The sequence below is a fragment of the Flavobacterium taihuense genome (assembly GCF_019351435.1).
In the GTDB taxonomy this organism is placed as follows: domain Bacteria; phylum Bacteroidota; class Bacteroidia; order Flavobacteriales; family Flavobacteriaceae; genus Flavobacterium; species Flavobacterium taihuense.
The window spans coordinates 1-57,671 of sequence record NZ_JAHWYN010000013.1 but is presented as its reverse complement, the minus strand read 5'-3'; the positions used below and the strand labels follow the sequence as shown (position 1 = coordinate 57,671).

The window sequence follows — 57,671 nt, the reverse complement described above, 5'->3', positions numbered from 1 at the left end:
CAATCGTACAATACGATTACGGCTGGTGGAAATCTTGCTTTTGAAGAAGGGATTGTAAATGATGTGAATCTTCAACTTATACATTTTTCGGATGCATTCAGTTCTTCCGAGAATCGATTTTTGCTTGCGCCAACTTTTAAATTTGATGTTATGGACGAAGCCATAAAAACCAAAGTGTTTGTGGATTATGTAGATGGTAGTTTCAAGAAAAATTATTTAGAAACCAATACTGCAGATATTAAGTATGGATTTACAAACTTGGGAATAGTGCCCAGTTTTGTAATGAAAAGAGATGATTGGACCATTGATATTGGAGCAGGCTTGGTATATAGTATGGGGAAAGAAAATAACACAAATAAATTTTATATCTATCCATCGGTTACTGCTTCTTATAAAGTGGTGGGAGATTTGATGATATTTTATGCGAGTGCGGTTGGGAATTTACAACAAAATACTTATCAAGATTTTGTTGATGGAAATCCATTCGTTTCTCCAACATTATATATAAAACCAACGAATGAATTGTATGATGTTCACGCAGGATTAAAAGGGAAATTGACAAGTACTGTGAGTTATGATATAAAAGCATGCTATATATATGACGAAAATAAGGCATTGTTCAAGAGTAATGACTATAATGAAAAAGACACCAATGCCAATTATGCTTTCGGGAATTCATTTCAGGTAATTTACGATGACATGAAAATTATGCGTTTATATGGAGAAATAAAAGCCGATTTGATGAAAGGTGTAACTGTGGAGGCTGATGCAACGATTAACAGTTATACCAATAAAACACAATCAGAAGCTTGGAATTTACCAGAGCTTCAATTGAATTCGAAAGTTGATTTTGCCGTTACTGACAAATGGTTCGCTGGGATCAATTTGTTTTACGTAGGCGAACGCAAAGACCAACAGTTGAATACAAATATTGTTTATGTTACTGCTCCTGGACCAATCACATTGGATGGTTATTTTGATTTGAATGCCAATGTTCGATTCAAATACAGCGAACGATTTACAACTTTTTTAAAAGCCAATAACATTATGAATAATGGGTACCAAAAATGGTTGAATTATCCCGTTCAAGGTTTCCAAGTAATGTTGGGAGCAAATTATAAATTTGATTTTTAAAAAAAAATCTAAGAATCTAAAAATCTAAGTAGTCTAATAAATGACTTTCAAACAAAAAATATACCATCGTTACCATCAATTAATTCAAGATAGAATAGATGCTTTCAGGGACATGATTGTGGCTTTGACCGAAGATTCTAAGAACGATGCCAAAGGTTCGGCAGGCGATAAGCATGAAACGGCCTTGTCTATGATGCATATCGAACAAGAAAAACTCAATACGAAACTCAAGGAAGTACTGACTCAAAAAGCAGTTTTGGATAAATTGGATCCTTCTGTTGTGGCAGAAACTATTATTCTGGGAAGTTTGGTGAAAGCTAATGGGATTTATTTGTACCTAAGTCTTGCCCTTCCAAAAATTAATGTTGAAGGTATTAATGTTATTGCTTTGTCTCCGCAATCTCCACTTGGAAATAAATTGATGGGGGAAAAAACAGGATTTTCTTTTGATATTAATACCACCCAATATACGATAGAGGAAATTTTATAGTCTCTCTTTTTAAAACAATTCATTTCATGATTTGCGGTTTATTGGAGCTCTTTCTTTATATTAGCTCCAATAATTAAACTGTTTATTATGAAGAAAATTTCTTTTTTGCTTTCATTGATTTTATTGGTTTCCTGTAATCAAAAAAATAAGATTGCTGTAGATACTATTGTTGCGAATGCCAATATTTATACCGTAAATAAAGATTTTGGTAAAGCCTCGGCTATGGCGATTCAATCTGGTAAAATTGTGGCTATTGGTTCCGATGATGAAATAGCAAATTCTTATGATTCCAAAAATACTATTGATGCAAAAGGGAAATTTGTTTATCCAGGGTTGTATGATGCCCATTGTCATTTTTATAGTTATGGACTGAGTCTGCAAGAAGTCGATTTACGGGGAACCAAAAGTATGACTGAAGTAATTGATAGAATCAAGAAATATCAAAAAGAAAGAAAATCTACTTTTATTATTGGAAATGGATGGGATCAAAATGATTGGCAAGTAGCTAAATTTCCAACGAAAGAAGATTTAGATGTAGTTTTTCCAAATATTCCGGTAGTTTTAAATCGTATAGATGGTCACGCAATTGTTGTAAATAGTTTGGCTTTGAAATTGGCAGGAATCACAAAATCAACAAAAGTCTCTGGTGGAGAAATAGTTTTGGAAAATGGTGAACCTAATGGGATTTTAATTGATAATCCAATGGAGTTGGTTTTCAAAATAATACCTAAACCAAATCGAAAAAAACAAATCGCTGGATTATTGGACGCCGAAAAAGTGATGTTTCAATATGGGTTGACAACTGTCAATGATGCTGGTTTAGATCCGGATGTCATTAATTTGATGGATAGCTTGCAAAAAGCAAAAGCAATGAAAATTAATGTGTATGCGATGATTACGGCAAATCAGAAGAATATCGATTTGTACTTGAAAAAAGGAATTTACAAAACCGATAACTTAAATGTATGTTCTTTTAAAATGTATGGAGATGGTGCATTGGGTTCTCGTGGCGCTTGTTTGCATAAACCTTATTCGGATAGTCCGAAACAATATGGTGCATTGCTTTCTTCTGTGGAAGAATTAAAAAATGTAGCCAAACAAATTGCTAATTCTCCTTTTCAGTTGAATTCACATGCTATTGGAGATTCTGCAAATACCGTTTTGTTGAAAATATACAAGGAAGCATTGACTGGTAAAAAAGACAGAAGATGGAAAATTGAACATGCACAAGTGATTCAAGAAGCCGATTTTGATTATTTTGCGACTGGAATAATTCCTTCAGTACAGCCTACTCATGCAACATCTGATATGTATTGGGCAGGCGAAAGATTGGGGAAAGATAGATTGAAAAATGCCTATGCCTATAAAAAATTACTTCAAAAAGCAGGAATCGTTGCTTTGGGTACAGATTTTCCTGTTGAAGAAGTAAATCCAATGTTGACATTTCATGCTGCTGTAGCAAGAAAAGACATTAAGAACTATCCAAAGGCTGGTTTTCAAATGGAAAATGCTTTGACAAGGGAAGAAACGTTGAGAGGAATGACCATTTGGGCTGCTTTTTCTAATTTTGAAGAAAAAGAAAAAGGAAGTCTTGAAGTGGGTAAATGGGCCGATTTTGTAATGTTTGATCAGGATTTGATGAAAGTTGATGAAAAGCAGATGGTTAAATTAATTCCGACTCAAGTGTTTTTGAAAGGAGAGAAAATGAAATAATTTTTTTTGGCAAAAGTAAAAAAATCACAGTTTATAACTCAAAAAACGGATTTGATTCTTTTGCAGTTTTGCGAAATTCTCTATTCTGCCTAAACTATTTTGAAATACTGTTACATATTGTAATTAAATTTAACATAATGTTAAAATGTTGTTCTTTTATGTTGAGAACAGTTGAAATCATTAAAATAAACGTGATTCCCTAATAAAACTTTTGTAAATTCGCCACCTTAAAAGTTTGACTTTAAAACTAAATGAAATTATGAGCAAAACAATGACAGTCGACATATTGTCGAGTATTAAAGGAGCACAGCCCTCAGAGAGCGTGAACAAATTATTTGATGTAATTAAAAATGCAGTTCCATCAAATAATAATTCTTTAAATAATGTCAATTATAATTGTGTGTCTGTAAGTAATTTAAGAGAAGATGTTGTGATAGAGAGTTCGGCTATTGAGAAACAAATAATTTTGGAAAACTTCCCGAACAAGAAAAATGGTTTTTTAGTTGTTGCTAAAGTTATAGAAGGATAAAAAAATGGATTCTCAAATAAAAAAAATACACCAACAACTGGTGTCAAAACAAATAACTTGTACAGCTTTGGTACAAGAGAAATTAGATCTGCTTAAACAAAACACCTACAACTCTGTAAATTCTTTGTTAGATACTTTGGCCTTAGATTTAGCGGCTAAGGTGGATGCTAAAATTGCAAAGGGAGAAACAATAGGTTTGTTAGAAGGAATTCCATTTGGAATTAAAGATGTATTTATGTTGCAAGGAACTTACACTACAGCAAGTTCTGATTTGTTGAAAAATTATAAATCGCCTTATACGGCTACTGCCATTCAGAAATTATTGGATGCTGGCGCTATTCCATTAGTTAAAGAAAACTGTGATAGTTTCGGTCACGGGTCGTCTAGTGAAAACACTATTTTTGGAGCTGTGAAAAACGCTATCGATCCAACATTAGTTGCTGGTGGTTCAAGTGGTGGATCTGCAGTTAACGTTGCAAAAGAATATACTATTTTTTCTATTGGAGGTGATACGGGAGGTTCAGTTCGTCAGCCAGCTGGATACAATCATATTTACGGTTTAAAACCAACTTACGGAAGAATTTCCAGATACGGTCTTATGGCTTATGCATCTTCGACGGATTGCGTTGGTCCATTGGCCAAATCGGTTGAAGATATTAGAATTGTACTGAATGTGATGAGCGGAAAAGATACAAAAGATCAAACTTCAATCACATCAACTGAAATTAGTGAAGATGCAATCGCAACTTCAAACGTAAAAACAATTGGGTATTTTAAAAACTTCGTGGAAAGCGACGCTATTGATGCTCAAATAAAGGCTGATTTCTTAGCAAGTATAGAAAAAATAAAAGCCAAAGGAATTGAAGTGAAAGAACTGGATTTTTTCAAATCGGATATTTTGGTTTCTACTTACTATACTTTGGCGATGGCAGAAACGGCTTCAAATTTGTCTCGTTTAGACGGAACCAATTATGGTAATCGTATTGAAGCGGAGAATTTAATTGAAACTTATGCCGTGACCCGTTCTGAAAACTTTTCAGAAGAAACAAAACGTAGAATTGTTGGTGGAAACCAAGTGTTGTCTCAAGGTTTTTCAGATGAAATATATTTGAAAGGATTGGCACTAAGAGATCAGATTTCTGAAAACTTCAGTAAAGATTTTGAAGCAGTTGATATTATCTTGTCACCAGTTACACCAAACACGCCTCCTAAAATTGGAGACAGTTTAAAAGATCCATTGGCTATGTATTTATCCGATGCCTATACGGTTGGTTTTAGTTTGGGACAATTACCAACTTTAACAGTGCCACAAGGAACAAGCACAGGATTGCAAATTACTGCAGCAAAAAATAATGATGAATTAGTATTGAAGTTTGCTAACTTCTTAAAAGAATTGATATAATGGAATTGGAGCAATTAACAGCGGCTATAAAAGCCCACGATTTAGAATTGGTAATTGGACTGGAAACTCACGTTCGATTGAATACCAAAACCAAGTTGTTTTGTTCTTGTCCAAATCAAGAAATAGAAACACCTAACCAAAACATATGTTCCGTTTGTACGGGACAAATGGGGGTTTTGCCTGCTTTAAACAAAGAAGCGATTACAAAAGCGATTTACTTTGGAAAAGCGGTGGATTCGTCATTTAGTAATGAAGTGATCTCTTGGGATCGAAAGCATTACGAATATCCAGATAATCCGAAAAATATTCAAATAACGCAATACCACAATCCGATAATTCCTGATGGACATGTGTCCTGTTACCGAAATGACGGTTCTCAATTTACCGTAAATTTAACTCAGGTTCATATTGAAGAGGATGCTGCAAAATTGATGCACGAAAAGAAGATTTCTTTGGTTGATTTTAACAAAGCTGGTGTTCCGCTGATTGAAATTGTTACGGAACCTTGTATCAGAAATATTGAAGACGCTTCAACCTACGCGCAATACATTCAGCGTATTGTTCAAAACTTAGGAATCTCTGAAGCGAATCTTGAAAAAGGGGAGTTTAAATCGGATGTTTCTGTGTCTTTGCGTAAAAAACACAGTTATGATTTAAACCCAAGAACGGAAATCAAAAACTTAAACTCGTTTAAGTTTATGGTGGAAGCTTTAAAAGAAGAAGTTGAAAAACAATTCAATTATTTCATTGAGCACAAAGAGTTCAGACCTGATCAAACGACTGTATTATGGGATGCTGATTTAAAGCAGACCAAAGTAATGCGTAAAAAAGAATTTGAAGCGGATTACCGTTTTATTTCTGAACCGGATTTACCTTTTGTAAATATTAAAGCGGAGATTGAGGCAATTAAAGTGGATACAAGCGCTTTGCCATATGCTGTAGAATCTATTTTAATTAATGGTGGTGTTTTACCACAAGACGCTAAATTTTTTACGGCAGATAAGTTGCGTTCTCAAACTTTTGTAGAAATAAATAACGAAATCAAAGATCCTTCGTTTGTTGCTAAAACTTTAGCAAACAATATTAAGGCTGAAGATTACGCTGAAATCCATAGTATTGCTCATTTAACTGAAATTTTCCAATTATTTAAAGCCGAAAAAATTACGGCGGTTTTAGTTCAAAATGCAATTGTTGGTTATTTAAAAGATCGAACTTTTGATTACAATAAGTATTTTGAAGAAAATACTATTTCTGAGGAGAAAATCCAAGAAGTGATTGCTAAAGTCCTTTCAGAAAATGAGGCTGTAGTCAATGATATTAAAGCTGGAGATCAAGGAAAAGCAGGGATTTTAGTTGGTAAGGTTTTAGGCGTTATCGGAAAAGGTGCTAATGGTAAAGTAATTCGTCAAATTATTTTAGATAAATTAGGAGCTGCTGCTGTTTTAGAAAACAAGGAAGCAGCTGAAAAAGTTTCCAAAGAAACAGTTTTGGAGAATAAAGAGGCTCAAGAAGAATCACTTCCTGAAATTCCTATTATTATAAAAGACACCTATAGGACACATAAAATTTCACAGTTATCAGAAGAAAACATTGGCGTAGAAGTGATGTTGTCTGGCTGGATAGCAAGTGTTCGTGATCACGGGGAATTAATGTTTATTGATTTGCGTGATTCAAGTTATGAGATTTTTCAAGTAAGAATCAGTAGAGAATCATTTCCTAATATTGATGAGTTAGTAAAATTAAAACCAGAGTCGGTAATTTCGGTAAAAGGTATTGTAGTAGGGCGTAATGAGGATGATTATAATGCAGGTTTGCGTACCGGTAAAATAGAATTGGAAACTTCGGTATTGGAGATTTTAAATTTATCTAAAACATTGCCTTTTGAGATTAAAAGAGCGACTAAAACGAACGAAGCAATCCGTTTTCAATATAAGTTTTTAGATCACAGAAATGAAGAGGTAAGAAGAGCAATCGTAAATCGTCATAAAGTAATTAAATTATTGCGTGACATTTTGGATGAAGAAGAATTTTTAGAAATTGAAACGCCAATTTTAAGTGCAGGAACCGATGAAGGCGCACGTGAATTTATTGTTCCTACACGTAAGCAAGCTGGATTCTTTTATACTTTGCCACAGGCTCCACAACAGTTTAAACAGATGTTGATGGTAAGCGGTTATGAGAAATATTTCCAAATTGCGCGTTGTTTTAGAGACGAAGATTCCCGAGGAGACCGTCAGCCGGAATTTACCCAATTGGATATGGAAATGGCCTACGCAAGCATGCAGCAGATTATAGATTTAAACACCAAAATGTTTAATGAAGTAGTTAAAAAAATATATGGGAACAAGTGGATTTTGCGTCCGTTTGAAGTTATTACATACAAAGACGCGATGGACTTCTATGGCTGCGACAGACCAGATTTGCGTTACGGATTGAAAATGCAGGACATTACAGATATTGTAAAAGACACGACTTTCCAAGTTTTTAGTAAACCTATTGAAGATGGTGGAATTGTAAAATGTATCAAGGTTTCGGCTAAAGAACAAGGAAACAAGCGTATGTCTAAAGGCCAGATCGAAAACCTTACTGCTATTGCTCAACAGCACGGCTTAGGTGGATTGGCTTATATTATTGTAAATGAAGATGAATTGCAGTCGCCGATTATTAAGTTTTTAGGCGAAGATATTGCGGCAGGAATCATAGAAGCTACAAATGCACAAGTGGGTGATATTGTATTCTTCTCGGCGGCGGATTATGCAACGGCTAATAAAGCTTTGGATGCAGTTCGTCAAGAAATGGGCAAAATGCTTCACTTGATTAATCCGAAGGAATTATGTCCGGCGTGGGTTGTTGATTTTCCAATGTTTGAAAGAACAGATGAAGGAAGATGGACTTTTACCCATAATCCTTTCTCAATGCCTGCGATTTACGATTTAGAAAAGCATATGAAAGGCGATGACGATGAAATTGGAACTATCATCGCACAACAGTACGATATTATCTTAAATGGTTACGAAATCGGCGGAGGATCAGTTCGTGCACATAAATCTGAAATTCTGGAAGCGACTTATAGAAATATGGGTTACAATAAAGAAGAAATGATGAAAAGCGTAGGAACGATGCACAAGGCTTTCCAATACGGCGCACCGCCACACGGTGGAATTGCTTGGGGAATTGACCGTTTGATGATGATTTTGGAGAAAAAAGCATCCATTAGAGAAGTAATGGCTTTCCCGAAAACTGGGACCAGCGAAGATTTATTATTTGGAGCACCATCTCTTTTGTCTGATAAAAAGGTAGAAGAAATGAATGTTCGAATTATGAGATAAATTTTTTATAATCTCAAACTATTTAAAAGGCGAATTTATATTTTTAAGTATAAATTGGCTTTTTTTTTGTTTAATTCCCTTGTTAGTATTTTTACATTGCATATTGGAGCGCTAATATTACGTTATTCATTTAAAAAAATGTTTTACGGCTTCTCTGTAAAAATCATATTTTAGTGCGGTAAAACAGCTAAAAAACAGGAATAATCGATCTGATAAAGCTGTGGCAAGTACGAATAATGATGTGTATGTAAAAGAAGATATAAAACTCTATTATTTATTTCTAAAAACGTCTTCAGTTTTGAAGACGTTTTTTTGTGGATATGAACCTATAAATGTTAATAACTTAAATGCTTATAAACGGAATAAAGTACTTATATAGGTAACAATTTTCTATATTTGCGTGTTAGACGAAAAACACATTTTTTTAGATTAAATTATATGAGCGAAGAAATCAAGAAGGACAATTATTCAGCAGACAGTATCCAGGCTTTAGAAGGAATGGAACACGTGAGAATGCGTCCATCGATGTACATTGGAGATGTAGGTGTAAGAGGGTTACATCATTTAGTTTATGAAGTAGTAGATAACTCAATCGATGAGGCAATGGGAGGTCATTGTGATACGATTCGAGTTGATATCAATGAAGATGGATCAATTTCTGTAGAAGATAATGGTCGTGGTATTCCAGTTGGTATTCATAAAAAAGAAGGTGTCTCTGCATTAGAGGTTGTAATGACTAAAATTGGTGCAGGAGGTAAATTCGATAAAGATTCTTATAAAGTTTCTGGAGGTCTTCACGGTGTTGGGGTTTCGGTGGTAAATGCATTGTCAAACCATTTAAGAGCAACAGTCCATAGTAGTGATGGAAAAGTATACGAACAAGAATATGAAAAAGGGAAAGCGCTTTATCCAGTGAAACAAATTGGAGAAACGACCAAAAGAGGGACGATTGTTACTTTTTATCCGGATCCTTCCATATTTACCCAAACAATAGAATATTCGTATGATACTTTGTCCGCTCGTATGCGTGAGTTGTCGTACTTGAATAAAGGAATCACGATTACTTTTACAGACAAAAGAGAGCGTGATAAAGATGGAAATTTTGTTTCAGAAATATTTCATTCTTCTGAAGGATTAAAAGAATATATTCGATATTTAGACGGAAATCGTGAGCCAATTATTGCGCATGTGATTTCTATGGATAACGAAAAAGGAGAAATTCCAGTTGAGGTAGCGTTGATTTACAATACAAGTTACTCTGAGAACATTTTTTCTTATGTAAATAATATTAATACGCACGAAGGAGGAACACACTTGCAAGGTTTTAGAACGGGTCTTACAAGATCTCTAAAGAAATATGCAGACGCTTCCGGAATGTTGGATAAATTAAAGTTTGATATCTCTGGAGATGATTTCCGTGAAGGTCTTACAGCGATTATTTCGGTAAAAGTAGCTGAACCTCAGTTTGAGGGTCAAACCAAAACCAAACTTGGAAACCGTGAGGTTGTTTCTCCGGTAAGTCAAGCGGTGAGCGAAATGATTGAAAATTATTTGGAAGAAAATCCAAATGATGCTCGCATTATTGTTCAAAAAGTAATACTTGCGGCACAAGCACGTCATGCGGCTAAAAAAGCGCGTGAAATGGTGCAGCGTAAAACTGTAATGGGTGGTGGAGGATTACCAGGAAAATTATCGGATTGTTCCGAGCAGGATCCAGCAAAATGTGAAGTGTATCTTGTCGAGGGAGATTCGGCAGGGGGAACGGCTAAGCAAGGTCGTGACCGAAACTTTCAAGCAATTTTGCCTTTAAGAGGTAAGATTTTGAATGTGGAAAAAGCCATGCATCACAAAGTATTCGAAAATGAAGAGATTCGAAATATATTTACGGCACTTGGTGTAACTATTGGTACTGCCGAGGATTCTAAAGCCTTGAATATTGAAAAATTAAGATATCATAAAGTAATTATAATGTGTGATGCCGATGTCGATGGTAGTCACATTGCTACTTTGATCTTGACTTTCTTTTTCCGTTTTATGAAAGAACTAATCGAAGAGGGGCACGTTTATATTGCGGCTCCACCTTTGTATTTGGTTAAAAAAGGAAAGAATAAAGAATATGCTTGGGACGACAAAACTCGCGATGATGCAAATGCTAGAATGGGTGGGGGAGCAGCCATTCAGCGTTATAAAGGTCTTGGGGAGATGAATGCAGAACAATTGTGGGAAACTACAATGGATCCGAGTTTTAGAACATTGAGACAGGTTACAATTGATAGTTTGGTAGAAGCGGATAGAGTTTTCTCTATGTTAATGGGTGATGAAGTGCCGCCACGAAGAGAGTTTATCGAGAAAAATGCAGTTTACGCAAATATCGATGCGTAGTTTTTAGAGTAACTGTATTTTTCTTTTTTGGTTTGAAATTAATAAAAAACAAATAAAAATGAAAGTTACCATTGTAGGAGCAGGGAATGTGGGAGCATCCTGTGCAGATTCAATTTCTTATAGAGGAATTGCAAGTGAAGTAGTATTATTGGATATTAGAGAAGGTTTTGCCGAAGGTAAAGCTATGGATATCATGCAATGTGCTACAAATACTGGTTTTAATACAAATGTTTCGGGTGTAACCAATGATTATTCTAAAACAGCAAACAGCGATGTGGTTGTGATTACTTCTGGGATTCCAAGAAAACCAGGGATGACTAGAGAAGAATTAATAGGAATCAATGCTGGAATTGTTAAAACTGTTGCAGAGAATGTATTGGCACATTCACCAAATTGTATTGTTGTAGTAGTTTCTAATCCAATGGACACAATGACTTATTTGGCATTGAAAGCTACTGGATTGCCAAAAAATAGAATCATCGGAATGGGTGGAGCTTTAGACAGCTCTCGTTTTAGATATTATTTGTCTAAAGCATTGGATAAACCATCTAATGATATTTCGGCTATGGTTATTGGTGGACATGGCGATACTACTATGATTCCTTTGACAAGATTGGCTGCTTATAATGGTATTCCAGTTTCTGAATTTTTATCTCAAGAAGAATTGGAAAAAGTTGCCGCTGCCACTATGGTTGGTGGTGCTACACTTACAGGTTTGTTAGGAACTTCAGCTTGGTATGCACCTGGAGCTTCTGTTGCTTATTTGGTAGATAGTATTTTGAACGATCAAAAGAAAATGATTGCTTGTTCAGTAATGTTGGACGGTGAATACGGTCAAAGCGATATTTGTATCGGTGTGCCATGTATTATCGGTAAAAACGGAATTGAACAAATAGTTGATATTAAATTAAATGATGCTGAGAAAGCTGCTTTTGCAAAAAGTGCAGAGGCCGTAAGAAGCATGAATGCTGATTTAAAAACTGTTTTAGCATAATAATAAACGTATAATGAAAGAAGGCTGCATTTTCTGCAGTCTTTTTTTTGATTTTAATTAATAAATAAATTGGTTAATCTTTCCGTTAATTATATATTTGCTCGGTTTAAAAAAAATGACATAAATCGTGCAGTTCTTTTTTGTTTTTCAAAAATGACGTAATGGCTTATTTTATAGGGTTTAAAACAAAAATAAATAAATAAAAATAATTAATTTTTAGTAATAATGCAGAATAAAGGACTTATTAAATTTTTCGCAATTCTATTTGCATTGGTAAGTATTTACCAGCTTTCGTTCACTTTTGTTTCAAGCAAAGTAAAAAGTGATGCAAAATCTTTTGCTGGCGGAAACCCAGAAAAAGAAGTAAAATATTTGGATTCAATTGGTAAAGAAAAAGTATTTAGCTTAGGTTTTACTGATTTTACATTCAATGAAGTAAAAGATAAACAAATCAACAAAGGACTTGACTTAGAAGGAGGAATCAATGTGACTCTTCAAATCTCTGTTAAAGACATTTTGAAAGGATTATCAAATAATTCGAAAAATCCAGTTTTTAATAAATCTTTGGCGGATGCCACTGCAAATAAAAAAGGAAATCAAGCTTATATTGATGCGTTTTTTGAAGCTTTTGAAGCTAATTCTAAAGGTTCAGTGAAATTAGCATCTCCAGATATTTTTGCTAACAGAAGTTTGCAAGGTGAAGGTGGAGTTACTTTTCAAATGACAGATGCTCAAGTTCAGAAAGTAATCAAAAGAAAAGTTGATGAATCTGTTGAAAGTGCTTTTGGTGTATTAAGAAAACGTATCGATAAATTTGGTGTAACTCAACCTAATATTCAAAAATTAGGAGAGTCCGGGCAAATCCTTGTGGAACTTCCAGGTGCTAAAGATATTGATAGAATCAAAAAATTATTGCAAAGTACTGCTCAGTTAGAGTTCTGGGAAACTTATAAAGTTGAAGAAATTGGTAATTTCATCATGGCTGCAAACGAGGCTTTGAAAAAAACTGAAATTGCTAAAGTTGAAACTAAAACTGTTGCAAAAGATTCATTAAGTGCTTTATTGACTGATGGAAAAGATTCTACTGCAACTAAAAAAGGAAATAATCCTATCATTGATAAAATTGTAGCTCAAGGAGGTGGACCAGTTTTAGGTCTTTTCTCTCCAAAAGATACTGCTACAATCAATTCTTACTTCAAAAGAGCTGATATCAGAATTTTATTGGCAGGTGAACAACGTTATGCAAAATTTGTATGGGGAAAACCAACTACAATTAAGGATGCAAAAGAAAAAGAGGTTGAAGTTGTTGAGTTATATGCTTTAAAAGGAAACAGAGATAATGTAGCTTCAATGGGTGGTGGTGTTGTAACAGACGCTAGTGATACTTTTGATCAATTAGGAAAACCTGCTGTTTCTATGCAAATGAATAACGTAGGAGCAAAAGAGTGGGAAGAATTAACAGGAAGAGCTTATACTCAAAAGAGCAATATTGCTATTGTTCTTGATGATATTGTATATTCTGCACCAGGTGTTTCAAGTGGACCGATTGCAGGTGGTAGATCTGAGATTTCAGGACAGTTTGATGTTACAGAAACTAAAGATTTAGCGAATGTATTAAGAGCAGGTAAACTACCGGCTGCTGCTGAAATAATTCAGTCTGAAGTTGTAGGACCATCCTTAGGTCAAGAAGCTATTGATAATGGGACTAATTCTGCAGTAATTGGATTGCTTTTGGTATCTCTTTGGATGATGATCTATTATGGTAAAGCAGGTTGGTATGCAAATATTGCTTTAGCAGTCAACTTATTGTTTATGTTTGGTATTTTGGCTAGCTTAGGTGCTGTACTTACATTGCCAGGTATTGCAGGTATCGTTTTAACAATGGGTACTGCGGTTGATGCGAATATCATTATATATGAAAGAGCGAAAGAGGAATTAAGGTCTGGTAAAACTTTGGATGAAGCTGTTAAAGCTTCTTATAGTTGGACTGGAGCTATGCGTTCTATCGTTGATGCAAACGTGACTCACATTTTGACAGGTGCTGTATTGTTTATATTTGGATCTGGACCAATCAAAGGATTTGCTACTACTTTATTAATTGGTATTATTACCTCTTTGTTTACTTCTATCTTTATTGCTAGAATCTTTATTGATAAGAATATTGCAGGTAAAAATGATTTATCTTTTGTAACTAAATTTTCTAAAAATTTCTTTACTAACTTCCATTTTGATTTCCTTGGAATTAAAAAATGGACTTACCTATTCTCTATTGTTGTAACTATTGTGAGTATTGCATCTATTGCAACTCACGGTTTTGATCAAGGTGTCGATTTTGTTGGAGGAAGAACTTTCCAAGTTCGTTTCGAAAAGTCAATGGAGCCTGAGTTGGTTAAAGAAGAATTAACTGCTGTATTTGGTAGTGCTGAGGTTAAAATATTTGGAGAAGACAATCAGTTAAAAATTACAACTAAGTATAAGATACAGGAGACAGGTAGTGCTGCTGACGAAGATGTAAATAAAAAATTATTCGAAAGTTTGAAAAAGCATTATGCTTCAGGTATGACTTACGATAAATTTATAAATGCTTATGAAGGTAAAAGGCTAGGTGTTGTACAAGCATCAAAAGTAGGTCCAACAGTGGCTGAAGATATTAAAACAAATGCTTATTGGGCTGTTTTAGGAGCAATGCTTATTGTAGGTTTGTATTTAGTAATCAGTTTCAGAAAATGGCAATATAGTTTAGGTGCTATTGCAGCGGTAGCGCATGACGTTATCTTTGTATTAGGAGTTTATTCATTGCTTTGGAAATACATGCCTTTCGGTATGGAGATTGACCAACACTTTATTGCGGCTATCTTGACTGTTATTGGTTATTCTATGAATGATACCGTAATTGTATACGATAGAGTACGTGAGTTCTTGGATGGTAAAACAAAAGGTTCATTCTCAGAAATTGTAAACAAATCTATTAACTCTACAATGTCAAGAACAATCAATACTTCATTGACAATGATTTTTGTATTGTTAATCATGTTTATTTTTGGAGGAGAATCTATTAGAGGATTTATCTTCGCAATGCTTATCGGTATTATTATTGGTACTTATTCTTCATTGTTTATCGCAACTCCAGTATTGGTTGATACGATTTCTAAAGATGAGAAGCATGAAGTAGAAGTTAAACACCAGGAAGTGCAAGCTTAAAAATAACAAGTATATTTTAAAAAAAAGATTCAACGAAAGTTGAATCTTTTTTTTTGTCTTACTCTGACCTGATTAATTGATTTTGGAGCAGAAAGATTTGGCATTTTCAACCGGCATTTGTCCCGCTATCCGTTGCAATCTTGTGAGCTGAACCCCAGCTCACAAGGATTTTTACTTCTATCGGGGCTATAAGGAGGCATTTTGCTTTTTTATCATCATCTAAAAAAAATGTAATAATCAAAACCATGTTTTTAATTATTGAGAGTAATCTTTGTTACATTATTTTCATAAAAGTATCTTTTATTAATTGTATCTGTTCCGTGTAAATGGTTTTCCTTTTGTTAGCAAAATAGAGAGTATTCTTTAAAGGAGTTTCCCCCTGCCATAAAAGCTTTATTTTTCCACTTTCCAGTTCTGTTTTGCATAAGAAATCCGGAATTACTGCCAATCCACTACTGTTGCTTAAACAACGCACTATGGAGTTTAAATTCGGAACAATGTAATTTGGTCTGAAATCGGCATGTTTGTTGAAATTAAGTTGCCAAAAGCGTCTCAAATGCTCCATGTCTCCGGTGGTTCCATACCATCTTTGTTGTTTCAACCAGAGTTCTATTGCTTCTAAGTCATTTTGTTTTTTTAAAGTGTCAAAGGCATCAGAATTTGTTTCGTTACCACCAATTAGAACTATCGTTTCTGAAGAAAAGGCTTGATAATCGATTGTGTTCTTAACGATCATTTGCGGAGTAATGATTAAATCTAAAATTCCTTTATCTAGATTCTCAATCATTTCTGGATATTCTCCAAATTGGATAATCACATTAAACGGGAAGGTTGCCAAATACGGTTCTAAAGTAATCTGAAATGTCTCAAAACACATTCCAATGCTAATGGTTGGGGTGTTTTTTTCGGTGCTTCTCTGAAAATTTTTCTCCGCCTCTTCCAATTTTGTCAATGCATCGGTTATAAAATTGTAGAGTACTTTCCCCTTTTCGGTAGGAATCATTTTTCTGCTACTTCTGTCGAATAATTTATAGCCAACATAACTTTCGAGCGAACTTAAGTGCAAACTAGCCCCAGGTTGTGAAATAAACAATGCATCTGCCGCGCCAGTTAAGGTGCCGGTTTTGTAAATGTATTTGAAAGTTCTATACCATTCTAAATTTACCATGTCGATAAGTATTATATTTATGATACAAAGGTATGAATTATGTTATTTTAATAATAGACTTGTTGGTGGTAAATTTGCATCATCAAATTAAAATAAGATACTATGAAAAAGATATTTATAATAAATGGGGGACAAAAGTTCGGACATTCAGGTGGAAGATTCAATCAAACTATAGCCAATGCGACTGCTGATTTTTTTTTAAATCACAAAGATTTTGAAGTGAAAAGTACTGATGTAAACGATGAGTTTGATCCAGCTCAAGAAGTGGGAAAATTTGTTTGGGCCGATGTGATTATTTATCATACTCCAATTTGGTGGTTTCAATTGCCACACGCTTTCAAGAAATACATTGATGTAGTTTTTACCGAAGGCCATGACAACGGTATTTACAAAAGTGACGGGCGATCCTCTAAAAATCCTGCAATTAATTACGGTACAGGAGGGATGCTACACGGCAGAAAATACATGATCACTTCTTCTTGGAATGCACCGAAAGAAGCTTTCACCTTGCCTGATGAATTCTTTGGGGAAACAAGCGTTGACGATGGAGTGTTATTTGGATTCCACAGAATGAATGCTTTTACTGGGATGAAACCTTTAGAAAGCTTGCATTTTCATGATGTTATGAAAGGGTCAAACGTTGATAGTGATTTAGAAATGTACAGAAATCATTTGACTCAATTATTTTTGAACTAATTATGAAATGAGCATGACCTAAAATTTGTCTCAAACGCAAATGAAGATATGCGAATTACATATTCCAATATAAACAGTATTAATTGCATATGAAAATAAATTTGACAGTTATTATTAAAAGCAAATCTGAATATAGAGAAGAATTGAAGGCTATCTTGGTAGATTTAACCAAGAATTCTAAAAAAGAAGCTGCCTGTTTTCAATATGATTTGCATCAAAATATAGAAGATCCGAATGTCTTTATTCTTCATGAAGTTTGGAAAAATAAAGAGGGGCTGGATTTACATAAAGAAGAATTGTATTTCTTGAAATTTAATCAGGTTTCTGAACTTTTTTTAGAAGAAAAAATAACAGTTTTTGAGACTTCAAGAATTAGGTAGTAAAAAAATAGCCACTGAATTTTTAGTGGCTATTTTTAAATTATGATAGGTTCAATTTATATTTCAGTTGTCTTTTTTGCGGTAATTACAAAATACAATCCCACTATTATAAACGGAATACTTAACCATTGTCCGGTTGACAATATATTTCCTAAATCGCTTTCAAAACCACCTTGGCTCTCTTTTACCGATTCTACAACTATACGTACCGTGAATAAAAGAACTAAGAACAAACCGAATAAAAATCCTGATTTTTTACGAGCATCTGTTTTCCAATAAAGGAAAAACAATGCTGCAAATACAAATATATAGCAAAAAGCTTCATATAATTGGGCTGGATGTTTGGCGGGAACTTGTTCTAATAAGTTGGCGAATTGTGGATTGGTGGCAATAGCATTGTATGCTTCTTTTGGCGTAGGAAGTTGAGTCGCATTGATTGCTTCTCTTGGAGTAAATTGATCTCTCACAAAGCGAATCCCAAACGAAGAGGTTGTTTCTTTACCTACAATTTCCGAATTGAAAAAATTTCCCAATCTAACGAAAATTGCTCCACTGGCAACAGGAATAACTACTCTGTCCAAGATCCATAACAGCGGTTTTTGAAGTACTTTTTTGCTAAAGAAATACATTGCAACAATAATCGAAATAGCAGCGCCATGACTCGCTAATCCTTGGTATCCTGTAAATTGGAATTTGGGGCTCAATCGGAATGGCAAAATGATTTCGGCCAGATTGTTACGGTAATATTCCCAATCGTAAAAGAAAACATGCCCCAATCTTGCTCCAATTAAGGTGGCTAGTACGGTCCAAACAAATAGAGAATCTAATTTGTCGATGGAAACATTCTCTCTTTCAAAAATTTGTTTCATAATGTACCATCCGAGCCCAAAAGCAATTACAAACATTAAGCTGTAAAAGCGAATAATGAAAAAACCTAAATCTATACCTTCAGAGGGATTCCATACAATGTTCAAAGCGTGTGTCATTTATTTTTATTTTTTGTGAAAATACTATTTTGATTCGATTAATTGTGTTAACTAAAAGGTAAGAAATGAGCTTAACTATAAATTCGCGGCAATACCAATGAGGAAGTACAAATTACATATTCCAACATAAACAGTATTAGCTACATATGAAATTTTGTTTTTTTAATGTTTGTCACTGCATTTTTTCTCGGGAACGGGATCATATCCCTTTCCGCCCCAAGGATGACAACTTAGAATTCTTTTTATTCCTAAATAACCTCCATAAAACAATCCATGGGTTTGTAAGGCTTGTATCATATAACTCGAACAAGTGGGCTCAAATCGGCAAGCTGCGGGAGTAAACGGGGATATAGCTCCCTGATAAAACCGAACGAGTAGTACAAATGGATAAATAATGATTTTGTTTAACATAACTGAATTCTGCCATTTGTTAACTGCAAACTATTAACTGCTTACTGAATACTAAACGTTGTTCCTTCTTTTCCGTCTTTCAATTGAATACCCAAAGCTATCAATTGATCCCGAATTTGATCAGACAACGCAAAATCCTTATTGTCTCTCGCTTGTTTGCGCATGCCAATAAGCATGTTTACCACACCTTCTAATTTGTCTGTATTGCCATTGGTTTTTTCTTCTTCCAGTCCCAAAACATCAAATACAAAAGCCTGCATTGTTGTTGTGAATAATTTTAAATCAGCAGAATTTAAAGTCTCTTTTTCGTCTTTTAATAAATTAATAAAACGAACGCCTTCGAATAATTGTGCAATAAGAATTGGAGTGTTGAAATCATCATTCATGGCATCATAACACAATTGTTTCCAACTGGCAATGTCTATTGAACTAGTCTCATTTGGAGAAAGGCCTTTTAAAGATTCCATCGCTTCCATCAATCTTTTATATCCTTTTTCGGCTGCAATGATGGCTTCATCAGAGAAATCCAGAATACTTCTATAATGGGCTTGTAGCATAAAAAAACGTGCTACTGATGCCGAAAAAGCTTTGCTCAAAAAAGCATTATCTCCAGTTAAAATCTCTCCTGGCAAAATGTTATTTCCGGTAGATTTGGCCATTTTTTTACCATTCAAAGTAAGCATATTGGCATGCATCCAGTAATTTACGGGAGTATGTCCAGTACAAGCTTCATTTTGTGCAATTTCGCATTCATGGTGCGGGAATTTTAAATCCATTCCGCCGCCGTGAATATCAAAATGATTACCCAAATATTTGGTGCTCATTGCTGTACATTCTAGGTGCCAACCCGGAAAACCATCACTCCAAGGTGAAGGCCAGCGCATAATATGTTGTGGTTCGGCTTTTTTCCAAAGCGCAAAATCCTGTGGGTTTCTTTTATCCGATTGTCCATCAAGATCACGAGTATTGGCCAGCATATCTTCAATATTGCGACCGCTTAATATTCCGTAATGATTGGTTTCATTGAATTTAACCACATCAAAATAAACCGATCCATTGGCTTCGTAACCAATTCCTTTGTCAATAATGGTTTTTATGATTTCAATTTGCTCAATAATATGTCCCGTTGCTGTAGGTTCAATACTAGGTGGCAAAAAGTTAAAAGCATTCAAAATATCATGAAAATCTACGGTGTAGCGTTGCACTACTTCCATAGGTTCCAATTGTTCCAAACGCGCTTTTTTGGCAATTTTATCTTCACCTTCATCCACATCGTCCACAATATGTCCTACATCCGTAATGTTTCGAACATAACGCACTTTATAATCCAAATGCAATAAGTATCTAAAGATTACATCAAAAGACATAAAAGTTCTCACATTTCCGAGATGCACATTGCTGTAAACCGTTGGTCCACATACATACATCCCCACATTTCCTTCGTTGATTGGTGTAAATGTTTCTTTTTCTCCCGAAAGAGAATTGTATATTTTTAAGGTTTGTGTCTTGTACAGTGGCATCTTTTGTATGATTAGTAAATGTGACAATTAATAAATTGTTGACTTTGTATAAAATAATAACCATTAAGGAATAAAGAATTTTAAGTCTTAATGATACTTAATCTCTTAATGGTTTAATGTTTTGAAATTGATGTTTTAGAAACTAAAATTTAGTCTCCAATTTGATATAATCCAAAAACTCTCTTTTTGTTTGTGGGTCTTTGAATTTTCCGCCAAATTCAGAAGTTACCGTACTGCTTTCGATATCCTTGATTCCTCTTGAATTTACACAAAGGTGTTTAGCATCAATCACACAAGCCACATCTTCAGTGCCAAGTGCTTGTTGAAGTTCTTGAACAATTTGCATTGTCAAACGTTCCTGTACTTGAGGTCTTTTGGCGTAATGTTCTACAATACGATTCATTTTTGAAAGGCCAATTACTCTTCCATTCGAAATATAAGCTACATGCGCTCTTCCGATGATGGGTAATAAATGGTGTTCGCAGGTAGAATAGAGTGTAATGTTTTTTTCAACTAACATTTCTCCGTATTTGTAATTGTTTTCAAAAGTGGAAGCTTTTGGTTTTTTGTCAGGATTCAATCCGCCAAATATTTCTTTTACAAACATTTTGGCCACGCGATTGGGAGTTCCTTTTAAGCTATCGTCTGTCAAATCCATTCCTAATGTTTGTAGGATGTTTTCTACATCTTTTTTTATTTTTTCAATCTTTTCTTCATCGGTAATGTCAAAAGCATCCTTTCTTACTGGATTTTGAGCATTTGTACTAATATGATTGTTTCCTATTTCGTCTTGAAATTCTTCGTTGTTTATCATTAAAAGATACTATTATTATGAGTGTGTTTTTTTAAGGGGTAAAGATAATTAATAAAAAGGAAACATTTTCTATCGTTTCGGCTTTTAATTATATCTAAAATTGATGAAAAGATTGATTAATTTGATGTCCAAACAAAAAAGACAATAACATAAACTGCTATTGCCTTTTGATATTTATAAGTAATATGTTCTTTTATTTTGAATTGTAAACTGTCAATGCTTCTTTTAAAATTCGAACAGCACTGATTAAATCTTCTTTTTTCAAAACATAAGCAATACGTACTTGGTTCAAACCTACGCCCGGAGTTGAATAAAATCCAGCTGCTGGAGCTATCATCACTGTTTCACCATTCAATTCGTATTTTTCTAAAAGCCATTGTGCAAAAATATCAGCATTGTCAATGGGCAGTTGAGCGATACAATAAAAAGCAGCTTTAGGAGTCTTTACGACCACACCTTCTATTTTGTTCAATTCGCTAATTAAAATATCTCTGCGTTCTTTGTATTCAACTATTACTTCGTCAAAATAACTTTGAGGTGTGTCAATTGCAGCTTCACAAGCAATTTGTTCTATTGTTGGCGGGCACAAACGAGCTTGTGCAAACTTCATTGCTGCAGCAATAACTTCTCTGTTTTTTGTTACCATACAGCCAATACGTGCGCCACACATACTGTATCTTTTGGAAACCGAATCAATCATGATTACATTTTGTTCGATTCCTGTTAGGTTCATTACGGAAAAGTGAAGGTCTCTTTCGTCGTATATGAATTCACGATATACTTCGTCTGCGATTAAAAACAAATCATGCTTTTTTACCAATTCTCCCAGCTGGTTAATTTCAGATTCTGAGTATAAATATCCTGTGGGATTATTTGGGTTACAAATTAAAATAGCTTTTGTTTTTGGCGTAATTGCTTTTTCAAATTCTTCAATTGTTGGCAGTGTAAAGCCATTGTCTATAGTAGAAATTACAGGTACAACTTTTGCACTTGATTCTTCCGAAAAAGCACTATAATTGGCATAAAAAGGCTCAGGGATAATGACTTCATCTCCCGGATCCATTATACTTCCAAGAGCAAACAAAAGTGCTTCAGAACCTCCCGTAGTTATCATTATATCCTCAAAGCCTACTTTTACATCTTGTTTGGTGTAAAATTGAGCTAGTTTTTTTCGGTAACTTTCGTATCCCGCTGAAGGGCCATATTCGATGATGGTTAAATCAATGTTTTTTATGGCGTTGATCGCAATTTCTGGGCTTTTTATATCGGGCTGTCCAATGTTTAAATGATAAACCTTATGTCCCTTTTTTTTAGCTATATCTGCATAAGGAGCCAATTTTCGGATTGGCGATTCCGGCATTCTTCGACCTCTGATTGAAATTTCAGGCATGATTGTAAAATTTGAGGTGCAAAATTGCAATTTATTTTCCAAAAACATCATAAAGATTGTGTCTAATTTATTGCTTTTCGTCCATTATTATCGTATAATTGGGTAATAATATGGAAATTTAACTAAATGAAAAAAAATTGTGTATTTTTTCTTTTGTTAATATCAATAATGCCTGTTTTTGCACAGGATGGTTTTGTATTTGACAAAGAAATCGAAAAAGTTACAGTGCCACTAATTTTGATTAATAATTTGGTTTTTATTCCTATAAAAGTGAATGGGGTAGAGTTGAATTTTCTTTTGGATACTGGTGTTGAGGAAACTATTCTTTTTAGTTTAGAAGACAATCCAGATGTCAATTTTTATAATTCCGAAAAAATAACCTTGAGAGGTTTGGGTAGCGAAGAAGCAATCGAAGGTTTAAAAACCACTAACAATATTTTGGAATTAAATGGTTTGACATCCCATCATCAACTTATTTATGTTATTTTGGATCAGAGTTTTAATCTGTCTTCCCAAATTGGGATTCCTGTAAATGGTATTATTGGCTACCAATTCTTCAAAGATAATTTGGTTCGTATAGATTACGCCAGTAAAAAGGTGATTATTTATAAAAATGACGATGAAAGAAGGAAAAAAATTGAAAGAAAATTCAGTATAGTCCCAATTACGATTGAGAAGTTCAAACCTTATTTGAAAGGTAATGTTGTTATGAATGAATCAAATTTGGACGTGAAAATGTTGATTGATATTGGGAATAGTGATTCGGTTTGGCTTTTTCAAAATTTATCGGAACAAATTAAAGTACCTGTTAGGAATTTTGAAGATTTTTTAGGAAAAGGTTTTAGTGGAGATATAGAGGGTAAAAGAGCCAGAATTTCTGAGTTTTCATTTGATAAATACGACTTTAAATCTCCGATTGTTGCATTTCCCGATTCCAGCTCTATAAAAAGTGTTCGCATGGTCCAAAATCGAGTTGGGTCAGTTGGTGGAGAAATTTTAAAACGATTTTCGGTAATTTTTGATTACGGAAACGAAAGACTGTATTTGAAGAAAAATTCCAATTTCAATGAGCCATTTACCTACAATAAGAGTGGTATTGAAATAAAACATAATGGTTTGCAATGGGTGCAAGAAACTGTAAAGTTGGAAACAGTTCCTCTGTCAGGGGGTATTACGTTTGATAGTAGCGGAAAGAATATAACCAATGATTTTAAATATAAGTTTCAACTCAAACCTATATACGAGATTGCCAATATTCGGAAGAAATCACCGGCAGCAAATTCTGGTTTGCAAGTAGGAGATGTTATTATTTCTGTTAACAAATCACCTGCGTATCGATATTCATTACAAAAAATGAACGAAATGTTTAAATCGGAAGAAGATAAATGGATTTATTTGGAAGTAGAACGAAACAATCAAATATTAAAATTTGCCTTCCAACTACAGGATATTTTATAAAAAAAAAGCGCTTTTTTAAAAGCGCTTTTGATGAAATTATTTTAGTTCGTGAGTATTTCTCCTTTGATTTTTAATGGTACTCGACCTTCGTCGTAATTTACCGCATTGGTCTCTAAAGTAATGGTTTTGCGTATTGGACCAGGAACCATATTGTATTTTATGTCAATTCGGTCTGATTTTCCTGGAGCAATTGCTTGGCTGGGTTTGTACAATATGGTACAACTTGCAGTAGATTGAATTCCAGTTATGTTTAATGGAGCGTCACCAGTATTGGTAAATGTAAAGCTTCGGACACCATTGTCCTTTGATTTATACACTTTCCCATAGTCAACTGTGTTTTCTGCTTGAAGAATGTTGATTTTTGGACCACTTTGTGCAAAACCAATGTTGCTTAAAAATAGCAAGACGATAAAAGCTGTAATATTTTTCATTTTCTTATGTTTTTTTTGTAGGTATAGTAAATGTAGTATCTTTTAATTAATGCACAATTTTTTATTTCCCTTTTTATACTGTGCTTAATTATTTACTTTTGTGCTTTATATACATATCAAAAATCAAACCAAAGTAGAAAGGTTTACTCGTTTAACTGTTGAATCGTTTGTTTAATTCAGATAAAGAAGCAACAAACAAAGCAAAGAATAAACGAATAAACGAATAAACAATCCAACGAATCCACAATAAAATGACAATTCCAGCACAATTTGACGCTAAAACTATCGAGAATAAATGGTATGCGTATTGGATGAAAAATAATTATTTTCATTCGGAGCCAGACCATAGAACACCTTACTCCATCGTAATTCCACCACCCAATGTAACCGGAGTGCTACACATGGGACACATGCTCAATAATACGATTCAAGATGTATTGATTCGAAGAGCACGTTTAAAAGGATTCAACGCTTGTTGGGTTCCGGGAACCGATCACGCTTCCATTGCCACAGAAGCTAAGGTAGTTGCTAAATTGAAAGCGGAAGGAATCAATAAAAATGATTTAACCCGAGAAGAGTTTTTGAAACATGCTTGGGAATGGACAGATAAATATGGTGGAGTTATTCTTGACCAGTTGAAACAGTTGGGTTGTTCTTGTGATTGGGAACGCACCAAGTTTACTATGGATCCGGATATGTCAGCATCTGTAATTCGATCTTTTGTGGATTTATACAACAAAGGTTTGATTTATCGTGGTTACCGTATGGTGAACTGGGATCCTGAAGCCAAAACGACTTTGTCTGACGAAGAAGTTATATATGAAGAGCAACAAGGAAAATTGTATTTCCTAAAATATAAAATTGAAGGTAGCGAAGATTTCTTGACAGTGGCAACTACACGTCCAGAGACAATTTTTGGGGATACAGCTATTTGTATCAATCCAAATGATGAACGTTTTGCGCATTTGAAAGGAAAAAAAGCGATTGTTCCTATTTGCGGTAGAGTGATTCCGATTATCGAAGATGAATATGTAGATGTTGAGTTTGGGACGGGCTGTTTGAAAGTGACTCCTGCCCATGATATGAATGATAAAACATTAGGGGAGAAACACAATTTGGAGATTATTGATATTTTCAATGATGATGCTACTCTAAATAGTTTTGGATTGCACTATCAAGGGAAAGACCGTTTTGTGGTTCGTACTGAGATTGTAAAAGAATTAGAATCGAATGGTGCTTTGGCAAAAACCGAAACGCACCTGAATAAAGTGGGAACTTCTGAAAGAACCAAAGCAGTTATTGAACCTCGTTTGTCTGACCAATGGTTCTTGAAAATGGAAGATTTAGTAAAGCCAGCTATACAATCTGTTTTGGTTGATGGTGACATTAAATTGCATCCAAAACGTTTTGAAAACACTTATGCACATTGGTTAAACAATATTCGTGACTGGAATATTTCTCGTCAATTGTGGTGGGGACAACAAATTCCAGCTTATTTCTATGGAGACGGAAAAGAAGATTTTGTGGTTGCAGAAACTATCGAAGAAGCTTTAAAATTGGCGCAAACCAAAACCAACAACCAACAACTAACAACCAATGACCTTAAGCAAGATGTTGATGCACTTGACACTTGGTTTTCATCTTGGCTGTGGCCAATGTCTGTTTTTGGAGGAATTATGAACCCGGAAAGTGAGGATTTTAAATACTATTATCCAACTAATGATTTAGTTACCGGTCCAGATATTTTGTTTTTCTGGGTTGCGAGAATGATTATTGCCGGATATGAATATACTGGAAAAAAACCTTTTACGAATGTGTATTTAACGGGATTGGTTCGTGACAAACAACGTCGTAAAATGTCCAAATCTTTGGGGAATTCACCTGAACCATTAGAATTAATTGAAAAATTTGGTGCCGATGGAGTTCGTGTTGGATTGCTTTTAAGTGCTTCTGCGGGTAACGACATTATGTTTGACGAGGAATTATGCAACCAAGGAAAAGCATTTTCCAACAAAATATGGAATGCTTTCAAATTGATAAAAGGTTGGGAAGTATCTGATGCAATTCCACAGCCGGAATCATCTAAAGTGGCGATTGAATGGTACGAAGCCAAGTTGCAACAAACACTTTTGGAAATCGAGGATAACTTTGGGAAATACAGAATCTCAGATGCTTTGATGGGAATTTACAAATTGGTTTGGGACGATTTCTGTTCTTGGTTCTTGGAAATGATAAAACCTGCGTACCAACAGCCGATTGATAGCGTAACTTTTGCGAAAGCGATAGAAATGTTGGAAAATAACATGAAATTATTGCATCCATTTATGCCTTTCTTGACAGAAGAAATTTGGCAAATATTGGCAGAAAGAACAATTGAGGAAGCATTAATTGTTTCGACTTGGCCAGAAATGAAACCTTTCAATGTACAATTAATTACAGATTTTGAAAGCACGATTGAAGTGATTTCCGGAATTAGAACCATTCGTAAAGACAAGAATATCCCTTTCAAAGATACTATCGAATTGAAAGTAGTAAACAATGATAAAGCTTCTACTTATTTTGATTCGGTTGTAACCAAATTAGGGAACATTACTTCATTAGAATACGTTTCGGATAAAGTGGATGGAGCATTATCTTTTAGAGTAAAATCGAATGAATATTTTATTCCAATCACTGGAAATATTGATGTGGAAGCCGAAATTGCAAAATTAACAGCCGAGTTAATTTATACACAAGGATTCTTAAAATCGGTTCAAAGTAAACTTTCGAATGAGAAATTTGTAAGTGGTGCGCCAGAGAAAGTTTTGGCAAACGAACGACAAAAAGAAGCCGATGCGCTTTCTAAAATTACCACAATCGAGCAGAGTTTGGCTGGATTGAAGTAAGAATAATTTTTTATTTTAAGATACAAAACCCGACAAATTTTTTAATCTGTCGGGTTTGTTTTTTAATTCCAAACTAATCCAGGTTTCTTTTTTTGAGTAATAAAGTAATTATTAGGTAAATAAAATTGAGTGAGTGATTTTGTTTCAGATATAATTTCAATTTTCTTTTTTATAAGATCAGGAATTTCAAATAAATTTTCGATTAATTGTATGCTTCCATTCGGATCTTGGTATATTATTTTTTTAATTTTATTAGGAAGTATTTTAGAAAATAAAAATTGATCTATTTCTCTATTGAAAGCTGGGAATGAATACCCAATAATTATTAGAACTTCTGTTTCATTCATTACTTTAGAGATTTTATTAAAGAAATTGTCTTTTAAATTATGTTCCCAAGCATATTTTATGAAGTTGTTGAAATTTGCAGAACCTTTTTCGGTCGATTCAAATAACCATTCAATATTATGCCAATAGTCGTCAAATTGGTTTGAAATCTTTATAATGAATTCTTTTTCTTCATTATTATTTTTATCTGTAAAAAAACCTCTATGTCCGTTTAGATGAAAAATATCATTTATATCTGAATCATTTTGGTTTTCTTTAAATTTAAAATGGTCATTAATTCTATTGAAATCATTGTCTTCTTCATTTTTTAAAAACATTTTAAATGCACTTTCAATCTGAAGATCATAATTCCAAGTTATAAACTTAAAATTGTTATTTAATTTAATCCCATTTTCTTTATTAAGCAGAATTGAAAAAATAGATTTATATCTATTATCTATCTTTATGTATTTAGAATCTGATAATTCCTTGTATCTATTTTCATGAAAGTTTTCCCAAAGATCGAAGAAAACACTAACACACATTTTTAATAGATTTAATTCATCTATTTCGTCATTCAAATACAACTTTCTGGCGTAAGTGTCAATAGTGTTATATTCTTTTGCTTTATACCCAAAATACCCAATATGCCACAATATTTTAATTTTATTGTTATCAGGTAAGTCCTTTAGTTCTTCTGAGATAAAATTATAAATTGAACTAGTTAGCCCACCATAACCGTCACTGATGGTTGTTGACTCTTTTATTTCAAATTCAGCAATTTTTATCATCATTTCGGCTTGATTTTCAAGTATTGGACACGAATTATAACTTGCACCTGCGCCTAAGTAATATGTAATTTTAGTCATAATGGTTTTTAAGATAAAGATATATATTGAATTATATTTATGTATTTGTTCCTTTTTTATTGCGATTCAAGAATAAAAAGACAGGATATGAAATTAAGGCAATGACTAAAATGATTACAAAGTTTTCCCTGTCACTGTAAGCAAAACCAAGCAACAGCGCCAGTGTAGCAAATATCATAAATAGGGTAGACCATGGGTAAAGCCAAGAACGGTAGGGTCTGGGTAAATTTGGTTCTTTGGTTCTTAATTTGATTAGAGAACAATACGCCAATCCCCAAACAATGACCGTCATGAAGGTACCAAATGAAAATAAGACTTCAAAGGAACCGATACAGATCAATAGTAAGGCGAATGAGGAGGAAATCAGAAGTGCCACTACTGGAGTACCGCCTTTGTTTATTGATGTTGCTTTTTTTGTAAAAAAGCCATCGCGACTTAATCCAAATAATATTCGGGTTGGAATCATCATATAGGCATTGAGGATGCTAATCAATGAAAAAATAGCGATAATAGTTACGATGATGGAACCATTGTTCCCAAACACCACTTTTGCCACATCAGAAGCAACTAAAGGTGAATTGGCCAATGTAGCAACCGGCAATACTTTAAAAAAAGCTACATTTATTAAAACATATAGAGCAATGACAATTATTGCTCCAGTATATAATGATTTGGGAGCGTTTTGACTAGGATTTTCATCTTCTTCTGAAAAAAAACAAACGCAGTTCCAACCATCGTATGTTCCGATAACTAACTGTAGTGATTTGAAAAAACCAAATAGAAGCCCTATTTCAAAGAATGGAGTATCCTTTTCGATAGGGTTGAATTTTAGTCCAGAATACATAAAACAAGCCACAATCAATGTCACAAAACAAATGACTTTAAGTAAACTGGTTAATTGTTGCAGGTAACTGCCGTTTTTGACACCACCAACATGCAGTAAAGTAAAGCCAACTAAAAATGAAATGGCAATTGCTGTAGTCTGGTTTGCCAAATTTGGAAATAAAGTAACAATATATTCGCTGATCACGATACAATAAAAAGCTGGCGGGGTAGCATTTGCGATATAATCAAACCATCCCGATATAAAACCGGCGTATTCTCCAAAAGCTCTTTTGATATAATTATAGGAACCACCGGCTTTGGGTAACATTGTTGCTAATTCGGCATAGGAATTGGCGTCAATTAAAATATATATTCCTCCAAAAATCCAACAGGTAATTATAAGCCAATAATCATCCAGCATTCCTGCAATAACTCCAGGTGTACGAAGAATGCCAACACCAATTGTGCCCCCAATTAAAACTGCAATATTAAAACTTAATCCGAGACTTTTTTTTAATTGGTTCTTTTTGGTTTCTATCATGCTTTTGTCGTTACGTTAAGGAATAGATTAGTTAATGATTAATTTTGGGAATACTATCAAATATAGTTAAAATACATTTCCTTTTACAAAACAAAAAACCTCGTTTATTGCTAAACGAGGTTTTTAGGTTTATTGCAAATGATGTTGCCAAAAAAATGTTTCGATATAATTAAAAATCAAATTAAGTTTTTATAATTGATATTTTAAACTTACCAATACTTGACGTGGAGCAATAGGATTTACGCTGTAATTTTCGTGTACCGTGTAATTTAATTCATTTGTAATATTTGACAGTTTGCAAAGAATTGAGATTTTTTTCCAACTATAACCTGCAGATACGTCAATGGTTGTATATCCTTCTAATGGGATTTCTCTGTGCCAAATTCCATCTGGTTTGGTTTTGTCATATTGGTTGTTCCAACCACCAAGACGGTCTCCAATATAGTTTCCTATTGCTCCAAGAGACACCCCTTTTAGTACTCCAGTTTGCAATGTATAGAAAAAGCTTAAGTTAGCTGTATTTGCTGGAGTTCTTACAACGCGATCTCCTTCGATAAAACTACCGTTTTTTCCTGAAGTTTTGGTATAACGCATATCATTATAACTATATCCAGCAACGATGTTCAATCCGTTGATTGGTCTTGCAGTCACATCAACTTCAATACCTTTACTCTTTGTTGCTCCACTTAAGACTTTTATACTTGTATCATTATAAGGAGTTCCATCAGCTTGTAAGGCTGTTTGAGCTAAATTACTGTTGGTGATTTGGTAAACAGTAATGTTTGTGCTCAAAATTCCTCTCCAAAAATCTTTTTTGATCCCCGCTTCATATTGGTCAATGACAGATGCCTCAATAGGTTGTAAATCAACAGTTGTGCCAGTATTTGGAGTAAACGAGTTAGAGTAGCTTGCAAATAAAGACATGTCTTTTGTTGGTTGATATACTAATCCTATTTTTGGAGAGAAAGCCTGATCTTTACGTTTTGGAGTAATTGTTGGTTTTGCAGTTTCTGGATTTCCGATTCCTGTAGCTGTTTCTTTGTAAGTACTGACTTCAGCTTCTTGCCAGGACCAACGGATACCCGCCAAAACTTTAATTTGCTCTGTAACCGAAATCAAATCTTGAAAATAAACTCCAAAACGGTTGGTGTCAGTTTTTACTATTTGCGTATTTCTTGAGTTTGGAATATCGTTTCTTTGAGTTGAAGGATCAAAAGTATAAAGATTGATAGTGTCATAATTGGTTGGAGTAAACACATAGGTATAGGCGGTAGTAAATGAATTTTCAAAATCCATACCGGTAAATATTTGGTGTTTTATTGATCCAGTATTAAAGTTTCCTTGTAAACTCAATTGGTCACCAAGTATTTGTTCTAAATTTTTATTTTGAACCAATGGTCTAGTCCAGTCTCCATTATCTTTTACGGTTGCTAATTGAGCTGTCGATTTTGATTGTCTATCGTAAGTTTGGAAAGAGCTATTGAAATTAAGTTTCCAGTTTTTGTTGATATCGTGGTTTAATAATGCTGAAGCACTAGCTGATTTTGTTTTACCATTTGACCAAAGTGCCCCATAAAAGTTGCTGCGTGGTACATCAACAATTTCTGTTCCGATAATTCCTGTTCCAAAATCTGGAGTCCAATCATCACTTAAAAAATCTCCTTGTAGTGTAATTTGAGTTTTATCAGTAACATTGAAAAGTAAAGATGGGTTAACATAAATACGTTCTCTTTTTACAACATCTCTAAAACTTTCAGAGTTTTCATAAGAACCTGTAAATCTATAGGCTATAGACTTATTTAATGGACCATAAAAATCTACAGAGGGTTTGTAGAAAGAGTAACTTCCCATTTGCATAGATACTTCCCCACCACTTTTGAAAGAAGGCGTTTTAGTAACTAAATTTAAGATTCCTCCCGGAGCTACATTTCCATATAACAATGCTGCACCGCCTTTTAAAAATTCTACTCTCTCTAAAGAAGAAACCTCAGGAATAGAACCTGCATTATAGCGGAAACCATTTTTAAACATATTGTTGGCAGACATATCATAGCCTCTTGAGAAGAAAGACTCCTGCGCTCCACCACGTGCTGAACCTACATAAACACCATTGGCATTTTTTAGGACTTCACTCAAGCGAATGGATTGTTGTTGTTCGATAATTTCAGATCCAATTACCTGCACGCTTTGTGGTGTGTCCATTGGTTTTAATCCAGAACGTAAAGCTGTAACTGGCTTTGGTTGCTTGTTTGCTGTTACAATAACTTCTTTTAAAACTTCACCTCTTCTCTTCTTTACCGTATCATTAGCTGATTTGATGGTGTCTGATGAGAAGTAATATATCTCTTTGTCATTTGAATTGGTTGTATTACTTGCTGTTTCTTGGGCTTGACTATTGAAACAAAATAATAAGAATGCTAAGGGGAGTAAAATATATTTCATATTGTTTATTTGGAATAATTAAAAATAACAATGCAAATATAAAAACTCATTTCCTATTCGGCAAGCTTATTTAGACTAAATATTAATAATAATTTAATAAATATTTAACTAATTGAAATTCAGATTTCTAATATGGTTATTGTGCGTGAAATGGCCTCGGAAAATATTAAAAAGTAAAAAACAGCCTGCTATTTGCTTTAAAGGAATGAAATATTCTCCCTAATAATAGCTTTACAAATCTTGTTTGCGGATTCTTTTTTGTCTTTAAATTTAGTCTGGTTTTTTTTAGAGCTGAAATTTTGCGAAACTAAAGATGGGACTTTAATTTTTTGATTCGGAAGTTTTTCGATTTCACGACTTTTCCATTGTCAGTAATCATTAAGCAATTATAATTTGGATAATTGTTGAGTAATTCTAGACCGGCTTTTTTTCCTAATACCATTAGCGAAGTGCTCAAGCCGTTGGCTGTTTCTGCATTGGGGCCAAAGACAGTCACGCTGCATAATCCTGTAGCAGGATAACCTGTAGCAGGATTAATAATGTGCGAATAGCGTTTCCCATCAAGAACCACAAATTTCTCATAACTGCCAGAAGTCGTAACAGCTCCATTGCTTATTGGGACCACGGCAATTAGTTTCTCGTTGTCAAAGGGATTTGTAATGCCAATATTCCAATCTTTTCCGTTAGGCTGTTTCCCCCAAGTACTCATGTCGCCAGAGCCGTTTATTATTCCGGCTTCGATCCCTTTGGCTCGCATCATTTTTCGGCACTTATCAGTGGCATAACCTTCGCCCAATGCGCCAAAACCAATTTTCATGCCTTTCTGTTTAAGGAAAATGGTGGATTGAACACTGTCTAAAACTATATTTTTGTAGCCTACTTTTTCTACCGATTTTTTTATGGCTTCCGCCGATGGTATTTCGGTCATCGAGCCATCAAATTTCCAGATTCTGTCCATTGCTGCAAAGCTGATGTCGAAGCCTCCGTTTGTAATTTCAGAAAAATGAATGGCTCTTTGTGTTAATTCAAAAACTTCTCGATCTACTTTTACAGGACGAATTCCCGCATTTTGATTTACTTCGGATATTTGGGTGGTTGGTTTCCAATCGGATATTAAATATTCAATTCGGGTGATTTCGGTAATAACTTCGTCTATATTTTGTTCTGCCGTAAGCGAATCTTTGGCCACAATCGTAATGTCGAATCGCCCGCCCATGAGTAAGGTGGTTCTTTTACGTAAGACTTGGCTATTGCTTGTGAAGGAACAAAGGATTAAAAAAAGAAATAGAAATTGGTGTTTGACCGACATAAAGTTTGTTTTAAATCTGTGGCAATATTTTTTAAAACTAATAACAGTCCGATAGAACTTGTCCATTTGATTTATAATATGCAATTCCAGTAGTTGATTTGGCTAAACACAATTCATCAAGTACAGATTCCACATCCTTTTGCATAGCAAGCGAACCGCAAATCATTACAACACCACCATTCATCAGCAAATCGATGAAAAATTGCGCATCTCGTCTGATTAAATCCATTACATATTGATGTTCTTCTTCTCGGGATAAAGCCAAATTAAAACTTTTGAGTTGCTGTTTTTCAATCATTTTATTGGCGAATTTTTTATAGCCTAAAACGGTTTCGGTTGCTCTTCGGAAGCCAGAATACAAATGAATTTCTATTTTTTTGTTGTTTTGATCAATCATTCCTAAAAACGGTGCGATACCGGTACCGTTTGAAATTAATGCCACTTTAGGTGCTTTTTTTGGAAAATGAAAAGTAGGGTTCTTAATGATTCTGGCTTTTATTACTTGCCCGGCTTCGAGATTGTATAAATAACCAGAACCTAAGCCAGAAGGATGCAGTTTTATCGCCAATTGTATATTGCCATTGCTATTTCCGATGGAGTAGAGGCGCTCTCGCGGGTCATTTGCTGGATAAATAGCCAATAAATCACCTGAATTAAATTTGGTGTTTCTATTTGTTCTAAGTGTCAGCAAAAAAGTAAATCCGTTATTTGCAATAGTCGTTTTGTCTATGACCTCTAATTTTTCCAAATTTTTAGGAACATCATTGTATATTGACGGGGTAGTAGAGAGTGGAATTCCAGTTTTGGCACTCCATAATTTCACCCAGCTTACAAATTCTACAGCCGATTTGTCGTTTATTGTTTGTAATTCCAAAATGCGTTCGGTCCAAATTTGTTTAGCCAATAAACTGTCAATTTCACGTGCATAGCCGCAAAAATTAGGATAGGCTTTTGAACCAAATCCGATCACCGAAACTTTGATTTTTTGCTTTTGTTCGGTTTTGTTAAACAGTTCTGTAAATTTACTCGCATTCGAAGGAGCGTCTCCCAATCCATGTGTTGAGGTAAATAGGAGAAGATGTTCCGCATTTGGATAATTCGAATAAGTATTTAATTCCGCAATAAATGCTTTTTCTCCATAAGCCAGCAATTGTTTCTGAATGGCATTGGCAAATCGAAGTGTACTGCCGTTCTCAGAACCTACCAACAAAATGAATTTGCTTTCTTTGGCATTGAATTTGTTTTTAATGCGACTCGTTCTTCGTTTTAAGGTCATCGCAAAACCCGAGTAGATAAAAAAGAGAATATTTAAACTCGCTATTCCTAATAGTATAGCCCATAAAACACTGGCTCTACCCGTATGTAAATCAAGGCTCAAATTCGACAAGAGTGTTGTGGTTGGGAATCGTTTTTCGCTCATCACAGCCCCAGAAATTTGATTGACTTCGATTTCTCGGTCTTTCAATTCAATAATGTAATATTCTTCGGGGTCGTCTGAAAAAGGAAATTCGATTTTTTGAACATCAGCCAGAAGGATACTATTGAACGCTGGGACATTTTCTAAAACACTAGTTTTGAACTCTGAGTTTGTTTCTTTTTTTTCGACAAAAAAATTAAACTTTTCCAAGGTTAAATATGTTCCCGAAAGGGCAAGTATTAGAATAGGAATAAGTGATAATCGTCCTAAAAAAATATGATAATATTGGGCAAAGTTTTCTTTTATGACTTTAGAGAAAAACCCGCGAATAGTTCTTTGTCGGTTAAGTAGTAAGGCAAATCCCGAAATAGAAATAAGAGCTAACAGAAACGAAATAAATCCGACAATAAACCGCCCAGTTTCTTTGAGGAATAAAGAACGATGCAGTGCCGTAATCCATTGGATAAATTCACTTTTCTTGATGGTTGTGCCTAATATTGTGCCAGTTCTTGGGTCAATATAGGCATTAATATCATTATCGTCTTGATCTATAGCTTGAAGCGTTACAAATTGATTGTGGTCAACACTCAATTGGGTTATTTCTGGATAGGTTTTGCGCAGTATCGGTAAGGTTTCTCCAAGTTTTATTTTTTCAAAATTTTCAACTTTATAGGATAGTGTTTTCTCCTGAATAGCATCTACGGCAAGTATGGTACCGGTTACGGATGCTAATATTAAAAACAAGGATGAAAACAAAGCTAAAGCCAAGTGTGAATAACGCCAAAAAGAAAGAGTCATTGATGTAATTTATTTTGGAAATTATTTGTTTTAAAAAAATCTGCGAAATCTAAGTAAAATACAAGTACGCAGATTTTGTAGATTTTCGCAGATATAAAAGTTTAAAATTTACAGTTTATTTAATCTTACGTAGCGGATGTAGCCTTTACCTTCGGTCTTTGCAGCAATTCCTTCGGTAGTCAAGGGTATTTCTAAATCTGTGGTGTAGTATTTATTGTCTTCTACAGCTGTTTCAAATCTTAATTTATATCCTTTGTTAATTTTAGAATCTTCAATTTCCAATGTCGTGATGCTACGATCTCCACCAGTAACCGAAGCTCCTGTTTTTGCACTGATATCCGTTGGTTTTTTAGAATAGAATTTGTGCCATTCTTTGAGTGTTTTATACCATTTTTTATTATCACCCATTACATATAGGGTTTTGTCATAATCCCCTTTAGCATTTACGAGCGAAACTACAATATAAGCCCCTTCTCCCACATAGTTGGACATTTGCAGCATGCATTTGTATTTACTGGTTTGCGCTGAGGCTTCAAAAGAGAAAAGGTATATTAATGCAACCAGGCTTATTTTTAGTATTGACTTCATAGTATTATTTTAAAAATTCTAAATCTGTTTTATTTTTTGTAAGTGACTCATTTTCTTTTGCCAAAGCATAAGGGCTTTCGTCAAAATCGGTTGCAATTTCTTTTTTGGCACCAATGGAGAGTAGGTATTTCAATAAAGTGTCATCTTTAGAAATCATGGCTGCTTTGTGTAAAGCGGTTAAGCCGTCTTTGTTTTTTGCATTTATATCTATGTTTAAATCTGCAATTTTCTTCAGCAAAGTTAAATCGTTTTTGGCAACAGCGAAATGATAAAGTGTATTTCCGTCTTTTTGAGGAGTGGATAAGTTTAATCCTTTATCCTGAAGTAATTTTGTTTTGGTATCAAAAGGATCTTGTTTTGGTGCATTGCCAGTTTCTGGTCCGCGACCCATTCCCATTTGAGGTCGGTAGGAATCAATTAGATAAAAGCCTAAATTATTTTCGTCTTTATCAAGTACTTTTGCATCAGCTCCTTTTTCTAAAAGAAGAGTTGCCGTTTCATTAGTGCCAGACTGTATGGCTTTAGTCAAAGCAGATTCTCCTTTTTTGTTTTGTGCGTTTATGTTTTTTGTAAGGGGGATTAATTGCTCTACAGTTCCATAGGATTCTTTGCCCGAAGCGGCAACTATCAATGGTGTGTTACCATCGTTGTCTGATTTATTTGCATCTACGCCTTTTGAGAGGAAGTAACTTATGATTTCGGTTTGTTTTGGTTTTGTAACTAGAAAATGAAGTGCATTTTGTCCCTCACTATTGGTTGCTGTGGGTTTCAGTTTTAAATCTTCAACCAAGTATTTGTAGGTTTCCAATGTGTTGGCATCTCTTCGAGAACCTTGAGCAGCAATGAGTAAGGCGTTGTCGGTTGGTTTTACCCCTTTTTCTAAAATAGATTTCAACAAAGTTAGGTTTCCGGTTTTTGTTGCATAATCAAAAGCCGTGCTTCCGTCTTTATCAATATCTTTAAGGGACATTCCTTTAGTAACGAAATAGTCGGTAAGCGCAAGGTTTTTGTCAAACGGAATGGCCATTAGTAACAAATTGGTTTCATTGGTGTATTTTTTCTTTGGATCTACGCCAGCTTTAAAAAAAGCTTCATAAACTGCAGTATTGGTAACACCGTTACTAGCGGCAGCGGTAATTGGTAATGCTCCGTGACTGTCTTCTAAATTGAGATCTGAACCTTTGGCAATAAGGTATTCTACAATTTCTTGATTTCCTTTTCCAGCGGCCCAGTGCAGATAAATACGGTTGTCATGAGTAGGCTTATTTACACCGTTACCTGGTTGTTCCAATAAAAATTTGATAGTCGCATTTGGTGCGTCGTTATTAATAGCGATAACAACAGCATCAAAGGATCTATCATTGGATGCCGAAGGGTTGTTGCCTTTTGCAATTTCAGCTTGAACTGATGCTACATCTGGGGCTGTTTTCCAAAAAGATTGCTCTAAAAGCGTATTTTTTTGTTGTGCACTGACGAATAAGGAGGCAACTAAAATAAAAGATATTGAAAATATATTTTTCATAAGTTTAATATAGGTATAGTAATGTAGAATAGATTCGATACGTTAATTCTTTAATTAATCAAGTTTTAAGAAACATGTTTTACTTAAAAAGCAGATATTATTTAGAATAAATAAAAATAGCGCAAATGTAAAAATAAATTGTGTAAAAGCAATTAATTTTTAGACTTAAAAACGAATGAAAGGTTTAAAATAAAAGTTCTAAATCTGTGAAAAAATTAATTAGTTTATTGGTTGTTACAGTATGGCGTAATGATTTAAGTTAAGTAACTGCAGTATTTTTATTTTTCTTATTTCGTCCCCACCAAATGTAAAATCCAGATATAGGAAGGCTCGCGATAAGCAAGCTAATTAAAAAAGCAAATATTTTTCCGGCTAATCCAAATACAGCTCCAGTGTGAATATCGTAATTCATTCGCATTAATTTATCTGAAGTTGAAGCATCTTTATATTTTCCGTAAATGTGTTTTACCTCTTTTTCTTCCAAAGTGTATTGGTCAAAATAACGGTAATCTGTTTTCCAAAAGGTTCCTTCTTTCGAAGTGGCATTGGCAGCAATTGCGGTGCTGTCATTTTCAGGCGGATGCACTTCTATGGATTTTGCCGTCGGGTATTCTTTTTGCATTAATGCCCAAATTTTATCCAAAGGTTTTTGTATAGTTGTATTGGTTTTCTTTGAAATTGGATCTTCATAAATCAATGATTTTTCCCCGCCAGTTATTGTGTAATACGAGTAAGCAAACCATTGGAAACCCCAAACTAAACCTGTAATAGCAAAAATAAGGGCAATCAGAAGCACGTAAAAACCAGTGATATTATGCAAATCATAGTTTTTGCGTTTCCACTTTGTTTCTTTTTTCCATTTGAAACTAAAGCGTTGTTTGGTCGCATTTTTATTTCGGGGATACCAAAGATACAATCCGGAGAGCAAGAGTGTGAGAAAAACTAATGTGAACGAGGCAACGACAGGCTGTCCAATTTCAGGTGGCAGCCAAAGGTAGAAATGGCCATCCAGGATAAATCTAAAAAATCCTTCGTCCATATTTGCCGTTTCTATCACTTTTCCTGAATAGGGATTTAGATAAACGATATAATAATAAGTCGGTTCATAATGGAAGAATATAGCTTCCGCTGATTTTTCGGTTCCATTGTATTTGATGGCATGAAGAGCTTTGCCCGGTAGTTCCTTTTTTGCAATTTCTTCCAATTGAGAAGGAGGGAGGAAAGGTTTATTTTCTTTTTCAACAAAACGGTATTCTTCGGTACTATTTTGTATTTCTTCCTGAAAAGTATACAAACAGCCCGTAATGGCAATAATAAATACAATTATACCCGAAGACAATCCGAGCCATAAATGTAGTTGCCCAATCCGTTTTTTTAAGCTATTATTTTTCATTAAAAAAGGATAAAACTCCCCACGTTAATGAGGAGTTTAGTTAAACAAAATAAAAACAATCTTAGAATTTATAACTTACAGTTACCCTTGCATTAGTACCTGCTTCCGCTTGCCAGTAATACATATCGGTATAACTATAATATCCTCCAGAATACAAGTACTTATTAAGTATGTTATTAACAATAAGGTTTATGTATACTTTCTTGATTTGATAAGATACACCTCCATCCAAACGGAAATAGTCAGGTAGTGCAGTAGTGTTATCAGGTGAAATATACCATGGAGCTCTATCTACTTGATATTGATATCCTAATGAAAGCCCCAATCCGTTTAGTAATCCATTATCTACTTTATAATTTAACCAAGTGTTTTGAATATGTTTTGTACTTCCTGGAATTTGATTTCCTACCATATTTGGGTCGGTATCTTTAGTAGTTTTTCCTTCTGTAAAAGCATAGTTTACAACAATATCTAAGTTTTTAAAGATTTCTCCTCTAATGTCAACTTCAAAACCTTTTACTTTTTGCTGACCATTTTCTTTGCTATATTGCTTAGCTGACGTAGAATGTTCAGCATCTAATGTAAGGACATTGTCTGTGGTAATTTGATAGGCTGCAAGCGTAGAATTCCATTTTCCGTTTAACCAGTCTCTTTTGAACCCTAATTCTAAATTTGTTCCCGTTTGAGGATTAAAACTTTTTCCTTGCCAATCACTCCCATAATTTTCTGTAAAAGATTCATCTCTCACAAAATAAGCAGATGTATTTTTGTCAATAGAATAGCTCAATCCAATACGCGGTGTGAATTTTTCATTTTTTGAACCACCAGAATATGCATCACCAGCTTTTAGAATAGTATATCTTCCTGCCAATGTTAAGCGAAGTGAATTATCTAAGAATCCTAATTCATCCTGTGCATAAAAACCTTTATAATTATTATAATATTTTACACCTCTGTCTTCCATGTCTTTGCTTCTGTCAAATTTTGGCGAAGCTGTTATGCCATGTACAGGATTATAAATATCTAAATCAGGTAATGTGAAAGATTGTAACCAGTCATGATAATAGGTTTTATCACTCATATCGAATCCAGAAAGTATCTTATGGGAAACAGATCCGGTTTGAGCCTGTCCATTTACAAAAGTTTGTCCAGTATATATTTTTCCTAAAATATCCCAGTTTCCGCCAGCTCTTTTAAGAATAGCGTCATTTGCAGGATCAAAACCTGCTGGCCACAAAGACATTCCTTCTTGTTCGTAATTTAAGTATGAACCTTGGGCAGTAATTTTCCATTTGTCATTTAGACTATGTTCAAAAATCCCCAAAAGACTTCTTTCCAGCATTTGTGTAGGATCTAATTCTTTCTCTGATGTAGTAAAGCTTCTTGGTAATTCTTCGTAACCATTTTTGGCATAAACATAGTTACTACCAATTGCATTTACTTTCGAAAATTGTTGTGTATATTCAAGTGTTGCAGAAGTTTTGTCTGAAAATAAATATTTTAATACTGGTGCAATAGTATAACGGTCATTAAAGTCAAAATCGCGGTAACTGTCTTTCTTTTCTCCCATTGCATTGAAACGATACAAAAGTTTTCCGTCTTTAGTCAATTTTCCGTCCAAATCCAATGTACCTCTATACATACCATAACTACCCAAAGACAAACTTGCCTCTCCTTTGTTTCTTCCACTTGGTTTTTTAGTTACCACATTATAAAAACCACTTGGATTTCCGTTTGATAACATAAATCCTGCAGGACCTTTTACAAATTCTATGCGCTCTACCATACTCATGTCTTCTGTCAACGGTCCCCAAGTTGTACTCACGTTCATACCATTTCTAAAAGCAGCAACCTGACTGCCTCTCATCGTAATATTAGCATAATTATCCCAATGTTCTACTCTTGTAGCACCACTCACGTTGCGGGTTACACCTTCAAGCATGTTATTGATTTGTTGATCTTGAATTAGTTTTCCTGTTACGACCTGAATGTTTTGTGGGATTTCTATAATAGGAGACTGTAAACGAAGTGAAGAAGAAACACGATTGGTTTTAAAAACACTTTTGTTACTTAAAATAACCACTTGGTTCAATTCATTATTGGATAAAGAAAGATTGATATCTAAGGTTGCAGTTTCACCATCCGCAATTGTTACGTTTTGTTGGACATCATTGTTACCAACTAGTGTTACTATTATTGTATAGCTACCAGCAGGTATGCTTTTGATTGTAAAAACACCGTTATTGTCGGCAATGGTTGTCCTGTTTAATTCTTCTACAGTAACCGAAACTCCTTCTGCGGGTTTATTGTCACTGGTTTGAACGGTTCCTTTTAGGCTTCCTTTGTTTTGGGCAAAAGAGGTCGCTGTTGAAAGAATAAATAGACATAAGAACAATTTAAATAGGGGTAATTGTTGATTCAAATATTTCATAGGTTAAGATATAAAGTTTTTTAAATATGTTATTATTATTTAGAATAAATAAGAATAAGGCAAATGTAAAAATTATACTTAATTTAGCAACACTTATTTAGATTAATTATAAATAAATGTTTTAAGTCTATGATTTAGGCGGTTTTAGAGCATAAAAAAACCTTGCTGTTTTAGAGCAAGGTTTGTATTTAGTAAGATAAGAATTGTTATTTTGTTATTGAATCTTTTTTCATTCCGAACTTTTCGGAGCTTGGTTTCCCGAGTTGAACTCCAGAAATGGCTGCTACAAGGCTATCTTTAGTAATTAGCGTATAAGTGATTTTTTGAGGATAGTCGTGTTTCGGGTTTTCAAAAATCAATTGTTTTTCTGTTCCAATAGTCATTTTAAAGGCAACAGCTTTGTTTTCGTTTTGACCTTTTACGGTGGTGTTGTAGAATAAATCTTCTCCCTTTTGTTGCAATGTTATGGTTTCAAAATGCAAAGTGTCCTTGCCTTTGATAAAAAAGGATTCCCCTTGAAAAGTGCTGTCGTTAACTTGTTTCCAACTTTCAGAAAGATTTCCGTCTGCAGTTTTGGTTTCCCATTTTCCTAGTAACCAGTTGGCCTTTTTTATTTGGTCTTTCTCGTTGGCTTCAGTATTTTTACAAGAGACAATGGCCAACAAAAGCAGTATAAGGGTTGTTTTTTGAAACATTTGCGTAAATATTTGGTATTATTTTGAATTAGCTAATTTATGAAAAAATAGAATAGTGTTGTTTTTTTTAGTTTTGGAATTAAAGGTTTACCATATAAGTCATATAAGTTTTAATTTGAATGAAATTAAGTAAAAAAAAACAGTTCATTTAAGCAAAGTCACATAGATTACAATTAATGTTTTCACTTATATTCTCTTTTAGACAATGTGACAAACTCCTTTTTTTTAACTTATATGACTTATATGTTTAAATTGATTCAAATGCTGTCGCTTAAAATAGAATAAACTAGTTCTTTGGTTGGTTTTTGATCTTTCAGTTTTTCCCTGACCACTTCAAAAGTAACTTTAAAATCACAACCCAATTTATAATCGCCGCAACCATAAGCAGTTTTTCCTTTGAGTACTGTTCCTTTTTTGCATTTGGGACACGTTAATTCATCCGGTGTTGTTTTGGTGACAGTTTTCTTCGGTTCTAATTTGAGTTTGTAATTTTCATCAAAGCGAAGCAAACCTTCCACAATGCCGGCTTCGGTTTTGAAGTCCTTCAAATTTACGGTGGAGCCTTTTTGGAGCAATCGTAAATATTGATTCTCCGATATTTTTTTCTCGGCAAAAGTGTAAGGTAGTACAAAATTACAGCCTGCCTTATAATGGGCACATCCATAGGCAGATTTTCCTTTTACGAGTGTTCCTTTTTTACATTTCGGACAGACTTCTGCTAAGATTCCCGCTGCTTTCTTTTTCTCAACTGCAACTTCTTGTTTTTGAATACTTCCGGCATGCGAAATATTGGCACGTCGGGTTTCACTTCGTACTTCATAGACCAAAGCTTCTACCATCTGTTTCATGTTCTTAATAAACGCACCAGCCGTAAACTCCCCTTTTTCAATATCTTTCAACTGTTTTTCCCAAGAACCCGTGAGTTCAGCCGACTTTATTAATTCATTCTGAATCGTGTCAATCAGTTGAATTCCCGTTGGCGTTGGCAATACCTGTTTTTTGTTTCGAACAATATACTGGCGTTTGAAAAGCGTTTCAATAATATTGGCTCGCGTTGATGGGCGACCAATACCATTTTCTTTCATTAATTCCCGTAAGTCTTCATCGTCTATTTGCTTGCCCGCGGTTTCCATGGCGCGTAATAAAGTTGCTTCCGTAAACTGATTGGGCGGTTTGGTTTCTTTTTCTAAAAACGAAGGTAGGTGCGGGCCTTTTTCGCCAACAACAAAACTCGGTAATATATCGGCTTCTTTTTCTTTGGCGTTTGGATCTTCAAAAACTACTCGAAATCCTTTTTTCAGGATTTCCTTTCCAGTGGTTTTGAATAGTACATCGGCTGCTTTTCCAATCACCGTGGTATTGGCTACCAAACAATCGTCATAAAACACAGCAATAAATCTTTTCACAATAATATCATAGACTTGTTGCTGATTGTATTGCAAATTGGATTGTACTCCCGTTGGGATAATTGCATGGTGATCGGTTACTTTTTTATCGTTGAAAACCTTGGGTGATTTTTTAATCTTTTTTTCCAAAAGTGGCTGTGTCAGCTCAGAATAATTGGTTAGTTTTTGTAGAATCCCTGGTACTTTTGGATAGATGTCGTTTGGTAAAAATGTGGTATCGACTCTCGGGTAAGTGACTACTTTTTGTTCATACAGCGTTTGAACGATTTTGAGCGTTTCATCTGCTGAAAACCCAAATTTTTGATTGCAATATACCTGTAACCCTGTTAAGTCAAACAGTTTTGGTGCATACTCATTGCCGTTCTTTTTTTCGACAGAAACAATTTCGAACTCGCTTTCCTTGACTTTTTTGGCTAGAATTTCACCATCTTCCTTTTTCAAAAAGCGCCCTTCTTCATAGCTAAAAAGTGTTTCTCTATATAAAGTTTGCAACTCCCAATAGGGTTGAGGTTTGAAATTTTCAATTTCCTTAAATCGGTCAACGACCATCGCCAAGGTTGGAGTTTGCACCCGACCAATGGACAAAACTTGTTTGTAACCGCCATGCTTTACCGTGTACAAACGGGTGGCATTCATGCCGAGTAGCCAGTCGCCAATGGCTCTGGAAAATCCCGCGTAGTATAAATTATCGTAGTTGGCAGATGGTTTTAGGTTTTCAAAACCCTCTTTGATGGCTTCGGTGGTAAGGGACGAAATCCATAGACGCTGGACTTCGCCTTTGTAATTGGCCTCGTTCATTACCCAGCGCTGAATGAGTTCTCCTTCTTGCCCGGCATCCCCGCAGTTGATGACCAATTCTGCTTTATCAAATAAACCTTTTACGATTCTGAATTGCTTTTGAATCCCTGAATTCTGCACCACTTTGGTTTCAAATTTTTCGGGAAGCATGGGCAGGTTGTTCAAGTCCCAACTTTTCCAATTGGGTTTGTAATCGTTGGGTTCTTTTAAGGTACATAAATGCCCAAAAGTATAAGTGACCTGATAGCCATTGCCTTCGAAATACCCATCGTGTTTGGTATTGGCTCCCAAAACGGATGCGATTTCGCGTGCTACACTTGGTTTTTCGGCAATACAGACCTTCATTTTCTCCTATTGATTTGAAGGCGCAAATTAGGAATTTAGAAATTGGTATTGAAATGAAATTTTGTGGAGTTATGAACGGGCAAAAATGATGAATGGACACCTTGGGCGAAATTACAAAATAAATTCCCCCTCCAATACAGTTACCGCTTCGCCTAAAATAAAAACTTTGTCCTGTAAAAGTTCGGTGCTCATTGATCCTGTTCTAGATGAAGATTGATAGGCATTCAGTTTTGTTTTGTTCAGTTTTGTAGCCCAATATTTTGTCAAAAAAGTTTGAACACCGCCCGTTACAGGATCTTCATTCGTTCCTGCCCAAGGCCAAAAATACCGGTACTGAAAATCAAAATTTTCGTTGTCTGAAATAGCTGTTACCAGAGCACCATTTATTCCTGTATATGAATTTATCAATGCCGTAAAATCAGGTGCCAAATTGGCTAACTCGATGGCGCTCTCAATTTCAATTAAAATTATTTTATTTATGGGACTGTATCTTTTATTTGCAATTTTTGAAATTCCAAGCGCATCGATCATCTTTTGAGGGACTTCTGTTTCTTCAGTTTCATAAACCGGAAATTGCATTTTAATTTTAGTTCCTACTTTTTCAATAAACAATTCAATATTGTTGCAGTTGATGAATTTTATAGTGTCAAAGAGGGTGGTATCAAAAATGATTTTGGACGAAGCCAAGGTGGCGTGTCCGCATAGTGGGATTTCAATTTTTGGCGTAAAAAAACGAATGCTATAGGTATTGTCTTTGATTTGTTTGATAAAAGCAGTTTCAGAAAAACCGATTTCTGCTGCAATACTTTGCATGGTTGTAATATCTAATTCTCTGTTGGGCAGACAGACTGCTGCGGGATTTCCTTTGAATTTTTCATTCGTAAAGGAGTCTACAAAATAAGTTTTCATTTTTTAAATTTTCTATACGTTTAGAGCTGCCTTAAAATAGCGTTCATTCGGGGTGAAAGTATTGGAGTTCGGCCATTGGTAGGAGCGCAATAATCTTCATACCTGTTTCATACATTATCCATACACTATCTATACACTATCCATGCTTTTGTTCCATCCTAAAATACCTATGCAAATTACTAATAAATCCTATTATAGTTGTACAAAAATAATTCTTAATCCTGAACTCACTATACAACTGTTTTTTCATAGTTAAATTTTTTATTGTAATTCTTCCAACGCTTCTTCAGATTCTCTGATTGCAAATGAGCCTGGTTTGGGGTTAGGTAATCACAACTTGAATGTGGTCTGATTTCATTATAGACCTTGATACTTCGCTTTATCTGATTGTAGGTTTGTTCAAAACCTAACTGGCTGCTATGAAGATTGAACTCTGTTTTGATGATTCCGTTTACACGTTCCGCCAATGCATTTTCATAGGGATCCCCGTTTTCAGTCATGCTGATTCCAATAGCGTTTTGATGCAATAGATTCACATACTGATGAGAGCAATACTGTGAACCTCTATCTGAATGGTGAATGATTGGTTCATGATACATCCTGTTTTTCAAAGCCATTTCTAATGCTTCAATACATCCTTCTGCCATCAGATCATTGCGAAAACAATATCCTATAATCTTTCGAGAATATGCATCGGTTATTAAACTTAAATACCCCCATTGATTCGTTAGCCGGATATAAGTTATATCGCTCACCCATACCTGTTCAGGCCTTATTACAGGCATGCCCCTGATTAAATTGCTGTATTTACGCATCCAATGCCTTGAGTCAGTTGTGATGGCTTTCCTTTTGCGTTGCCGAACCAATAATTTATGCTCGGAAAGCAGATCAAAAAGATAATCCCTTCCTAATTTTTATTTTGTGTGATTCTAGTGAGGATTGCAGAAGATAGTGCAGTTTACGGGTTCCAACTCTTGGCAGATCATTGCGCACTGCAATGACTTCCTGAAGAATAACATCTTCCCTGACCAGGCTGTTTTCTTTTCGCCATAAAGCCTCGTAGTACGCATGTCTTGTTTTGCCAAACAGTCTGCATAACAAGCCTATCCCTGATCTGGGATAGTCATGTTTCATTTTGAGGACTGCTTGGCACCAGACTTTTTTTTGATGTCAATTTTAAGTTGTTCCTCGGCTACATCAATTAGCGTGTTGAGCGCCTTGATCTTCAGTTCTGCTTCTTCTAATGCCTTTTGTAAGGCCTGAGTTTGCGCAGCGTTGAATGGTTTGGTCTTTTTAGCCATTACAGATTCTGTTATAACACAAAGTTCGACTTTTTCTGTTTTATATTGCGTCAGCCAGTTCCGAATTATTTTCTCCGTTTTGACACCATAGGCACTTTGGGCCTCTTTTATACTCATCTTGCTCTATGGCTGTTACAACAGTCCTTTTTTGCAGGTTAGTATAGCTTTTTCGCTTAATGTTTTGCTGATAATTTATAGATCCATATTTACGCATCCAATTATACAGGCAATTATACAGGCAATTTTTGCCTAATTCGTAAATACGGTTGGCTTCCTTGCGGGGAAGACCTGCTTCCACTTCCTTTACCACTTTTAAAATCAACCTTTGGTCATAATGACTTTGCTTACGCTCGCGGACAGCATAAACTTCCTGTTCTTTCTGTTCCATACACTTTTGGTTTGTGTATAGCTATTTCTAGGATAAGACATTACTATAGATAATAAAAAAAGGGAATGAAACTGTTTTGCATTTATGAGATTATTCTTTAGTAAGTTTTTTGTTTTAAAAGTATTATCAATTTGCTTTTCGATCAATTTTATTTGTTTTTTGACTGAATATCAGATTTTTATATTATATTTATATTTGAAACAATTGAAGTAAAGGTTTCCTCCAGTCTATTAATAACTTAATTTTCCTCGAATTTTGGCAAAGATAAAACACGCAAGTGCTTATGATGTAGTTGATTATGTAGTTACGGCAGCAAAAAAAAAGAAAATAATGCATCTCTCTTCTCAGGAAGATGAATTTAATGGTGAATTTTTAAAAATAAATAATGAAGAATTAATCAACTTTGGTACTTGTGGCTATCTGGGATTAGAAAAGCATCCTCATATTTTAGCCAAAAGTCACGAGTTATTAGGCAGATATGGTTCTCATTTCTCTATTTCAAGGGCTTTTGTCAAAGCGCCTTATGTTGAAGAGTTAGAAAATCTAATAAGTAAAATATTCGATGATCATCCAGTAGTAATATATCCTTCAACATCGGTTACGCATCAATCGATGATAGGGACTATTATAGAACCCGGTGATTTAATTATTCTAGACCAACAAGTGCATTATAGCGTGCAATATCCTTGTCAATTTGCAAAGTTGCAAGGGACTATGGTGAAAATGATACGCCATAACAATATGGAAATGTTGGAAGATTTTATTAAGAGAGGCTATAATCAGTATGACAAGATTTGGTTTATGGCTGACGGAGTTTATTCTATGTATGGTGATTTGCCTCATAAAAAAGAGCTTCTTTATTTATTGGAAAAATATCCAAAATTTCATTTGTATTTTGATGATGCCCACGGTGTGGGATGGACCGGCACAAATGGATGCGGTAGCGTGTTTGAATATTTTAAGCATAGTGAGAAGGTAGTTTTAATCAGTACTTTGGCCAAAGGTTTTGGAAGTATTGGAGGAATTGCTGTTTTTAATGACATAGAAATGCATCGAAAAATTGACATTTACGGAGGAATTCTCTCTTATACCCATCCCTTATCTCCAGCAAATGTTGGAGCAGCAATAGGGTCTGCCGAAATTTTGCTTTCAGATAAGATTCAAGTGTATCAAAATGAGTTAAAAGAACTGATGGAGTATTTGAATACGAAATTAGAAGATCTTAATTTGACCAATACTTCTTCAAGCGAAACTCCGATTTATTTTATAGGTGCTGGGTCTGTCAAGGTAACGCATAATTTAATTCAGCGTGTTTTGGCTGATGGTCTATATGTCAATACGGCAACTTATCCTGTCGTTCCGAATGATAAAACAGGATTGCGATTCACGCTCACAAGGCATAATACAAAAGAGCATATTGATCAATTAGTAAATTCAATAGACAAAAACTTCCAGTTGGCAGTTGATGAGGAAAATGAAGATTTAGAGAAAATCTATAAGACGTTTAATCTTCCTTTTAAGGGTAAAAAGACTGTAAAACCAGCTGAGTCAGAGAATGTTTTTGTCGAAACCTATAATAGTATTAATGAAATTGATGCTCAATTATGGGACAATCTTTTTAAGGATAATGGGAACTATTCGCATAACGGTTTGCGTTGCATTGAAGAGATTTTTTCGAATAATGAAAAAGTAGAAGAAAATTGGGAATTTCATTATTTAATCATTAAAGATGAAAATAATGAAATACTATTGGCTACATTTTTTACAAGTGCGCTTTGTAAAGATGATATGTTGGCCTTAGAAAATATTTCTCGAAAAATTGAAAAGCAAAGGGAGGAAGAGCCTTATTATTTATGTTCAAAAACTTTGACAATGGGTTCTTTGTTTACAGAAGGGGAACATTTATATGTTAAGGGAGACCATTCTTTAGTGGATGAAACCTTTAATCAGTTTTTTATTGAGGTCGAAAAATTTAAAAAAGCCACTGGTTCAACGGTTGTTATTCTGAGAGATTTTCAATCCGATTTTCAATTCAATGAACGCTTCGAGAATGAAGGTTTTGCAAAAGTGAGTATGCCGAATACAAATATCGTGGAGCATCCAAAATGGAATACCGAAGATGAATTACTATCTTTTCTAACGTCTAAAAACGGCATAAATAATATCAAACGATATGTATTCAAATATGAAGATAAATTTGATATTACCATTAAAAAAACATTGACGGATAAAGAAGCGGAAGAACATTATAAATTATTTTCAAATGTCAAAAAAGCCAATTTTGCATTTAACTTTTTTGCTTACCCAAATAAAATTACCAAAATTTTATCTAAATATGATGAATGGGAGTTTATAGAATTTCGTCTAAAGGGTTCTGACGAATTAATTGGAGGTATATGGGGCTTTATTGGCGAAAATCATTGTTGTCCCCTAATTGTGGGGTTAAATTATAATTATATAAAATCCCATCATTTATACAAACAGGTTATGTATTATATGGTGAAAAGAGGAAATGATTTAGATAAATCAAAAACATATCTTGGATTAACTTCCGATTATGAAAAGCAAAAATATGGAGCAAAATTAGTATCCATATTTGCCTATATGAAAGTAGATAATATGTATAATTGGGATTTATTGTCCTCATAGTAATTAGTCGATATTATGGAAAATCCTATCGAAAATAATTTAATAAAATTCTGGTTTGAAAATGATATTCTAATTTCAAAATTTCAGAAAGAGACAGTATTGAGCCTCGACAACTTAAAGCAAGTAATAGAAATGAGGGAAAAAATCTCTGGAGGAGAAAAACAATATTGGCTCTATGACATTACAAACCTAAAAAATCTAACGAAAGAGGTTAGAGATTATGCTGAAAGATATGGGCAAGACTATTTGTACTGCATAGCGGTGCTGGTAAATTCTCATATTACCAAGTTCATATTTAATTCCTATTTAAAATTAAATAAACCTGATTTTCCTTTTTTGTTTTTTACAAAAAAGGAAAAAGCTGTTGAATGGTTAATGGAAATAAAAGCAAAAAACGAACTAAGTTAAATCTTTATAAATATTTATTTTTTTACAGCTTTTTCTTAAAAAATATGTAAATTAGTACGATTAATTGAAACAATTAAAAGTAAAAATTAAATGACTAAGCTAGAAGAAATATTAGTTTTGGTTCGTTCAATCAATGCAGACGAGTTTCAGCAACAATGTACAAATGGAAATAGTTTAGAGGATGTTCATAAAGAATTGCTTTCTTTGGCTGAAAAAATTGAGTCTAAAAAGAAAAGAACTGATGTTATCATTGAACATATTTCAAATAGCTATGCTGGAGATTTTTTTAATTATTTGCCAATTTCAGATGCCCAAGATGAATTAGATGTTTTCTGTATGGGATTCAACACCTATATTGATGAATTAAAAGCAGTAATGGTTACTAAAAAATTATTAGAAACTAGTAATAATAAATTAGTAGAGGAAAAGGAACGTTCTGAACAATTAGCCATGGCAAGAGATGAATTCTTGTCAAGTATGAGTCATGAAATTCGTACGCCACTCAATGGTATTTTGGGTTTCACGGATTTATTGTTAAAAAATCGATCTTTAGATGCAGAGAGCAAAAAGCAATTAGACTATATAAAGATTTCAGGAGACATTCTTCTCGTGATTATTAATGATATTTTGGATTTGGCAAAAATTGAATCAGGACAAATTGCACTCTATGAAAAACCCTTCGATTTATCAAACCTTACCAAGCTTATTTATGATACCTTTTCTGGTAAGACACAGGCAAAAGAGATAGATTTTAAAATTTTAATCAATAAAAAAGTTCCCGCAATACTTAATGGTGATTCTATTCGAGTTTCTCAAATACTGTTTAATTTAATTAGTAATTCCGTTAAATTTACCCAAAAAAAAGGAAAAATTACAGTAAAAATTAAGCTTGATAAAGAAGAAGCAGGCTTCTATCATATAAAAATTACAGTAAAAGATTCTGGAATAGGAATTCCTCAGGATAAGATAGATACTATTTTTGATCCATTTATTCAGGTAAGCAATGATACGGCAAGAAAGTATGGTGGTACAGGATTAGGACTGACCATCATCAAGAAAATCATCAATATTATGAATGGCGAAATCCATGTGAAAAGTAAACTTGGTGTTGGTACAAAATTCACAGTAAACTTACTTTTTGCTAAAGAAAATGCTAAATCAGTTCCTTTAAAATCAATTATAAATAAAGATAAATCAGCTGTTTCTGTTAATAGAGGCGGAAAAATAAAAGTTCTTTTAGTAGAAGATAATCGGATTAATCAAATTTTGGCGCAAAAAGTGCTTTCAAAATTTAATTTCGATTGTGTTACTGTAGATAATGGCAGTTTAGCAGTTGAGGCAGTTATTCGGGAAAATTTTGATATTATTTTGATGGATATTATGATGCCAATAATGAATGGATATGAAGCTACTGCGATTATTCGTAACTTGGAAGATAAGACTAAAAAAAGCATTCCAATTGTAGCATTAACAGCAGTTGTGACAGGTTCTATTATCGAAGCTTGTTCTTCTGAAGGAATAGACAGGTATTTATCCAAACCTTTCGAGTCAGAAGAGTTGTATAATGTTATAATTGAATTAGTTCATAAAGAAGACACTATATAGCCGCTGTTATATGAGTTTAAAAAAAATCATAATGCATGATTTTTTCAATTTGGATTACTGACAACAATAACTACTTTGAAGCAAATTTCTTTAAATCATGCATCAAATGATTCGTAGACAGTCCCTATGGACCATAAAAAACTCCTTAAGAAATTAAGGAGTTTTTTTATATCTTATATATTCCCCACGACTTTTAGGATTGATCCATTACTTATTGATATTATTTTCATCTTCATTTTTAGAATCCGCAGGAAACACTATGCTGATTTCGTTTAGCAATTCAAATTCATCAATTGGAAATAACTGCAGAGCAATGCCCAGTATCAGCCCGACATCGATGGACTGATTTTTTATCGTATTGGGGACTTCAGCGCCATCTTCATCAAGAGCTACAATACATAATTTTAGCAGATTTCTAATAACCGCAGCTAGTTCATAATAATCATACACTCTTATCTCAGCAGTATGAATCCCGCTTTTATCGCCAACTGGCTTCAAAGTTCTGAGGCAGTTGGAGGCCAATCTCTTAATAGTTTCTAACTTTTCAATTTCATCTTTTTCCATGATCTTTATTTTTAAATCGGTTAAATAATTTATCGGTCTTGCTCAAAATCTAATAATCCACCTTCAATAACCAGATTGTGTAATTCATGCATCAGTTTTTCAACAATAGCAATCATCTGATCAGCCTCTTCTTTGTGGAACTTTGACAACTTATGGTTAAGCGTCATGTGTCTATCGAGATAAGGAAAGAAATCCGTCCAGAACTGTTCTATCATATAATTGTATTTCCGTAATTCGGGATCGGCATAGAGGCATAATTGCCATAAGGCTTCATTTGACAGATAATTAGGCAGGTAATAGGTTTTTGCAAAAATGTATGTTCTGCAGAAGGACAGAAAAAACAATGTAAAAAAGTAATCAATGCCTTGGTAGTTTTCTTTGGCGTTATTGGCCATCGTGAAAAATTGGAAAGCACTATCCTTGGCTGGTTTATAATAAAAATACAGATCAGCATGATAAGGACTGTGAGGAACCTCCCAATGCAGTTCAGGGTGGTATGGGCTGGATGAATAGATCCGATTTTTGTCTTGTATAATCTTGGCAAAGAAGCTTTGATGCTGATACAGATTCTCTTGTATCCAATAACGGTTGTGGCTGATCAAAACAAAATCACATTCCCCGCCGATTTTACTTTTCAGGGATTGGGTTATTGATTTTAATTTTTCATTGCCCGCACCGTTAGCTATAAGCATTAGGTAATAAGTCGTTTTTTCACCGAAGGTAATTTGATGGTACAAATAGATCTGTTCGGCATCAACAGATTTTACTATGGTTGCGACAGCAATATCGAGAGTCTCCTCTTTTAGTTTGTTATCAATTTGATATGGAGCTTCGTGTCTTTCAGATAACTCTTTTTTAATCCGTTTTTTTAATTCGTCAAGCCGTTCTTCGATTAAACGGTAGAGACTTTGTTCGGCAATTCCAACGGCTTCATACATTTCATCTTTATGTATTGGCTCACCATCATTGATGGACGCTTCTTTTGCTTTTGCAAACAGATCCGTAAGATAATAGCTGCTGTGGCTTTTCTTCACGAAGTATTTTTGAATCTCAGGAATGTATGCGATCAGGTTATTGATCCTTTCCTCCAAAGGCAGCGAATGAAACGTATTTGCTGCATACAGTTCTTCTAAATATTCCAGATCATATTCCATTAATCTGGCATAGGATGTAAAAACACTGTTTGCAGCACCTTCTGATATGAGATTGTGGATTTGTGACTTAAGAAGGTCGTGGTCGTTATAAAAACGCTCTTCAAACGCATGAAACTTCTTCTTGTATTGCTTCCAGTCTCTTGCAATAACGAGCGGATTTACAGCTGCTGAATTTTGATAAATAAGAGCCGAAGGCCGGCAGTATAATTCAATAAAGGGATGCCCCAAAGAAAATCGATGGTGGAGCCTTCCAGAATAAATGAAAATGACATTGATTTGATAGCGGTTTCTAACTTTTTTCACCCACTTAGTCGATTGCAGCTGTTCTGCATCTGTCTTTTTTCCGACATGGATAATAAGATTTGAGAAAAGGGGAGAGGCCTGTTTGGTAAAAAACAGCTGAATGACAGCATACTGATTGACCAATTGTCTCAGGATATTTTCTAAAAATTCGTTTTCGAGTTTTGGAAATGAAAGTTTTTTTGAAGTTTTCATATGTAGATAATATTTGTTTTTTAATGGAATATGGTATGCTTCGCCTGTTCGCTTTCACTCGGGTCGCCAGATCTTGATTGGTTTTACGACAATTGTTGCTATGGCGATTTCATAATACTGTGTTTTTGAAGATTAGATAAAGGATAATTTATTCCACTGAAGGTTCAACCTGTTCATTTTTCTTTATTCTCTCAACGCCTCTTTCTTTCATCAGTTCCGCTGCATCGAGCATTTTGATTAAATGAATATAAGGTGTCGTAAGATCAGAGTCAGCATCTAGATCATATGGAGACAATGAAAGCTCTGTAATTTCACTTAAGAAATATTCAAACTGCTGCAGTGTTCTCTCTTTAAATGCACTTTGAAGCACCAAAAACGGATTGTCGTATTCTTCTTTGGTCAGGGAAGAAAGATGAAATACCGTTTCGGAGCGGGAAGATTCTTTCACTTTCCATTTCTTGTCTTTCCCTTTCAGGCAGTAACAGACTTTGAGAAAAGTGCCTATAGCAGTATAAAAAACAAAAGCATTGCAAGGAGCATCCTGCTTGTAGACTTTTGTCTTATAGCAGTGAAGTACAGCTTGACTTAAATTCTGTTTATAATAATCAAGATGTGCAAAGTCAAAAATGGCGTCAAATGCCTCAAATGGATTTCCTGCTACAAACCCTGCCCAAAATCTTGTTTCGAAGGATATTTTATTCTTTTTCATAATGAGAAGATTTAATATTGAAAAGCGAAGTTCCACTCTTTCAAAAGGATAATCTATTCCGTTACTGGATATCTTATCCTTAAGACTCTTCATTATTTTTGATCTTTTCAATGCCTCTTTCCCGCATAAGCTGGCATGCATCCAGCATTTTGATTAAATACAGATAGGGCGTCATCATATCAAAATCAAATTCTTCTGCGCAGGGAGATAATGAAAGGTGTACGATTTCACATAGGAAGAATTCAAATTCGTCAGGAGTATTCTCAGCAAATGCTTTTTGAAATACAATAAAAGGATTATTGTACTCCTCCTTTGTCAAAGAAGCCAGATGAAGTATTGACTCACACTCAGCTGATTCTTTAACTTGCCATTTTTTGCTTTTTACTTTCAAGCAGTAACAAGCTTTTAGAAAAGAGTTCATAGCAGTATAGAAAACAAAAATTTGACCTGGGTTATCCTGCATATAGATTTTTCTCTTATGGCTGTACATTATTGCTTCTCCCAAAGTATGTTTGTAAAAATCGAGATGTGCGTAGTCATAAAAAGCATTAACCAATTCAAAAGGGCATTCAATTCTATCAGCTGCCCAAAAATAAGATTCAAAGGATATTTTATTCTTTTTCATAATGAGAAGATTTAATATTGAAAAGCGAAGTTCTATTCTTTAAAAAGGATAATCTATTCGCTATATGGATATAATATCTGACAAAAGGGATATTTTACAGGATATTTTTTTATCTTTGAAACTCAAACTTTTTAACCCAAATGGCTTTATCTTTGAGCCTGCAGAAAATTGACACTCATTATGGAACAAAAAATACATCAGGGAAGAAACGTAAAACGTTTCAGAGAAATGCTTAACATAAAGCAGGAGGCATTGGCTTATGATCTGGGAGAAGACTGGAATCAAAAGAAAATTTCTATGCTGGAGCAAAAAGATGTAATTGAAGATAACCTGCTTAAACAAATCTCAGCAGTATTAAAAATTCCTGTCGAAGCTTTTCAGAATTTTGATGAAGAGCAGGCTGTAAATGTAATTGCTAATACTTTTGGCAATAATGGTATTGGATATCAGAGAAATGATAATCCTACTTTTAATCCTATAGAGCAAGTCCTAAAGATGCACGAAGAAAAAATTGCGTTATATGAACGTATGTTGAAAGAGAAGGATGAAATGATGGCAAGGCTTGAAAAATTAATCAATAAATAATCATTTATAAAGATATATTAATTTCACAAAGAGACTTTCGAGTCTCTTTTTTGTTTTGGAATATTATTTTACGGGTGCGAAGTCAGGAGACATTCGCATAGCTTCAAAGGTCCCTTCGTAAAGCGGTTTTATTACTCTTTCTATAAGTGTAGAAAGCTATCACTCCTTTGCAGATGAAGGCGCTCTTTGAGTACCTTTAATCTTAAAAAAAATATCTCTTAGATTATCAGTCTGTTAATTTTATTTTTATTATTTTTACATCACGCTGAAATCGGAAGCGTGCCGCTCATCACTGCGAAGCTGTATCAGCACCGGGATACTTACAAACTCATTGCGAAACTAATTTCTCGTTTCGAAAGATGGATGATGGGCGACATTTTTTGGCGGGACTTAATTTCACAATGAAAAAGAACACGACTAGCCACACAGATGGACAATTAAAACGTCAGGCTAAGAAAATCAAAAAAGAACAGAACATTACCCACACACAGGCGTTGGACATAGCGGCCATACAGGCTGGATTTACCAATTTCAAAAACTTCCAGAACAGTCTGAATAAGACGGGCGCTGCAAAAAAACAAAGCGACGCACAATTTCCTCAGGAGAAACCCCGGCATGCAATTTCAAAAATTTCGAACCCGCATCGTAATCTGCTGGTAGCTGGAGTAAACGATCTTCTTAATAAGAAGCTTATAATATTAGAAAGTCCCGACTCACAAAACACAAGAAATGATCAGGGACATGTTTTTACTGAAATTTTCGGATTCCCTTCCGTTGTAAAATGGCGCGATATTGGGTTTGGAGAACTTGAAATTTCTGTCTGGTGGAAATATGACCACAGCAGACATCCTCAAGCAGAGCTGGAAGGAAACAGACGTGAGAATTTCAATAGTACAACTCCTCTTGCACGAAAAGAACTTTATAAAAATTTTGTCGGAGTGACCGCTACTGGCTGGCTGGAAAGGGAAAAAGGAAAACACCTGATGGGAAAAGATAGTGAAAGACTTGTGGGAATCTATACGCGAAAAGGAGAAAAATCAGCACTGGAGAAAATGACAGTGCAGATTCCATTGGGTTTTGAAGCGGAAGGAAAGTTTTATTTTTAAACCAAATACATAAAAAGCCTGCTTATGTGCCTACGGTCTGGACACATCTCTAAAAAGCATCCAGCCTTGCATAATTGCGGCGAATTTTTGAAGACCAATCCAAAAGGTTGTGATGCCAGGTTTTCTCTCTGAAAGATAACCTTTCCAGCCTCCTAAT

General features: G+C 34.5%; 43 protein-coding genes and 1 pseudogene (1 of these 44 running past the window's edge). 18 read left to right on the top strand and 26 right to left on the bottom strand.

Annotated elements, in window-relative coordinates:
- The 9 genes from KZH69_RS14285 to secDF form a co-directional block, all read left to right on the top strand.
- Nucleotides 1–1,134, top strand: the 3' portion of a protein-coding gene (locus KZH69_RS14285; RefSeq protein ID WP_219318157.1) for a TonB-dependent receptor. It extends 657 nt beyond the left edge of the window; the window shows 1,134 of its 1,791 coding nt (coding positions 658–1,791); the start codon falls outside the window, past its left edge; it ends in the stop codon at nucleotides 1,132–1,134.
- 40 nt (nucleotides 1,135–1,174) lie between these two features.
- The gene (locus KZH69_RS14280) at nucleotides 1,175–1,624 is read left to right on the top strand and encodes a hypothetical protein (protein WP_219318156.1); all 450 of its coding nucleotides are present in this window, start codon (nucleotides 1,175–1,177) and stop codon (nucleotides 1,622–1,624) included.
- An 87-nt stretch (nucleotides 1,625–1,711) separates the two neighbouring features.
- Entirely contained in the window at nucleotides 1,712–3,337 is a 1,626-nt protein-coding gene (locus tag KZH69_RS14275) for an amidohydrolase (RefSeq protein ID WP_219318155.1), read from the top strand.
- 259 nt (nucleotides 3,338–3,596) lie between these two features.
- The gene (locus KZH69_RS14270) at nucleotides 3,597–3,866 is read left to right on the top strand and encodes an Asp-tRNA(Asn)/Glu-tRNA(Gln) amidotransferase subunit GatC (RefSeq protein WP_219318154.1); all 270 of its coding nucleotides are present in this window, start codon (nucleotides 3,597–3,599) and stop codon (nucleotides 3,864–3,866) included.
- A 4-nt stretch (nucleotides 3,867–3,870) separates the two neighbouring features.
- Complete coding sequence (locus KZH69_RS14265; protein WP_219318153.1) at nucleotides 3,871–5,268, top strand: amidase; 1,398 nt, start codon at nucleotides 3,871–3,873, stop codon at nucleotides 5,266–5,268.
- The gene (gatB/aspS, locus tag KZH69_RS14260) at nucleotides 5,268–8,597 is read left to right on the top strand and encodes a bifunctional amidotransferase subunit GatB/aspartate--tRNA ligase AspS (RefSeq protein ID WP_219318152.1); all 3,330 of its coding nucleotides are present in this window, start codon (nucleotides 5,268–5,270) and stop codon (nucleotides 8,595–8,597) included. The genes KZH69_RS14265 and gatB/aspS overlap by 1 nt, the downstream gene beginning before the upstream one ends.
- Nucleotides 8,598–9,035: 438 nt before the next feature.
- A complete protein-coding gene (gene gyrB, locus KZH69_RS14255; RefSeq protein WP_219318151.1) occupies nucleotides 9,036–10,979 on the top strand; it encodes a DNA topoisomerase (ATP-hydrolyzing) subunit B in 1,944 nt (647 codons plus the stop codon).
- 58 nt (nucleotides 10,980–11,037) lie between these two features.
- Nucleotides 11,038–11,973: a malate dehydrogenase gene (locus KZH69_RS14250; protein WP_077376243.1), complete on the top strand. Its 936-nt coding sequence runs from the start codon at nucleotides 11,038–11,040 to the stop codon at nucleotides 11,971–11,973.
- Nucleotides 11,974–12,198: 225 nt separating this feature from the next.
- On the top strand, nucleotides 12,199–15,174 hold the full coding sequence (gene secDF, locus KZH69_RS14245; protein WP_219318150.1) for a protein translocase subunit SecDF: 2,976 nt from the start codon (nucleotides 12,199–12,201) through the stop codon (nucleotides 15,172–15,174).
- A gap of 274 nt (nucleotides 15,175–15,448) precedes the next feature.
- On the opposite strand, the gene KZH69_RS14240 is transcribed toward secDF, so the two are convergent.
- Complete coding sequence (locus KZH69_RS14240) at nucleotides 15,449–16,342, bottom strand: LysR family transcriptional regulator (protein WP_219318149.1); 894 nt, start codon at nucleotides 16,340–16,342, stop codon at nucleotides 15,449–15,451.
- A gap of 102 nt (nucleotides 16,343–16,444) precedes the next feature.
- Between KZH69_RS14240 and KZH69_RS14235 the strand changes: the two genes are divergently transcribed.
- The gene (locus KZH69_RS14235; RefSeq protein WP_219318148.1) at nucleotides 16,445–17,038 is read left to right on the top strand and encodes an NAD(P)H-dependent oxidoreductase; all 594 of its coding nucleotides are present in this window, start codon (nucleotides 16,445–16,447) and stop codon (nucleotides 17,036–17,038) included.
- Between the two features lie 89 nt (nucleotides 17,039–17,127).
- Nucleotides 17,128–17,418, top strand: a complete 291-nt coding sequence (locus KZH69_RS14230) for a putative quinol monooxygenase (protein ID WP_219318147.1) — start codon at nucleotides 17,128–17,130, stop codon at nucleotides 17,416–17,418.
- A gap of 56 nt (nucleotides 17,419–17,474) precedes the next feature.
- Here the strand turns inward: KZH69_RS14230 and lgt are convergent, their stop codons facing one another.
- The 5 genes from lgt to KZH69_RS14205 all read right to left on the bottom strand — a co-directional run bounded on the left by lgt (nucleotide 17,475) and on the right by KZH69_RS14205 (nucleotide 22,539).
- A complete protein-coding gene (gene lgt, locus KZH69_RS14225) occupies nucleotides 17,475–18,404 on the bottom strand; it encodes a prolipoprotein diacylglyceryl transferase (RefSeq protein WP_219318146.1) in 930 nt (309 codons plus the stop codon).
- Between the two features lie 162 nt (nucleotides 18,405–18,566).
- Complete coding sequence (gene yidD, locus KZH69_RS14220; protein ID WP_219318145.1) at nucleotides 18,567–18,815, bottom strand: membrane protein insertion efficiency factor YidD; 249 nt, start codon at nucleotides 18,813–18,815, stop codon at nucleotides 18,567–18,569.
- A 41-nt stretch (nucleotides 18,816–18,856) separates the two neighbouring features.
- Entirely contained in the window at nucleotides 18,857–20,335 is a 1,479-nt protein-coding gene (gene cysS / locus KZH69_RS14215) for a cysteine--tRNA ligase (RefSeq protein WP_219318144.1), read from the bottom strand.
- 142 nt (nucleotides 20,336–20,477) lie between these two features.
- Nucleotides 20,478–21,149, bottom strand: coding sequence for a GTP cyclohydrolase I FolE (gene folE, locus KZH69_RS14210; RefSeq protein ID WP_219318143.1), 672 nt, complete (start codon nucleotides 21,147–21,149; stop codon nucleotides 20,478–20,480).
- Nucleotides 21,150–21,342: 193 nt separating this feature from the next.
- Nucleotides 21,343–22,539: a pyridoxal phosphate-dependent aminotransferase gene (locus KZH69_RS14205; protein ID WP_219318142.1), complete on the bottom strand. Its 1,197-nt coding sequence runs from the start codon at nucleotides 22,537–22,539 to the stop codon at nucleotides 21,343–21,345.
- Nucleotides 22,540–22,665: 126 nt separating this feature from the next.
- Between KZH69_RS14205 and KZH69_RS14200 the strand changes: the two genes are divergently transcribed.
- The gene (locus KZH69_RS14200; RefSeq protein WP_219318141.1) at nucleotides 22,666–23,997 is read left to right on the top strand and encodes a PDZ domain-containing protein; all 1,332 of its coding nucleotides are present in this window, start codon (nucleotides 22,666–22,668) and stop codon (nucleotides 23,995–23,997) included.
- A 41-nt stretch (nucleotides 23,998–24,038) separates the two neighbouring features.
- Here KZH69_RS14200 and KZH69_RS14195 read toward each other — a convergent pair whose 3' ends face one another.
- A complete protein-coding gene (locus KZH69_RS14195) occupies nucleotides 24,039–24,428 on the bottom strand; it encodes a DUF1573 domain-containing protein (RefSeq protein ID WP_219318140.1) in 390 nt (129 codons plus the stop codon).
- A 251-nt stretch (nucleotides 24,429–24,679) separates the two neighbouring features.
- Between KZH69_RS14195 and KZH69_RS14190 the strand changes: the two genes are divergently transcribed.
- The gene (locus tag KZH69_RS14190; RefSeq protein ID WP_219318139.1) at nucleotides 24,680–27,313 is read left to right on the top strand and encodes a valine--tRNA ligase; all 2,634 of its coding nucleotides are present in this window, start codon (nucleotides 24,680–24,682) and stop codon (nucleotides 27,311–27,313) included.
- 62 nt (nucleotides 27,314–27,375) lie between these two features.
- Here the strand turns inward: KZH69_RS14190 and KZH69_RS14185 are convergent, their stop codons facing one another.
- The 15 genes and pseudogenes from KZH69_RS14185 to KZH69_RS14115 all read right to left on the bottom strand — a co-directional run bounded on the left by KZH69_RS14185 (nucleotide 27,376) and on the right by KZH69_RS14115 (nucleotide 47,614).
- Complete coding sequence (locus tag KZH69_RS14185; protein ID WP_219318138.1) at nucleotides 27,376–28,506, bottom strand: hypothetical protein; 1,131 nt, start codon at nucleotides 28,504–28,506, stop codon at nucleotides 27,376–27,378.
- A gap of 37 nt (nucleotides 28,507–28,543) precedes the next feature.
- On the bottom strand, nucleotides 28,544–29,872 hold the full coding sequence (locus KZH69_RS14180) for an APC family permease (RefSeq protein ID WP_219318137.1): 1,329 nt from the start codon (nucleotides 29,870–29,872) through the stop codon (nucleotides 28,544–28,546).
- A 189-nt stretch (nucleotides 29,873–30,061) separates the two neighbouring features.
- Nucleotides 30,062–32,314, bottom strand: coding sequence for a TonB-dependent siderophore receptor (locus KZH69_RS14175; RefSeq protein ID WP_219318136.1), 2,253 nt, complete (start codon nucleotides 32,312–32,314; stop codon nucleotides 30,062–30,064).
- Between the two features lie 307 nt (nucleotides 32,315–32,621).
- Entirely contained in the window at nucleotides 32,622–33,623 is a 1,002-nt protein-coding gene (locus tag KZH69_RS14170; protein WP_219318135.1) for an FAD:protein FMN transferase, read from the bottom strand.
- A 37-nt stretch (nucleotides 33,624–33,660) separates the two neighbouring features.
- The gene (locus KZH69_RS14165; RefSeq protein ID WP_219318134.1) at nucleotides 33,661–35,838 is read right to left on the bottom strand and encodes a PepSY domain-containing protein; all 2,178 of its coding nucleotides are present in this window, start codon (nucleotides 35,836–35,838) and stop codon (nucleotides 33,661–33,663) included.
- Nucleotides 35,839–35,946: 108 nt separating this feature from the next.
- A complete protein-coding gene (locus tag KZH69_RS14160) occupies nucleotides 35,947–36,426 on the bottom strand; it encodes a DUF2271 domain-containing protein (protein ID WP_219318133.1) in 480 nt (159 codons plus the stop codon).
- Between the two features lie 4 nt (nucleotides 36,427–36,430).
- Nucleotides 36,431–37,948, bottom strand: a complete 1,518-nt coding sequence (locus KZH69_RS14155) for an ankyrin repeat domain-containing protein (protein WP_219318132.1) — start codon at nucleotides 37,946–37,948, stop codon at nucleotides 36,431–36,433.
- A 259-nt stretch (nucleotides 37,949–38,207) separates the two neighbouring features.
- Nucleotides 38,208–39,341, bottom strand: a complete 1,134-nt coding sequence (locus KZH69_RS14150; protein ID WP_219318131.1) for a PepSY-associated TM helix domain-containing protein — start codon at nucleotides 39,339–39,341, stop codon at nucleotides 38,208–38,210.
- Nucleotides 39,342–39,402: 61 nt separating this feature from the next.
- Nucleotides 39,403–41,772 (bottom strand): TonB-dependent receptor, encoded by a 2,370-nt coding sequence (locus KZH69_RS14145; RefSeq protein WP_219318130.1) that lies wholly within the window; start codon nucleotides 41,770–41,772, stop codon nucleotides 39,403–39,405.
- A 206-nt stretch (nucleotides 41,773–41,978) separates the two neighbouring features.
- Entirely contained in the window at nucleotides 41,979–42,467 is a 489-nt protein-coding gene (locus KZH69_RS14140) for a DUF6265 family protein (protein WP_219318129.1), read from the bottom strand.
- 257 nt (nucleotides 42,468–42,724) lie between these two features.
- Nucleotides 42,725–45,016 (bottom strand): type IA DNA topoisomerase, encoded by a 2,292-nt coding sequence (locus tag KZH69_RS14135; protein ID WP_219318128.1) that lies wholly within the window; start codon nucleotides 45,014–45,016, stop codon nucleotides 42,725–42,727.
- Between the two features lie 111 nt (nucleotides 45,017–45,127).
- Nucleotides 45,128–45,925 carry a PhzF family phenazine biosynthesis protein gene (locus tag KZH69_RS14130; RefSeq protein WP_219318127.1) on the bottom strand — a complete coding sequence of 266 codons (798 nt, stop codon included), beginning with the start codon at nucleotides 45,923–45,925 and terminating at the stop codon, nucleotides 45,128–45,130.
- 230 nt (nucleotides 45,926–46,155) lie between these two features.
- Nucleotides 46,156–46,824: pseudogene (locus KZH69_RS14125) on the bottom strand (IS3 family transposase); the annotation flags it as partial.
- Between the two features lie 231 nt (nucleotides 46,825–47,055).
- On the bottom strand, nucleotides 47,056–47,226 hold the full coding sequence (locus KZH69_RS14120) for a hypothetical protein (RefSeq protein WP_219318125.1): 171 nt from the start codon (nucleotides 47,224–47,226) through the stop codon (nucleotides 47,056–47,058).
- A 40-nt stretch (nucleotides 47,227–47,266) separates the two neighbouring features.
- Complete coding sequence (locus KZH69_RS14115) at nucleotides 47,267–47,614, bottom strand: hypothetical protein (protein WP_219318124.1); 348 nt, start codon at nucleotides 47,612–47,614, stop codon at nucleotides 47,267–47,269.
- A gap of 255 nt (nucleotides 47,615–47,869) precedes the next feature.
- Here KZH69_RS14115 and KZH69_RS14110 point away from each other — a divergent pair, with 255 nt between their 5' ends.
- The 3 genes from KZH69_RS14110 to KZH69_RS14100 all read left to right on the top strand — a co-directional run bounded on the left by KZH69_RS14110 (nucleotide 47,870) and on the right by KZH69_RS14100 (nucleotide 52,276).
- A complete protein-coding gene (locus tag KZH69_RS14110; RefSeq protein WP_219318123.1) occupies nucleotides 47,870–50,263 on the top strand; it encodes an aminotransferase class I/II-fold pyridoxal phosphate-dependent enzyme in 2,394 nt (797 codons plus the stop codon).
- A 15-nt stretch (nucleotides 50,264–50,278) separates the two neighbouring features.
- Nucleotides 50,279–50,671: a DUF7793 family protein gene (locus KZH69_RS14105; protein ID WP_219318122.1), complete on the top strand. Its 393-nt coding sequence runs from the start codon at nucleotides 50,279–50,281 to the stop codon at nucleotides 50,669–50,671.
- Nucleotides 50,672–50,761: 90 nt separating this feature from the next.
- Nucleotides 50,762–52,276 carry an ATP-binding protein gene (locus KZH69_RS14100; protein ID WP_219318121.1) on the top strand — a complete coding sequence of 505 codons (1,515 nt, stop codon included), beginning with the start codon at nucleotides 50,762–50,764 and terminating at the stop codon, nucleotides 52,274–52,276.
- Nucleotides 52,277–52,483: 207 nt separating this feature from the next.
- On the opposite strand, the gene KZH69_RS14095 is transcribed toward KZH69_RS14100, so the two are convergent.
- The 4 genes from KZH69_RS14095 to KZH69_RS14080 form a co-directional block, all read right to left on the bottom strand.
- Entirely contained in the window at nucleotides 52,484–52,840 is a 357-nt protein-coding gene (locus tag KZH69_RS14095; protein WP_219318120.1) for a hypothetical protein, read from the bottom strand.
- A gap of 29 nt (nucleotides 52,841–52,869) precedes the next feature.
- Complete coding sequence (locus tag KZH69_RS14090; RefSeq protein ID WP_219318119.1) at nucleotides 52,870–54,489, bottom strand: hypothetical protein; 1,620 nt, start codon at nucleotides 54,487–54,489, stop codon at nucleotides 52,870–52,872.
- A gap of 148 nt (nucleotides 54,490–54,637) precedes the next feature.
- Nucleotides 54,638–55,198: a hypothetical protein gene (locus tag KZH69_RS14085; protein ID WP_219318118.1), complete on the bottom strand. Its 561-nt coding sequence runs from the start codon at nucleotides 55,196–55,198 to the stop codon at nucleotides 54,638–54,640.
- A gap of 79 nt (nucleotides 55,199–55,277) precedes the next feature.
- Nucleotides 55,278–55,823 carry a hypothetical protein gene (locus KZH69_RS14080; RefSeq protein WP_219318117.1) on the bottom strand — a complete coding sequence of 182 codons (546 nt, stop codon included), beginning with the start codon at nucleotides 55,821–55,823 and terminating at the stop codon, nucleotides 55,278–55,280.
- A gap of 180 nt (nucleotides 55,824–56,003) precedes the next feature.
- Between KZH69_RS14080 and KZH69_RS14075 the strand changes: the two genes are divergently transcribed.
- Entirely contained in the window at nucleotides 56,004–56,408 is a 405-nt protein-coding gene (locus KZH69_RS14075) for a helix-turn-helix domain-containing protein (RefSeq protein ID WP_219318116.1), read from the top strand.
- Nucleotides 56,409–56,809: 401 nt separating this feature from the next.
- Nucleotides 56,810–57,514, top strand: coding sequence for a hypothetical protein (locus KZH69_RS14070; protein WP_219318115.1), 705 nt, complete (start codon nucleotides 56,810–56,812; stop codon nucleotides 57,512–57,514).
- Nucleotides 57,515–57,671: the final 157 nt, after the last annotated feature.

What these genes read in the sequence shown, in the direction of transcription:
- KZH69_RS14280 (WP_219318156.1), top strand. Translation starts at nt 1,175, where the DNA reads ATGACTTTCAAACAAAAAATATACCATCGTTACCATCAATTAATTCAA.
- KZH69_RS14275 (WP_219318155.1), top strand. Translation starts at nt 1,712, where the DNA reads ATGAAGAAAATTTCTTTTTTGCTTTCATTGATTTTATTGGTTTCCTGT.
- KZH69_RS14270 (WP_219318154.1), top strand. Translation starts at nt 3,597, where the DNA reads ATGAGCAAAACAATGACAGTCGACATATTGTCGAGTATTAAAGGAGCA.
- KZH69_RS14265 (WP_219318153.1), top strand. Translation starts at nt 3,871, where the DNA reads ATGGATTCTCAAATAAAAAAAATACACCAACAACTGGTGTCAAAACAA.
- gatB/aspS (WP_219318152.1), top strand. Translation starts at nt 5,268, where the DNA reads ATGGAATTGGAGCAATTAACAGCGGCTATAAAAGCCCACGATTTAGAA.
- gyrB (WP_219318151.1), top strand. Translation starts at nt 9,036, where the DNA reads ATGAGCGAAGAAATCAAGAAGGACAATTATTCAGCAGACAGTATCCAG.
- KZH69_RS14250 (WP_077376243.1), top strand. Translation starts at nt 11,038, where the DNA reads ATGAAAGTTACCATTGTAGGAGCAGGGAATGTGGGAGCATCCTGTGCA.
- secDF (WP_219318150.1), top strand. Translation starts at nt 12,199, where the DNA reads ATGCAGAATAAAGGACTTATTAAATTTTTCGCAATTCTATTTGCATTG.
- KZH69_RS14240 (WP_219318149.1), bottom strand. Translation starts at nt 16,342, where the DNA reads ATGGTAAATTTAGAATGGTATAGAACTTTCAAATACATTTACAAAACC.
- KZH69_RS14235 (WP_219318148.1), top strand. Translation starts at nt 16,445, where the DNA reads ATGAAAAAGATATTTATAATAAATGGGGGACAAAAGTTCGGACATTCA.
- KZH69_RS14230 (WP_219318147.1), top strand. Translation starts at nt 17,128, where the DNA reads ATGAAAATAAATTTGACAGTTATTATTAAAAGCAAATCTGAATATAGA.
- lgt (WP_219318146.1), bottom strand. Translation starts at nt 18,404, where the DNA reads ATGACACACGCTTTGAACATTGTATGGAATCCCTCTGAAGGTATAGAT.
- yidD (WP_219318145.1), bottom strand. Translation starts at nt 18,815, where the DNA reads ATGTTAAACAAAATCATTATTTATCCATTTGTACTACTCGTTCGGTTT.
- cysS (WP_219318144.1), bottom strand. Translation starts at nt 20,335, where the DNA reads ATGCCACTGTACAAGACACAAACCTTAAAAATATACAATTCTCTTTCG.
- folE (WP_219318143.1), bottom strand. Translation starts at nt 21,149, where the DNA reads ATGATAAACAACGAAGAATTTCAAGACGAAATAGGAAACAATCATATT.
- KZH69_RS14205 (WP_219318142.1), bottom strand. Translation starts at nt 22,539, where the DNA reads ATGCCTGAAATTTCAATCAGAGGTCGAAGAATGCCGGAATCGCCAATC.
- KZH69_RS14200 (WP_219318141.1), top strand. Translation starts at nt 22,666, where the DNA reads ATGAAAAAAAATTGTGTATTTTTTCTTTTGTTAATATCAATAATGCCT.
- KZH69_RS14195 (WP_219318140.1), bottom strand. Translation starts at nt 24,428, where the DNA reads ATGAAAAATATTACAGCTTTTATCGTCTTGCTATTTTTAAGCAACATT.
- KZH69_RS14190 (WP_219318139.1), top strand. Translation starts at nt 24,680, where the DNA reads ATGACAATTCCAGCACAATTTGACGCTAAAACTATCGAGAATAAATGG.
- KZH69_RS14185 (WP_219318138.1), bottom strand. Translation starts at nt 28,506, where the DNA reads ATGACTAAAATTACATATTACTTAGGCGCAGGTGCAAGTTATAATTCG.
- KZH69_RS14180 (WP_219318137.1), bottom strand. Translation starts at nt 29,872, where the DNA reads ATGATAGAAACCAAAAAGAACCAATTAAAAAAAAGTCTCGGATTAAGT.
- KZH69_RS14175 (WP_219318136.1), bottom strand. Translation starts at nt 32,314, where the DNA reads ATGAAATATATTTTACTCCCCTTAGCATTCTTATTATTTTGTTTCAAT.
- KZH69_RS14170 (WP_219318135.1), bottom strand. Translation starts at nt 33,623, where the DNA reads ATGTCGGTCAAACACCAATTTCTATTTCTTTTTTTAATCCTTTGTTCC.
- KZH69_RS14165 (WP_219318134.1), bottom strand. Translation starts at nt 35,838, where the DNA reads ATGACTCTTTCTTTTTGGCGTTATTCACACTTGGCTTTAGCTTTGTTT.
- KZH69_RS14160 (WP_219318133.1), bottom strand. Translation starts at nt 36,426, where the DNA reads ATGAAGTCAATACTAAAAATAAGCCTGGTTGCATTAATATACCTTTTC.
- KZH69_RS14155 (WP_219318132.1), bottom strand. Translation starts at nt 37,948, where the DNA reads ATGAAAAATATATTTTCAATATCTTTTATTTTAGTTGCCTCCTTATTC.
- KZH69_RS14150 (WP_219318131.1), bottom strand. Translation starts at nt 39,341, where the DNA reads ATGAAAAATAATAGCTTAAAAAAACGGATTGGGCAACTACATTTATGG.
- KZH69_RS14145 (WP_219318130.1), bottom strand. Translation starts at nt 41,772, where the DNA reads ATGAAATATTTGAATCAACAATTACCCCTATTTAAATTGTTCTTATGT.
- KZH69_RS14140 (WP_219318129.1), bottom strand. Translation starts at nt 42,467, where the DNA reads ATGTTTCAAAAAACAACCCTTATACTGCTTTTGTTGGCCATTGTCTCT.
- KZH69_RS14135 (WP_219318128.1), bottom strand. Translation starts at nt 45,016, where the DNA reads ATGAAGGTCTGTATTGCCGAAAAACCAAGTGTAGCACGCGAAATCGCA.
- KZH69_RS14130 (WP_219318127.1), bottom strand. Translation starts at nt 45,925, where the DNA reads ATGAAAACTTATTTTGTAGACTCCTTTACGAATGAAAAATTCAAAGGA.
- KZH69_RS14120 (WP_219318125.1), bottom strand. Translation starts at nt 47,226, where the DNA reads ATGGCTAAAAAGACCAAACCATTCAACGCTGCGCAAACTCAGGCCTTA.
- KZH69_RS14115 (WP_219318124.1), bottom strand. Translation starts at nt 47,614, where the DNA reads ATGGAACAGAAAGAACAGGAAGTTTATGCTGTCCGCGAGCGTAAGCAA.
- KZH69_RS14105 (WP_219318122.1), top strand. Translation starts at nt 50,279, where the DNA reads ATGGAAAATCCTATCGAAAATAATTTAATAAAATTCTGGTTTGAAAAT.
- KZH69_RS14100 (WP_219318121.1), top strand. Translation starts at nt 50,762, where the DNA reads ATGACTAAGCTAGAAGAAATATTAGTTTTGGTTCGTTCAATCAATGCA.
- KZH69_RS14095 (WP_219318120.1), bottom strand. Translation starts at nt 52,840, where the DNA reads ATGGAAAAAGATGAAATTGAAAAGTTAGAAACTATTAAGAGATTGGCC.
- KZH69_RS14090 (WP_219318119.1), bottom strand. Translation starts at nt 54,489, where the DNA reads ATGAAAACTTCAAAAAAACTTTCATTTCCAAAACTCGAAAACGAATTT.
- KZH69_RS14085 (WP_219318118.1), bottom strand. Translation starts at nt 55,198, where the DNA reads ATGAAAAAGAATAAAATATCCTTCGAAACAAGATTTTGGGCAGGGTTT.
- KZH69_RS14080 (WP_219318117.1), bottom strand. Translation starts at nt 55,823, where the DNA reads ATGAAAAAGAATAAAATATCCTTTGAATCTTATTTTTGGGCAGCTGAT.
- KZH69_RS14075 (WP_219318116.1), top strand. Translation starts at nt 56,004, where the DNA reads ATGGAACAAAAAATACATCAGGGAAGAAACGTAAAACGTTTCAGAGAA.
- KZH69_RS14070 (WP_219318115.1), top strand. Translation starts at nt 56,810, where the DNA reads ATGAAAAAGAACACGACTAGCCACACAGATGGACAATTAAAACGTCAG.